The sequence below is a fragment of the Pseudomonas sp. FSL R10-2964 genome (genome assembly GCF_009600035.1).
Classification (GTDB): Bacteria; Pseudomonadota; Gammaproteobacteria; order Pseudomonadales; family Pseudomonadaceae; genus Aquipseudomonas; species Aquipseudomonas bubulae.
Genome location: NZ_WIWH01000005.1, coordinates 57,672 through 113,573 on the forward strand (window position 1 = coordinate 57,672; position 55,902 = coordinate 113,573).

Consider the following 55,902-nt stretch of genomic DNA (forward strand, 5'->3'; position numbering starts at 1 on the left):
CAACGACGCCTGGCTGACCACCAAAATCAAGACCCAGATGCTGACTGACAGCGCCATCCCTGGCTCACGCATCAAAATCGTGACCGAGAACGGTATCGTCTACATGCTCGGCCTGGTCACCAAACAGGAGGCCGCCCGCGCCACCAGCCTGGTGCAAGGTGTTTCCGGGGTGCAGAAAATCGTCAAACTGTTTGAGTACATCGACTGACGGCCACGGCTGCCAGACACAAAAAAGGCGACCTTTTCAGGTCGCCTTTTTTATTACTTCACCACTTTCAGGCTTGGCCGACCTGTAGGTCGCGGCGGCTCGGATCCTGGCGGCGGACTATCGTCACCCGGCTCAACCTCGTCATCAGCCTCGAGAGGCTCTTCCAGGTCAAACACCATGCCCTGACCGTTCTCACGGGCGTAAACGCCCAGAATGGCTGCAATAGGCACGTACAAGGTGTGTGGTACACCACCAAAGCGCCCTTCAAAGCTTACTGCTTCGTTGTCCATGTGCAATTGACGCACGGCGGTTGGCGAAACATTGAGGACAATCTGCCCGTCACTGGCAAAACCCGCAGGCACTTGCACCTTGGGGTAGTCAGAGTTAACCAGCATGTGCGGAGTGCAGTCGTTATCAACGATCCACTCGTAGAGCGCACGCACCAGATAAGGTCGACTTGAATTCATCGAGGGCTCCTAAAGCTTTAGCGCATGTCGCGTTCGACACCAGACAGACTCGCCTGGAAAGCCTCACGCGCAAATTGGCGCTCCATATAGTCGAGCAGCGGCTTGGCTGGCCGCGGCAATTCAATACCCAAAACAGGCAGACGCCAGAGTATCGGCAATAGACAGCAGTCGACCAGACTTTGCTCATCACTGAGGAAAAAAGGTTTGTCGGCAAATAATGCAGAAACACCCGTCAGGCTCTCGCGCAACTCCTTGCGGGCTTGCACGCGCGCCGGCTCCTTGGTCCGCGAATCAAGAATCAGGTCGACCAGCGCACACCAGTCGCGCTGAATACGATGAATCAGCAGACGGCTATTGGCCCGTGCCACCGGGTACACCGGCAACAGCGGCGGATGCGGATAGCGCTCATCCAGATATTCCATCACCACAGTCGACTCCCACAACGCCAGGTCACGATCGACCAGGGTTGGCAGGCTGCCGTAGGGGTTCACTTCGATCAGCTTCGGCGGCTGACGGCCCGCCTCCACACTGATGATCTCGGCGCTGACACCTTTCTCTGCGAGCACAATGCGCACTCGGTGGGAATAGTGGTCGGCGGGGTCGGAGTAACAGGCCAACCGATTGGTCACGCCCATGGCGGTCCTCCTCGCTTGTTGAAATTATCGGGAGCGGAAAAACGAACGCGCCCAAGGAAAGCCTCTGATAACCACAGGCCAGGTGACTGGCAAGGTCATTGACCCCGCCTGTCACCCGCCCTGCACTGTTACCTTTTCAGAGACACCCTTGGGCGCGCACGATTAACAGCATTGCGTGTAACTATATCAGTGCACATCTTTCCAGTATTCGCGCTTGAGCAGATAAGCGAATACAAAAAGGAAGGCCAGGTAGATCAGCACGTAAGTACCGATGCGCTGATGCTCCAGCTTCACCGGGTTGGCCGAGTAGGCCAGGAAGGTCACAAGGTTCTTGATCTTCTCATCGAACTGCTCTTCAGTCAGGGCGCCGGTTTTTGGCAGCACTGTCAGCTGGTCGCACGCTTCATGGGTCAAAGGCGTGCCGGTGAGCGGATCATACTGCTTCTTGCCGTCTTCGACGATCTGTACTTGCTTGCAACCGATAACCTGACGACCCTGCAACGGTGCCAGCACGTTGGGCATGCCCACGTTCGGGAACACTTTGTTGTTCACACCCCAAGGGCGCGACGGGTCTTCGTAAAAGGCACGCAGGTAGCTGTACAGCCAGTCTGTGCCACGCACACGGGCCACCAGTGTAAGGTCAGGCGGTGCAGCACCGAACCAGGCCTTGGCATCGTTGGGCTGCATGCCGATGTTCATGTGGTCGCCAATCTTGGCACCGGTGAACACCAGGTTATCGAGCATGACCTCATGGGGAATGCCCAGGTCATCAGCGACCCGCTCATAACGCTGGAACTTGGCACTGTGACAACCCATGCAGTAGTTGGCGAACGTACGCGCACCATCCTGCAGGGCCGCCTTGTCAGAAACATCGATGTCGACCTTGTCGAGCTGCACGCCTTGCTCTGCCGCAAAGGAGAACACAGGCATTACCGCGAACATCAATACAGCAAATAGCTTTTTCATCAGCCAGTCACCCTTTCCGGAACCGGTTTGGTCTTCTCAAGCCTGGTGTAGAACGGCATCAGAATGAAGTAGGCGAAGTACAGGAACGTACACACCTGCGACAGCAGCGTGCGGCCCGGGGTAGGAGCCAAGACACCCAGCACACCCAGAATCACGAAGGAGATGCAGAACACCCACAGCCATACCTTGCTCATCCAGCCTTTGTAGCGCATGGATTTGACCGGACTGCGGTCAAGCCACGGCAACACGAACAGCACGGCAATCGCGGCGCCCATGGCAATCACGCCAAGCAGCTTGTCCGGGATGGCACGCAAGATCGCGTAGAACGGCGTGAAGTACCAGACAGGGGCAATGTGTTCCGGCGTTTTAAAGGCGTTAGCCTGTTCAAAGTTCGGTTTTTCCAGGAAGTAACCACCCATTTCCGGGAAGAAGAACACAATCGAGCAGAAGATAAACAGGAATACCACTACGCCGACGATATCTTTCACGGTGTAGTACGGGTGGAAGGGAATGCCATCCAGCGGTATGCCGTTTTCGTCTTTGTGTTTCTTGATATCCACGCCGTCCGGGTTGTTGGAGCCAACTTCGTGCAGGGCAAGAATGTGCAGCACCACCAGGCCCAGGATTACGATAGGCAAGGCCACGACGTGAAGGGCAAAGAAGCGGTTGAGGGTAATACCGGAGATCAGGTAGTCACCACGAATCCACTGGGTCAGGTCGTTACCGATAACCGGGATCGCACCGAACAGCGAAATGATCACCTGGGCGCCCCAGTAGGACATTTGCCCCCAAGGCAACAGGTAACCCATAAAGGCTTCAGCCATCAGGGCCAGATAAATCATCATGCCGAACAGCCAGACCAGCTCACGGGGCTTCTGGTAAGAGCCGTAGAGCAGGCCGCGGAACATGTGCAGGTAGACGACGATAAAGAACGCCGATGCACCGGTAGAGTGCAGCAAGCGCAGGATTGAACCGTATTCGACGTCACGCATGATGTATTCGACAGAAGCAAACGCCTCTTCTGCCGATGGCGTGTAGCTCATGGTCAGCCACACACCGGTAACGATCTGGTTGACCAGAACGAGCAGTGCGAGAGAACCAAAGAAATAGAAGAAGTTGAAGTTCTTCGGAGCGTAATACTTGCTGAGGTGGTCTTCCCACATTTTGGTGGCGGGGAAGCGGGCATCTACCCAATCCATGAACTTGCTCATTACGCGTTCTCCCCATCGAGGCCAACGACGACAATGTTGTCCGTCTCATAGTAGTACGGCGGCACTGGCAGGTTCAGCGGCGCTGGCTGGGCCTTGTACACGCGGCCGGCCAGATCATAGTGCGAACCATGACAAGGGCAGAAATAGCCGCCTACCCAGTCCTTGCCAAGATCAACCGGCGCGACCTCGGGACGGAACGTAGGCGAGCAACCCAAGTGGGTGCAAATACCGATCAACAACAGAATTTCTGGCTTGATCGACCGCAGCTCCGGATTTACATAAGCAGGCTGATCAGATTGCTTGGAATCCGGGTCAGCAAGCTGCCCTTCAATCTTCTTCAGATTTGCCAGGATTTCCTCGGTGCGACGTACGATGAATACCGGCTGGCCACGCCATTCAGCAATCATTTGCTGACCTGGCTCAACCTTTGCAATATTCACTTTCACCGGTGCGCCAGCGGCTTTCGCCTTGGCACTGGGAAACCACGACCCCACGAACGGGACCGCCGCCCCCACCGCTCCTGCAGCACCCACCACGGATGTGGCTGCTACGAGGAAGCGACGCCGGCCGACATTTACGCCGTCATTGCTCATTCAGTCCTCTCCCATCAGCTTTGTGGCCTGTTAAATCAGGCATCTACTAAATATGCATCTATTACTTATAAAAATTTTGCAGAATGGTAATGAAAAGCCCCTAGTCTTACAAGGTAATTACCGCTCTGGGGCGGCTACAGGCCTTGTAGTATAGGCGTTTGCTGGATGTGGCAAGTTGTCACACCGCTAAATCATCGCCCATAAAAAAAGCCCAGCTCCCGAAGGAGGCTGGGCTTTTTTGAACGAAGCTGCGAATTAACGCTTCGAGTACTGCGGACGCTTACGCGCTTTACGCAGACCGACTTTCTTACGTTCAACTTCACGAGCATCGCGAGTAACGAAGCCAGCTTTGCGCAGAGCGCCACGCAGGGTTTCGTCATACTGCATCAGTGCGCGAGTGATACCGTGGCGGATTGCGCCAGCTTGACCACTTACACCACCACCGATCACGGTGACGTAGATGTCGAATTTCTCGACAGTCTCAGTCAGTTCCAACGGCTGACGAACTACCATGCGGGCAGTTTCGCGACCGAAGAAATTCTCCAGAGTGCGGTTGTTGATGGAGATGTTACCGGTACCCGGACGCAGGAAAACGCGAGCGGTTGCGGTTTTACGACGGCCAGTGCCGTAGTTTTGAGTCGCCGACATAATGAACTATTCCGTTAAAACTTCAGTTCTTGGGGCTGCTGAGCAGTATGAGGGTGAGCAGCGCCCGCATAGACTTTCAGCTTACGGTACATGTCGCGACCCAGTGGGTTTTTAGGCAGCATGCCTTTAACCGCGGTCTCGATCACGCGCTCAGGAGCTTTGGCGATCAGCTTTTCGAAGTTGATCGACTTAATCCCGCCCGGGAAACCGGAGTGAGAGTAGTACATCTTGTCAGTGGTTTTAGCACCAGTAACACGGATTTGCTCAGCGTTGATAACAACGATGTAGTCACCGGTGTCAACGTGCGGAGTGTATTCCGGCTTGTGCTTGCCACGCAGACGGCTCGCGATCTCGGTGGCCAGACGACCCAGGGTCTGACCAGCAGCGTCGACGACAAACCAGTCGCGCTTTACTGTTTCTGGTTTAGCAGTAAAAGTTTTCATTCTTTATAGCCTCAGGGGCCGCCCTGTAAATTAGACGGCGGATCTTACTGAATAGTGCGTACTTTGACAAGTCAAAGGCAGCCGGATACAGACGCTATCGGGGGCTCGGGTCAGCGCGTCCGTTCAACGGCAAGATTCTTCGGCAGGCGGCGCATCACTTCCACTGCAGAAAGAGGTGGGCAATTATCCAGATTGCGCAAAAAATTACAACCTGCTTTTATGTTTGTTTACCCGAAGGAGCACCCGATGGACTACCGAAAGCTTGGCCGTACCGATCTGAAAGTAAGCGCAATCGCCCTCGGGACCATGACCTGGGGTGAACAGAACACCCAGGCCGAAGCCTTTGAGCAGATCGCCTGCGCCAAAAATGCCGGCATCAACTTTATCGATACCGCCGAAATGTACCCGGTGCCACCCAAGGCCGAAACCTACGCCACCACCGAGCGTTTTATCGGTAACTGGTTCAAGGAACGCGGTGATCGTGCCGACTGGGTGCTGGCGAGCAAGATCGCCGGCCCCGGCAACGGCATCGACTACATCCGTGACGGCCACCTCAAGCACAACCGCAGCCATATCGTGCAAGCCCTGGACGCCAGCCTCAAGCGCCTGCAAACCGACTGGATCGACCTCTACCAGTTGCACTGGCCCGAGCGCAGCACCAACTTCTTCGGCCAGTTGGGTTACACCCACAACGCCGACGAAGACTTCACCCCGCTGGAAGACACTCTCGAGGCACTCGACGAGCAGGTCAGGGCCGGCAAGATCCGTCACATCGGCCTGTCCAATGAAACGCCGTGGGCCACCATGAAGTTCCTGCAACTGGCCGAAAGTCGCGGCTGGCCGCGCGCCGTATCGATCCAGAACCCCTACAGCCTGCTCAACCGCAGCTTTGAAGTGGGCCTGGCGGAAATCGCCATTCGCGAACAATGCGGCCTGCTCGCCTACTCGCCCCTGGCGTTCGGCATGCTCTCGGGCAAGTACGGTGGCGGCGCCCAACCACCAAAAGGCCGCCTGACCCTCTACAGCCGCTTCTCGCGCTATTCAAACCCGCAGGCCGTGGCTGCCAGCGAGCGTTATGTGGCACTGGCCCGCGAACATGGCCTGGACCCTGCGCAAATGGCCCTGGCCTTCGTCACCCGACAACCGTTCGTCACCAGCAATATCATTGGTGCCACGACCATGGAGCAACTCGAAAGCAATATCGCCAGCTTCGACCTGAAACTGTCGGATGAGGCGCTGGCCGGTATCGACGCCATCCACAAGGACCAGCCAAACCCGGCACCTTGACCCACCGCCCCCTTGCGGGAGCGGGCTTGCTCGCGATGCAGGCGACGCGGTGTTTCAGAGAAACCCCATGGATGCCATCGCGAGCAAGCCCGCGGCTACAAAAGCAGCAACCTCTGGACACACAGGAAAAAACATAAGACGATCCAGCCGTAAGTTGACCAATTTCACCTATAAGAATAATCAAAATATGTCTATGTCTAATCAACTCTCCACGCCGCTGCGGCGTGTCAGCATTTTGGCCATCGATCGGGTTTTCGCGTCGACCCTGATGCATGCCAAGGATTTCTTTCACCTCGCCAGCCTGCGTCACGGCAAGCAGCTGGGACAAGGCCTGACCCCCACTTTCGAGACACGCCTGGTCAGCCCCGACGGCAAACCGGCCACCAGCTTCAGCAATGTGGTGCTCCCTGTGGACGGCGGCCTGGAGGATAGCGACATCATTATCCTGCCGGCCTTCGGTGACGATTTCGACACCCTCTGCCAGCGCTATCCGCAAGTACTGCCCTGGCTGCGCGAACAGCATGCCCGTGGCGCTGTCCTGTGCGCTGAAGCCACCGGAGTCTTCTGGCTCGCTGAAGCCGGGCTGCTCGATGGCAAAGAGGCCACCACCTACTGGCGTTTCTTCGACACCTTTGCCCGGCGCTACCCCCTGGTGCACCTCAACCAGGACAAACACCTTACCGACGCCGACAACCTCTATTGCGCCGGCGGGCCTACCTCAGCCTGCGACCTCTACATTTACATGATCGAGCGTTTTTGCGGCGCCAATATCGCCCAGGCCGTGGCCCGCGACATCCTTTACGAAGTACAGCGCAATTACACCCCGGGGCGCATCGGCTTTGGCGGCCAGAAGCTGCACCAGGACGTGATCATCCTGCAAATCCAGCATTGGCTCGAAGAGCACTTCGCCGACAAGTTCCGCTTTGAAGATGTCGCCCGCGATCACGGCATGAGCATCCGCAACTTCATGCGCCGCTTTCAGCTGGCCACCGGCGACAAACCCTTGCACTACCTGCAACGCCTGCGCATAGAAACCGCCAAGGGCCTGCTCTCGGCCACCCGCAAAAGCATCAAGACCATCAGCTATGACGTGGGCTACGACGACGCAAGCTTCTTCGCGCGTCTGTTTCGCCAACACACAGAGCTTTCACCAAACCAGTATCGTCAGCAGTTCCTGCATGCAGGCCTCAATCAGGTCGCTTAAATCTAAGCGTTGTACTACACACCAAGCGGAACAATCTGATTTCTCCGCCAGCCCAAAAAGCCTCTGATGAAATGCCCTCCAACCAGGGGCACTCACAAGAAGAGGCTTCACCGGCCACTGGCGGAGGTACGCAGCATGGCGCAAAGACTCAATCACAACTCCCTGCCCATCCTTTCCATAGGAGCCCTGGGTGGCACCGTGAGCATGCGCACAACACAGCCCGGCTCAGGCGCACAACCCGTGATCACTGGCGAAGCACTGCTTGACGGCATTTCGCAGCTGCACGAAGGGCTGGACGTTCATATCGAGACCCTGTGCCTGGTTCCCAGCGCCTCCCTGGATTTCAATCTGCTGCTTGAAGTGCTGATCTGGGCCCAGGAGCAAGTGAAGCTGGGCGCGCTGGGCATCGTCATCACCCAAGGCACCGACACCCTGGAAGAAACTGCATTCTTCCTTGACCTGTTATGGGATGCCGATGTGCCACTTGTGCTGACCGGCGCCATGCACCCCAGCGATCATCCCGGCGCAGATGGCCCCGCCAATCTGCTGGATGCCTCCAGGGTTGCGCTCGATACACAGAGCCGCAAGCGAGGCGTTCTAGTGGTAATGAACGGCCAGATTCACCAGCCGCTGCATGTGCGCAAATGCTCATCAATAACGCTGGACGCCTTCAACTCGCCGTTTTTCGGCCCTGCCGGGCTAATGCTCGAAAATCGCGTGCTTTATCTGCGCAAAGCCTGCGCACGCACTGTCCTGCCCATGCCCCGCAGCATTCATCACAAGGTCGCATTGCTGCCAGCAACACTGTCTGCCGACACGGTACTGCTGGAGCATGTGCTGGCCCTGGGGTATGACGCGCTGGTGGTCAGTGCTTTCGGGGCCGGGCATGTCAGTGTCGAATGGGTCGACCTGATCGAACAGGTCACCACGGAAATTCCGGTTCTGGTGGCGTCACGAACAGGTTCAGGCCCCACCGCCGAAGCGTCTTACGGGTTTATCGGCAGCGAGATGGACCTGATCGACCGCGGCGCGCTGATGTGCGGGTTTCTCTGCCCGTACAAGGCGCGGATCCTGATATGGCTGCTGATAGGTTGCGGGCATGCCCGCGACATTGCCAAGTACGTGCAGCGCCTGGGGTTCAAGGCCGCCGAGGCCTGAGGCGGGCATAAAAAAGGCCTGCAATGCAGGCCGTTTTTTTGACTAGGGTTTGTGCGCCCGCGTCAGATATTCATGGGACTGCATTTCCAGTAAACGGCTGAGGGTACGCTGGAACTCGAAGTTCAGGCGCCCGCCCTTGTAAAGGTCTTTCAGCTCGACTTCAGCCGAGATGATCAGCTTGACGTTGCGGTCGTAAAACTCATCGACCATGTTGATAAAGCGTCGGGCGATGTCGTCCGTTTTCACTTCCATCTGCTCTACACCGCTGAGGATTACAGCGTTGAAGATCTTGCCAAGCTCGATGTAATCATTCTGGCTGCGCGGGCCGTCGCACAACTCGCGAAACTCGAACCAGGCCACATCATCACAGGTACGCAAGGCACGGATGGTGCGGTTCTCGATGATCAGATCATCGTTTTCGATCGCCCTGTTGGAGTTGTGAGTCAGCGCCTTGAAGCTTTCTCTCAAGCTCTTCTCGGACTCTTCGTTCAACGGAAAGTGAAACAGTTCGGCCTGCTCAAGGTGACGCAAGCGATAGTCGACGCCGCTGTCGACGTTGACGATTTCGGTGTTCTGCTTGATCAGCGCAATGGCGGGCAAGAAGCGCGCACGCTGCAAGCCGTCCTTGTACAAACCGTCAGGCACAATGTTCGACGTAGCCACCAGGGTGACACCGTTTTTGAACAGTTCTTCCATCAAGGTGCCGAGAATCATGGCGTCGGTAATGTCCGACACAAAGAATTCATCAAAGCAGATCACCCGCGCCTCGTCAGAAAAACGCTTGGCGATAATGGTCAGCGGGTTCTTTTCGCCATTGAGGGTGCGCATTTCTTCATGCACGCGCTTCATGAAGCGGTGGAAGTGGGTACGCACCTTCTCCTTGAACGGCAGGGCATCGAAAAACGTATCGACCAGATATGTCTTGCCACGGCCTACACCGCCCCAGAAGTAGAGGCCCTTGACCGGCGTCTGCTCCTTTTTGCCGAACAGCTTGCCGAAAAGGCCCGGCTTGCTCTGCGAGGAAGCGACCAGGTCGTCGTACAGGCGCTGCAAATGGCGCACAGCGTTTTCCTGCGCGGCATCGTGGAAGAAGTCCGGGCGTTTCAGATCTGCTTGATATCGTTCTAGAGGCGTCATAATTCGTTAGCAAGGCAACAAAAACGGGCCGACACTGTAGCGACGACCCTTGGGAATGGCAATCAAACCTGAGACGAAACGTCGCACTTTCTCAGTCTTGAACGGGTACCAGCGCAAGGCGCAACGCTTCGATTGCCTCATCTCTGGCTGTGGCATCGGCAAATACCGGACTGTCAGCCACGCAGGTGTCGCCCAGCCAGACACTGAAGCTCAACGCGTCACTGCGCACATCCAGAGGCTCGCCGGATTGCAGCTGCTTGGTCACCTGACCGGCGGTTTTACCGTCGGCAAAGCTGCGCGACAGCAGCAATTGTTCGCCAGCAGCGGCCAGCAGGCGGAAACGGAAGCTGCCGTCTTCGTCGCGGAAGCTGACAAAGCGCGGGCCCTTGGCGGCTTTCTTTTTGCTCGCAGCAGTGGTTTGCGCGGCACTGACAAACGAGCGCAAGCCAACGGCTTCACGCAATTCGACAAGGAAAGGCGCTGCGATCTTGCGAGCTTTTTGGGCGCCAGCCAGCAGGATGCCTTCCATATCATCAGGACGCGACATCAAGTCGTGGTAACGCTCGCGGGACTCGCCCAGCTCGGCGTCCAGCAGCTTGAACAGGCGCTCTTTCGCTTCGCCCCAGCCCAGGCCCTGCAACAGCTCGCTGCGGAACTCAACCGACTGCTCAGGCGTGGAGAATGCCTGGTACAGGGTGAACAGGTGCGAGTTGTCCGGATCCTTCGCCTCGCCCGGTGCACGGGAGTCGGTAACGATGCGCGAAATCGCGCTTTTCATGTCCTTGGCGCTGCTGAACAACGGAATGGTGTTGTCATAGCTCTTGGACATCTTGCGACCGTCCAGACCCGGCAAAGTGGCCACGCTTTCTTCGATCAGCGCTTCGGGCATGGCGAAAAACTCTTTGCCATTGCCGAACAGGTGGTTGAAGCGCTGGCCAATGTCACGGGCCATTTCAACGTGCTGGATCTGGTCACGCCCCACAGGCACCTTGTTGGCATTGAACATCAGAATGTCCGCAGCCATCAGCACCGGGTAGCTGTACAGGCCCATGGTGATGCCCGCATCCGGGTCTTCGCCGTTTTCCAGGTTCTTGTCTACCGAGGCCTTGTAGGCATGGGCCCGATTGAGCAGGCCCTTGGCCGCTACGCAGGTCAGCAGCCAGGTCAGCTCGGGGATTTCCGGAATATCGGACTGACGGTAGAAGGTCACACGCTCGACATCAAGGCCGGCCGCCAGCCAGGTTGCAGCGATTTCCTGACGCGAACGCTGGATGCGCAGCGGGTCATCGCACTTGATCAGGGCATGGTAGTCAGCCAGGAAGTAAAACGAATCGGCGTTGGGGTCGCGGCTGGCCACGATCGCAGGGCGGATGGCCCCGGCGTAGTTGCCCAGGTGCGGCGTACCGGTGGTGGTGATGCCGGTGAGGATACGAGTACGAGAGGTCATGGGTAATCGCTTATCAGGCTGCAATCAATTCGAAAGGCGTGGCGCTACCAACTCTTTGAGCTCGGGCAGCTTGCCGTGAAAAAAGTGTCCGCATTCTGCCACTTTCAGCAGCTCATGGGGGCGCGACAGGTCGTTTGACCAGTTATAGACCAGCTGCGGGTCGATCACTTCGTCGGTTTCAGGCTGGATAACGGTCAGCGGGCAGTTATGTGGCAAGGCATCTTCGTCACGCAAACGCATCACCGCAGGGGCGATCATAAACACGCGCTCAAGCTTTTCGCCCTGGGCTTCAAGGCGACCACCCAGGCTGGCGGCAACAAAACCACCAAACGAAAAACCGAACAGGGTGATCGGCAAGTCAGGGTGTCTGGCGCGCAACCACCGGGCTGCTGCAAAGGCATCGTCGACTTCGCCGGTGCCCATATCGTGGCTGCCTTCACTGGCGCCGGTGCCGCGGTAATTAAATCGCAAGGTAATCAGGCCAGCATCGCGGGCAGTGCGTTGCAAGGTCGAAACCACTTTATTCATCATGGTGCCGCCCTGTACCGGATTGGGATGGCACAGCAGCGCAAGGCCCTTTGGCTCAGCACAATCAAGGTACAAGGCTTCCAGTTGGCCGACCGGGCCAGCAATTACTACAGGGGTTTCGCGGGTAAGCAAGAGGGAACTCCGTGACCTCAGATTGGGTCGACTCGTCTAGCTGATAGATTCTGTCTGACATATTTGCGAGTGCATCGCGGTATACAGCGCAGGTCCGAGCCGTTAACGTAAAGCAAAGCCGTTTATAGAGGAAGGACTCGTGGAACACTCGCTCTTGATTTGGTTGTTGCCGACTCTCGCCCTGGTTGCCGGTGTCGCCATTGGTTTTCTGGTTGCTCGTCTGCTGCCCAATGCCGTGCCTAACCGCACGCAGCGTCAGCTGGACGACATCCAGGAACGTTTTGACAGTTACCAAAGTGAAGTGGTTACCCACTTCAACACCACCGCCAACCTGGTGAAGAAACTCACACAGAGCTATCAGGACGTGCAAGAACACCTCGCCGAGGGCGCCAACCGTTTGGCCCTGGACGAGCAGACTCGCCAACGCCTGCTGGCTGCCCTGCACCCGGATGTGCCACAACCGCATCGCGAGCGCATCACCCCGCCGCACAGCACCGAGCCGCCATTGGACTACGCACCAAAAAGCCCGAACGGTCCTGGCATGCTGGATGAGCATTACGGCCTGAAGAAGTAATTTCCCCAGCCGGATGCCCAATAAAAAGCCCCGCGATCTGCAAGGATCGCGGGGCTTTTTGTTGTGTGTCTTGCGCCCCCCCGTAGCCGCTGCCGCAGGCTGCGTTCGACGACGAAGTCGTCGCAATATCAGCCAAACCCCGCACTCAGGGTTTACGACTGCTGCGCAGCCGAACGCAGCCTTCGGCAGCTGCTACGAGGTAATGATCAAGGGTACTGCTGCACCTGACCCGGCTGCTGGTATTGCATGCCCGGGATTGGCGCCAGTGTCACTTGTACGCGACGGTTCTGTGCGCGGCCATCTGCGGTGGCGTTGCTGGCAATCGGATCAGCCGGGCCCATACCTTTGACTGACAGGTACTGGCCGCTCACACCTTGAGACGTCAGGTAGGTCGCTACGCTTTGCGCACGCTGCTGGGAAAGCTGCATGTTGTAGTTGTAGTTACCGGTGCTGTCGGTGTAACCCACGATCTGGATCAGGTTCTGGTTGTTGAACTGCTTGAGCGAATTCGCCAGGTTGTTCAGCGGCTGATAGAAGCTGGGCGCAATGTTGGCCGAGTTGGTCGCGAAGGTAATGTTGCCTGGCATCACCAGGGTGATGTTGTCGCCCTGACGCTGAACTTCAACGCCCGTGTTGGCCATGCTCGCACGCAGGGCTGCTTCCTGCTTGTCGGCGTAATAGCCATAACCGGCTGCACCCAGGCCTGCCACGGCAGCACCGATCAGCGCGCCCTTGCCACGGTTGTTATGGTCGATGGCAGCACCCGCCACAGCACCCGCCAGAGCCCCCAGGCCACCGTAGGTGGCAGTCTTGCTCAAGCCCGTCCCGGAAGACCCCTGGCCCTGGTTGTCATACGGGTTAGGCGTAGCGCAGCCAGCCAGCAAGGCCACCGCACTTGCAGCAACAATCAAACGACGCGAAATGAACATGGTGAAGCTCCTGATCAATCTTTCTAGGGGCAAAGGCCATTGGCATTAGACCTTTATAAATCTTGGAACACGACCAACGGTAAAAATTCCTTGGGTCGTAAACATTCGCACCCCACAAACAATAGTCGCCCGAACGCCTCCCAACAAATTCCGGCCTAGAACTTCACACCCATCGTCAGCGCCACAAAGTCGCGGTCACTGAGGGTGTTGTAGCGCCCACCAAAAAAATTGGTGTACGACAGGCTGCCGGTGTAGGTGCTTTGATAGTCACCCTCCAGCCCCAGGGAGATGGCTTTGCGGCCCTCTTCGAAGCTGGCATCGGGCCCCGGCGAATAGCCGCTGACATCATGGGACCAGCCCAGATTGGGCTTGAGGTTCACCCCGGGAACAACGCTTCTGTATTCCCACACGGCGCGACCACGGTAGCCCCAGGAGGTGGCCGTGGTGAAGCCGTCATTACCTTCAGAGCCAAACACCGGATCACGCCCGTAACGCAGCCCTGAAGGGCTATCCAGGCCACCAACCCGGGTCACCCCCACTTCACCGGTCACGGTCAGGTGATCGGCACCCATCGCGTTGTCGAACACATGGCTGAGGGACGTCTGGAACCGGGTGACTTCCTTGCGCCGATAGCCCTGCACATCTGCGCCGGGAGTGACGCTCAGTGGCGATGCATCGGCAAGCCCGGGCAGCAACGTGACATTGGCGTACAGCAAGTCGTTGCTGTTGAGTTGCACCGGCGCATTGGGACGGTAACTCAACTCGCCCTTCCAGGCCGTGCCTGTGGATAAAGTGGTGGAGAAGCTCAGGCCGTAAAGGCGGATGTCTTCAGGGTATTCAACGTAATAGCCCGAATTGCCGGCAACAACCATCGGCGCCAGCCCTCCGGCGCCTGCTGCCGCGTTATAGGCCGACTGCGGCGCCGCGCTGGCGCTGAGGATCGGGTCGCGACTGTGGTAGTTCATGAAGTAGGCACCGAACTCGGTGCCCAGCGGCTCGAACACATAGTGCATGGCCACCCCGAACTGCCCGCTGTTGCGCGCATAACGATTGGCGCCACGGCGTACCAGCACGCCCTCCTCGTTCACCTCAACCCCGGCACCGGTCAGCGCGGCGAGGTCGGCCACATCGAGTGCCGAACGCTTGCTCATGACCCGGTAATTGCCGCTGCAGCCGTCAGCCATCACGTCTGACCGGGAGAAAAACGTCCCGCAGTTGTCCGCTTCGGACGGCTCCCAATCCAGCTGATAAAAGGCTTCAGCCGACAGGTTGTCGGTCAGGTTTTGCGAGAGATAGAACAGGTTGACCGGCACCAGGCCATCTTTGAACTCAGTGCCAGGCCGACGATAGGCGGCAGGGTCGGTGGGGTTGATCGCATTGATGCCGCCACCGATAAACGCACTTTCGCCCCAACTGACCACCTGTTTACCCAAGCGGACTGCGCCGGGCTGATCGGCAATGGCGTAGTTGTGGTAAACGAACGCATCGAGCAGTTGCGCGCCGGCCGATTGCGCGCTGGCTCGGCGGCCTGAGTCACTGATGGGCTTGAAGGGGCGGCTGTCGTCCTGCAACTCGAAGTCATACCAATACTTGCCGCGCACATACAGGCCGCTGTCGCCGTACTTGAGTTCCAGTGCGTGCATGCCGGTAAAGATTTTCGAAAAAGTTTCGCCGCGTTTGAAGTTAAGGCGGCCATCGTCCGAAATGGCCGATTGCCCCGTGCCGCCATTGTTGGCGCCTATCAGTTTGCTGTCGGCCCTGGCGGTGGACCAACTGGCGCCGATGGACAGCTCGGTATCGATCTGCCCCTCAACCGGGCCGACATTGAAGCTCACGCCCCAAGCGGACGTCGACGCAAGGCTGACTGCCAGCGCCAGCCTGGCGCTGCGCCAGGACCGGTGGACTGAGGACATCGATACTTCTCCGTGGGCACACTGCAATAAGCCCGCAAGGATGAAGCAAATCCAGATTTTGACAAGAACCCGACCATCTCCCCGTAGCTGCTGCCGGACGCAGCCTTCGTTCCTCGGCAGCTGCTACGGAACCAAGGTGTGTCAATGCATCTCGGTAAACGCCAGTTTCACGCCCAACGCCACCAGTACCGCCCCCATGGTGCGGTCAAACCAGTGACCCATGCGGGCAAAGCCTGTACGCACGCGCTGATGGCTGAACAGCATCGCGACCATGCAGAACCACACACCGGTTGCCACTGCCAGGTACACGCCATAACCGGCCTGGATCGACAGCGGGGTGTGCGGGTTGATCACCACGGTAAACAGCGACAGGAAAAACAGCGTCGCCTTGGGGTTCAGGCCGTTGGTCACAAAGCCCGACGTGAAAGCCCCGCGTGCCGTGCGCTCGCCCACCGGCAAGCTGGCCGCCAACGCCGCAGGATCGGCCGGTTTGGCCCGCAGTGCCTTGATGCCGATATACAGCAGATAAGCCGCTGCCAGCCATTTCAGGGCGTTGAACAGGACAATCGATTGCGACACGATGATGCCGATACCCAGCAATGAATAGCCGACATGGACAAAAATCGCCGTGCCCACACCAAACGCGGTAAACATCCCGGCACGGCGGCCGTGAGTGACGCTCTCGCGTACTACCACGGCAAAATCAGGCCCGGGGCTGGCCACCGCCAACAGGTGAATCAAGGCTACGGTCAAAAATTCTGTCCAGTACATGCACGGCTCCATTACAAATTGTTTCTTCTGTTAGGCTCGCCACATTACGCCTTCATTTCACAGCACAAAAGGTACAGTTGATGACTAACACTCAGCGCGCCGTATTCCTTGATTACACCTCACTGGACCTGGGCGATCTCGACCTCGACCCGCTGCGTCGCAGCTTCGGCGACTTGCAGCTGTGCGCAGACACCACGCCAACCAATGTGATCGAGCGTCTGCAAGGCGTCAGTGTGGCCATCAGCAACAAAGCGCTGCTCAACGCCCAGACCCTGGCTGCCTGCCCGGAGCTGAAGTTGATTCTGGTGGCAGCCACCGGCACCAACAACGTCGACCTTGAGGCCGCCCGAGCCCTGGGGATCACCGTGGCCAACTGCCAGGGCTACGGCACGCCATCGGTGGCGCAGCACACCCTCGGCCTGCTGCTGGCACTGGCTACGCGCCTGGTCGATTACAACAAGGCCGTGGCCGACGGCCAGTGGCAGCAAGCGAAGCAGTTCTGCCTGCTGGACTTCCCGATTGTCGAGCTGGAAGGCAAGACCCTGGGCCTGTTCGGTCACGGCGAGCTGGGCAGTGCGGTCGCGAAACTGGCCGAAGCCTTCGGCATGCGCGTGCTGATCGGCCAGATCCCGGGGCGCCCGGCCCGTGCCGGGCGCCTGACGCTGGACGAACTGCTGCCCCAGGTCGACGCGCTGACCTTTCACTGCCCGCTCACCGAGCATACGCGTAATTTTATCGGCGCCCGCGAACTGGCACTACTCAAACCCGGGGCCTTTGTGGTCAATACCGCACGTGGCGGCATGATCGACGAACAGGCACTCGCCGACGCCCTGCGTAGCGGCCATCTGGGTGGCGCGGCCACCGACGTGCTCAGCGTCGAACCACCACGCGACGGCAACCCATTGCTGGGGGCCGACATTCCGCGCCTGATCATCACCCCGCACAGTGCCTGGGGCAGTCGTGAAGCACGCCAGCGCATCGTCGGCCAACTGGCGCAAAATGCCGAAGCGTTCTTCAACGGTACAGCGCTGCGGGTCGTCAGTTGATAGACTGCGCCCCTTTTTGAGGAGCAGATTATGGATCCGCGCAGTGAAGTACTGCTTCGTCAGCCTGAATACTTTCAAGGCTCGGTGCTATTGGTCGGCTTGCCCGCTGACGAACTGCTGGGCGAGTTGCCCGATGCCCATGGCTGGTGCTGGCATGCCGGCGACCAGGCCGCGCTCGACGCCCGCTTTGCCGGGCGTGTGCAGTTCGGTGTCGATATCCCTGAGCGGGCGTTCGACACCGCCGTGGTGTTCCTGCCCAAGTCCAAGGAACTGAGCGACTACGTGCTCAAGGCCGTGGCCGCCCGCCTGCCGGGTGCCGACGTGTTTCTGGTCGGTGAAAAAAAGGGTGGCATTGAAGGCGCGTCCAAACAGTTGATCCCGTTCGGCAAGCCACGCAAACTCGACAGCGCGCGGCATTGCCAGCTGTGGCAAGTGACGGTGGATAACGCCCCGCCCGTGCCGGTACTGCACGATCTGGCGCAACATTACGAACTGCCGCTGCCCGAAGGCCCGCTCAAGGTCGTGAGCCTGCCGGGCGTGTTCAGCCACGGTCGCCTGGATCGCGGCAGCGCCCTGCTGCTTGAGCATCTGGACAAGTTGCCCAGCGGCCACGTGCTGGACTTCGGCTGCGGTGCGGGCGTGCTCGGGGCTGCGGTCAAGCGCCGCTACCCGCACAACAACGTCACCCTGCTCGACGTGGATGCTTTCGCCACCGCCAGCAGCCGTTTGACCCTGGCGGCCAACGGTCTGGAAGGGGAAGTGATTACCGGCAACGGCATCGACGCCGCGCCCATGGGTTTGAACACGATTCTGAGCAACCCGCCGTTCCACGTGGGGGTGCATACCGATTACCACGCCACCGAAAACTTGCTGCAAAAAGCAGTGAAACATCTGAAATCAGGTGGCGAACTACGGATTGTCGCCAACAGCTTCCTGCGATATCAACCGCTGATCGAAGAGCATTTCGGTGCCTGCACGGTCAAGGCCGAGGGCCAGGGTTTCCGGATTTACAGCGCCAAGCGCCGTTGAGCCTGCGGAAAAATAAGAGCTTGCCGGATCGGATTTGCCTAGGCAGAATCCGCTCCGTCCTAGGGGAGTAGTCTCCCACGAGCGTCAAGCTCGTCCGGCATACGTCAACATACTTGGTCAACAGACCATGGCGTATGCGACCCAGTGTCCGCACAGACGGACCGGGGTTTGACAAGACCTATGACACGAACACCTTACCCGGGGCGGGGAGGCTGTACGTGTCATAGCCGTGTCGACCCGCCCCTGGAAACCACCTGATGATGCTCGATTCCCTGCTTGTCCCTACTGCAATCGTTGCCTTGGCCGAAATCGGCGACAAGACGCAACTGCTCGCCCTTATTCTGGCCGCACGCTTTCGCAAACCCTGGCCGATAATCGCCGGTATCGTGGTCGCGACCCTGGCCAACCATGCCGCCGCCGGTGCTGTAGGCGCCTGGTTCAGCACGTTCTTCAGTGACGCCATGCTGCACTGGATCCTCGCCGCGAGCTTTACCGCCACCGCGCTGTGGACCCTGGTGCCGGACAAGATGGACGACGACGAAGCCAGCACCGCACGCAAGTACGGGCCGTTCGTGACCACATTGATCACCTTCTTCATTGCCGAAATCGGTGACAAGACCCAAGTGGCGACGGTGATGCTCGCCGCACAATACCCGGATCTGTGGCTGGTGATTATCGGTACAACCCTGGGCATGCTGATTGCCAACGTGCCGGTGGTTTTGGCGGGCAACTTTGCCGCTGACAAACTGCCGTTGACCCTGATCCGCAGACTGGCTGCCACCGCGTTCTTAGTACTGGCTGTAGTGGCCGTGTACAAGGCGATGCAGATCAGCGGCTGGGTGTAACCCACACTTTGTGTGGGAGCGGGCTTGCTCGCGATACAGGCACTGCGGTCTTTCAGTTGAACCGCGTAGACGCCATCGCGAGCAAGCCCGCCCCCACAACAAGCGTCACGATTTCGGCGCTTGCTGATACAGCGGCATCACCTTCGGAATGGCCGCCTCCAGCGCAGCAATCCGGCTGCTTGAAGCCGGGTGGGTGCTCATGAATTCAGGCGGCGCATTCTGTGATTGCTGAGCCATTTTCTGCCACAGGGTGATCGCCGCATTCGGGTTGTAGCCCGCACGGGCTGCCAGCTCCAGACCGATCAGGTCCGCTTCGTTTTCATTGCTGCGGCTGTTGGGCAAGGTCAGGCTGTAGTTCACCACCGTGTCGGCCAGGCCCAGGCTGTCCTGGCCCAGGCCCAACAAGGCGCCAGCACCCTGCTTGGCGATTTCGATGCCATAGGCCTTGGACATGGATTCACGCCCGTGCTCACGCAAGGCGTGGGCAATTTCATGGCCCATGATCGCGGCAATTTCATCGTCACTCAGTTTGAGTTGCTCGATGATCCCGCTATAAAAGATGATCTTGCCGCCAGGGCCGCAGTTGGCGTTGAGCTCGTCACTCTTGATCAGGTTGACTTCCCAGTTCCATTGCGCGGCATCCGGGCGAAAGGCCGGCGCCTGGGCAATCAGTCGGTTGGCGATCGCCTGCAGGCGCCTGGCGTTGGCGCTGGTCTTGTCCAGGACGCCCTTGGTGCCCGCCTCGCTGACGGTCTGTTGATACGACTGGGCGTACATCTGGTCAACCTGCTGGCTCGACAGCATGCTGAACATGTACTGCTTGCGCTCTACGCCCACGGCGCCGCCATTGGTGGTATTCACCGCCTGGCATCCACCCAGCAACAACCCGGCGCCCACGGCGCACACTACCGCTAACTTACCCATCAAAAGTCTCCATAAAGATGGCGCGTATCGTATCTCAACCCGGTGTCAGGCACTCGGGCGCGTTGAGTTTTGGATCGTTGACCAGATTGGCCAGCGGTCTTTCTCGCAGCGGCATCTGCGCACTGGCCAGCAGCGCCTGCAAGGCCTGCAGCGGAGTCTGAGGGTCAAGCCAGGCCTGCTGGCCGGCCTCATCCAGAATCAGCGGGCGACGCTGGCTGGCCGCTGCCTGTGTAATCACGGCGGTGCTCAGCCACACATGCCCCTCAACGGGGTATGCCTCCCAGATACCGGCAAAAAACAGCGAGGAGCCTTCACCCGGCGTCAGCCAGTAGGGGCGTTTACGGGTCGTGCCGCGCCATTCATAAAAGCCGTTGGCCGGGATCAGGCAGCGGCGCTCACGCAAGGCATCGCGGAACATGGGCTGCTCGGCCACGGTTTCAGCACGGGCATGGGCCGGAGTCCGTGACAGGTCGGTCAGCCACGCCGGGGTCAGGCCCCAGCGCGCTCGCGCCAGCTCTCGCTGGCCAGGCTCAGCACCGGCGCGCAGAATCAATACCGAATCATTCGGCGAAATATTCCACTGGGCCTGCTGATCCGCCGGGAAACCGGGCAAGGCTGCAAATGCAGGGTTCCAGCGAAACAGGGCAAAACGTCCACACATGGGGCAGCACAACTCTTCTTTTGTATAGCAATGAATAAACCGTCGCTGGCATCAGCAATCCAGCACATCGGGGAAACTCTCAGGCTCATCACCAGCCACCGGTGACGCGGCATTGTACGCATCGATCAACTCCCGTGCGTATTGCGCCCGATCATTGGCCACCGCCAGGCCGAGCAAGCCGAACACCGGCAGCTCCCCCGTGGCGCCGACCAGATCACGGCCCTGTAGCCGGGCCTCGACCCCTTCACTGGCCAGCATGCCCAGCAACAGTTCGGCTTCCATCAGGTTTTCCGGCTCGTAGATGCGTTGCATGGTCTTCACTCACTACTCATTCTCGGTATGCACATCGAGCATCCATTCATGGCCATCGGTCTGAAGGTGAAAAAGGATCGGCCGACAGCACACCGGGCAGTCTTCGATGTAGCTCTGATCACCCCCCGACAGGTCGAGCACCGCTTCAGCCGGCTCGCCGCAATAGGGGCATTCATAGTGTTCAGTTTCAAGCATCGCGGTCTCCAGAGTGACTTGTGCGTATAATCGCCGGTCTATTAGCAGGGCTATTATTTTTGCCCTGCCCTGCGTACCAACCCTAGTCGTTTCCAACAAGAGAGCATGATGGGCCAATTCGATAGCATCCGACCTTACGACGACGCCGAAGTACCAGCAGTGCTGGCCCGGCTGCTCAGCGACAAGGCGTTTCTGGATATCCTGACCCACTTTCGCTTTCCGCGCCTGGCTGGCGCTTTCGGTTGGCTGTTAAAACCACTTATAGCTCATCGCCTGCGCAAAGAGTTCGCCAGCGTCAATTCGGTCGCGGCCCTGCAGGACAAGGTCGAGGTGTACGTCGATCGCACCATCGAACATGCCACCGACGGCGTAACCTATACCGGCGTCGAGCAACTGAAATCCGGCAGCGCCTACCTGTTTCTGGCCAACCACCGCGATATCGTGATGGACCCGGCGTTCGTCAATTACGCCGTGTACCACGCCGGCCTGCCAACGCCGCGCATCGCCATTGGCGACAACCTGCTGCAAAAGCCGTTTGTCAGCGATCTGATGCGCCTGAACAAGAGCTTTATCGTGCACCGCTCGATCACCGGGCGCCGGGAAAAGCTCGCGGCTTATCAACTGCTGTCGGCATACATCAACCACTCGATCCGCAACGACTGCCAGTCAATCTGGATCGCCCAGGCTGAAGGCCGGGCCAAGGACGGTGATGACCGTACCGATTCGGCGATCCTCAAGATGTTTCATATGAGCCGTAAAAACGAGCCGTTTGCCGAGGTCATTCAGTCATTGAACCTGACCCCGGTTTCCATCAGCTACGAATACGACCCCTGTGACCAGGCCAAGGCCCGCGAGCTGTTTATCCGCGCCACTACCGGCACCTACAGCAAGGCTCCTGGCGAGGACGACACCAGCATCGCCAACGGCATTACCGGCTACAAGGGTCGCGTGCACGTGAACTTCGGGGCGCCGGTGACCGAGTTGTTCGAAGACAGCAAATTGCTGGCCGCCGAAATGGATCGTCATATCCTCGGTGGCTACCGCCTGTTCCCCGCGCACTACCTGGCGTATGCGCAGTGGAGCGACCACGACCCCGAGTTACAAGTGCCGACGGCCGCAGAGGTATTCGGTGCCGAAGAACTGGCCAAGGCCCAGGAAGAATGGCAACGCCGCCTGGACGCCTGCCCGGCCGAGCACCGTCCGTATCTGGTGCTGCAATACGCGATGCCGGTGCGTAACCAGTATCGGATCAAGGCTGGCCTGGCGCTGTAACCCAATAAACCCGTGGGAGCGAGCCTGCTCGCGAAGGTTGTTCGCGAGCAGGCTCGCTCCCACAGAAGGGCTTAAATTCTGCTGTCACCGTATCGTCATATTGAGAGGCCACTCTGTGGCCCCTCGACACCGACACGGAGCTTGTCATGCTGCACGCAGAAAACCAGGACCGCCTTTACCTTATCGCGCCCAGCGACGAACAACAGGCATTGATCGAGGGCTTGGCCTTTAACGTGCAAGACCGCCACTGGCTGGTTTACTGCGCCCTGAGCGGCCACGCCCATGCCGACCTGCCCGAGACGGACCTGCTCACCGGCGTCAGCCGCCTGGAGCTGTATGCCGAAGCGGCCTGAATGTTTCGAACACAAAAAAGCCCGAGCTCACTGAGTTCGGGCTTTTTTATTTTGCCGGCTTACTCGCTGAGCAAACGACCGATGGACGGGTCCTTGAACACACGGGTCAGGGCATCACTCAACACATCGCTCACCAGCTTGGTGTTGGTCTCCTGGTTCGGCGCCATGCCGAAGCGCTGATCCAGGGACGCGCCATAACGGCCGCTGTAGGTACGACCACCGTTCTTCACATCGGAACGGAAGGTCGCGCCAATGGTGGCTTCAGTCACGTACATGGTGTCCTTGGGCGACTGATACTTGAGTTCGGCCAGGGTCACGGTCAGCGTTGGCGCGTTCATCGCATTGGCTGTCGGGGTGAAACCCAGCAAGCGCACGGCTGCTTCAGCCTGGGCTTGCAGCTTGGGAACCAGGTCGGCACTGCTGACGCTGATCGCGCTGGTCTCGGGGTACATGCCACCACGGGTCCCCAGGGTTGGGGAAGGACGACCGTCCACCACACGCACAACCACCGGCTGGCCACGACCCACTGGCGCAAGCTGGGTGGTCAGCTTAGGTTGCGGGCTGAGTTGTTGCGGGCTGTGGGCGCAGCCGACCAGGGTCAAACTGGTCACAGTAATCAAACCGAACAACAGGCGTTGCAACATGCTTATCTCTCCAGGACTGGGTATAACAGGCCGTCAGTATAGGGTGCCGGACGCCTGCGAACTAGCGGCTTGCCGTCACCCGCCTGTCATCGCCAATTCATCCGTATGTCACCTGCACAGGGCATAGTCTCGACGACTGACTCAACAGGTGCCGCCATGAACATGCTCTTGACCCTGCTCGGCTTCAACCGCCCCGAGCGCTGCTTCGCCCGCCTGGATTCGGCAGGTCGCTGCCAGGCCTTCAAGCAGTGCAAACAACCGCCGGTCGGCGACAGCTGGGTCGAAATCGAAGAAATCCGTCTTAACTGGTTGCACCAGGTGCTACCTGCCAACGCCCGTATTGCCTCGCCCGCAAGGCATTCGTCAGGGCACCCGCTGCCGGGCCTCTGAACGGCGCACCAATAAAAGTCATTTAACAGGATCAATTGCCCACGTTTCTTCGCTACAATCTCCCCCCGATTATAAGGACGTCTCCTGATCGGGCCCCGCAACATCGCTAATGCGCTTGTATTGGCACCCCAAAACCGCCCACAGAGAGCCGCCCACACAGATCATGTGAAGCTGGCGCGCTTGAATTTCATTGCGTAACCCCCACTTTCTGCATGGTCTGCCAGAGCTGCCACAACGCTCGGCCACTGGTTCGGTGCCCAGCGTGCGGTAGCCCTTTTTTGAGGTTCACGTCTTCAAGAGAGCGTGAAAAAAACGGGTTTCACAACTTCACAAGAGTGTGGCGAGCAAATGAAAAGTTTTGCGTCTGAACATGCACCATTAGCGTCTGATATTGCCTCACCAAGCAGGATCGAAGTCGGCTCCACAGCACGAGACTGAAAGCCTGTCCGCTTACGGATTTGGTTGCACAAACGGACGCTCTAGACATTAAGTCGAATTGCCTCCCGAGTACTGAAATGCGTTCATATGAACCTTGAAGGCCCGGTTGGTGGCGTCCGCTAAAGTTGCAAGAAATTGCGAAGAATCGGACATGGCGATCCTGGCCATGAGTGGCCCGGGGCTAATCAGAACCACGCCCCGGACACCTGGCAGCTATGCCGTCAATTTGGTGCCGTAGATTTTGGAGACGCGTTAATGGCGCATAACGAAGCAGTCGACGTAGTACTGGTTGGGGCGGGCATCATGAGTGCCACCCTCGCCGTACTGCTCAAAGAGCTCGACCCCGGCATTAAGCTGGAAGTTGTTGAGCAAATGGACTCAGGTGCTGCGGAGAGTTCCAACCCGTGGAACAACGCAGGCACCGGTCACGCCGGCCTTTGTGAGCTGAACTACACGCCGCAGGCGGCTGATGGTTCGATCGACATCAAAAAGGCTGTGCATATCAATGCCCAGTTCGAAGTGTCGAAACAGTTTTGGGCCTACCTGGCGCAAAAAGGCACCTTCGGTTCCTGCAAGTCCTTCATCAGCCCGGTTCCTCACCTGAGCTACGTTGAAGGTGAAAAAGGCGTGTCGTTCCTGAAAAAACGCTTTGACGTGCTGAGCAAGCACCATGCGTTTGCCGACATGGAATACACCGAAGACAAGGCCAAAATGACCGAGTGGATGCCCCTGATGATGCCGGGCCGCCCTGCGGATCAGCTCATCTCGGCCACCCGCGTGGAACATGGCACCGATGTCAACTTCGGCGCCCTGACCCAGCAACTGCTCAAGCATCTGGCCAGTGCACCGGACACCCAGATCAAGTACAGCAAAAAAGTCACCGGCCTCAAGCGTAACGGTAACGGCTGGACAGTAAGCATCAAGGACACCAACAGCGGCAATACTCGCCACGTTGATGCCAAGTTCGTATTCCTGGGCGCCGGTGGCGCGGCCTTGCCGCTGCTGCAAGCCTCGGGCATCGAAGAAAGCAAAGGCTATGGCGGCTTCCCGGTCAGCGGCCAATGGCTGCGTTGCGATAACCCGGAAGTGGTCAAGCTGCATCAGGCCAAGGTTTACAGCCAGGCTGCCGTCGGCTCTCCGCCGATGTCGGTGCCGCACCTGGACACCCGTGTGGTCGATGGCAAAAAGTCGCTGCTGTTCGGACCTTATGCCGGTTTCACCACCAAGTTCCTCAAGCATGGTTCGTTCCTTGACCTGCCGATGTCGATCCGTCTGGGCAATATCGGGCCGATGCTGGCCGTGGCTCGCGACAACATGGACCTGACCAAGTACCTGGTCAGCGAAGTGCGCCAGTCGATGGAACAACGCCTGGAGTCCCTGCGTCGTTTCTATCCACAGGCCAAGGCTGAAGACTGGCGTCTTGAGATTGCCGGGCAACGGGTACAGATCATCAAGAAAGACCCGAAAAAAGGCGGTGTGCTGCAGTTCGGTACCGAACTGGTTGCGGCCAAAGACGGTTCGCTGGCCGCTCTGCTGGGGGCTTCGCCGGGCGCCTCGGTAACCGTTTCGATCATGCTGGACCTGATCGAGCGCTGCTTTGCGCAGAAAGCCACGGGCGAGTGGGCGACCAAGCTCAAGGAAATCTTCCCTGCACGGGAAAAGGTCCTCGAAACCGACGCCGACCTGTACCGCGAAATCAGCACCCGCAACTCCGAGCTGCTGGAACTGGTTACGCCTAAAACAGCCAGCACCAGTATCGCTTAATGCAACATTGACGTTTCATGCGTCATAAAAAGCCCCTCGCCCTATTTCAGGGCGAGGGGCTTTTTTGTTGCCCTGATTCGGGGCACTGCAAAGGCGTAAGCCCAATGCAAGGTAACTCGTGAATCAGAACATGAAACAAGATCCGTAGCAGCTGCAGGAACACTGCAGCTGTGGGAGCGAGCCTGCTCGCGAAGGTCGTTCGCGAGCAGGCTCGCTCCCACAATAGGGCTTGACCTGCAACAGAGTATCTACAGGGTGTGGATCAACCGCGAGCCTGGTTGATCAGCTCGATGTAGTCGTCAGCATTGCGCTGGTCCTTGATGATGTCCACGAACGTCTGACCCTGTTCGTCTTTGCCATCCAGGTCGTAGCCAGCTTCCTTGAAGAAAGCCAGGAAGCGCCCGAAGTCATCGATGCGCAGGCCACGATAAGCCTTGATCAGTTTGTGCAGCGACGGTGAAGTAGCGTCCACAGGCTCAAAGTCCAGGAACAACTTGATCTGCTCGTCGCCGATCTCGTCACCAATCAACTGCTTTTTGTCTTTACGCATGTCCGGCTCCAGCCTGTTGATACTTCACGGGGCCCGCAGTTTACCCAAGGCTTATCGTGCGCGCACGCTGCCGGTGTGCAAGTCGGCCCAAATATGGCCATTGGCATAGGTCAAGAACTGGACATAAAGCGTGTCATTGCGCAGCAAATCAATCACGACCCGGTACTGGCTCTGTGGATAAGACAAGCTCAGGGTTCGCGTCTTGCTGTCGAACACGGGCTTTTTCAGGCTTTTGCTTTCGCCATCAAATGAAATCAGCACCTGACGCACGGTAGCGCCCTGGCTCATCGGCTTGCCCTTCAAGCGCACCAGCAGTGGCGAAGTCACCGGGATAGGCTGCTGATTGGACTGGCGCTGGCTACCCACCACCACCGAGTACGAAGTCACCAGCATCAACTGCTGTTGCTCGGGTACTTCGCTGCGCACTTGCAGATCATCGGCAGGCAGAAACTGCCCGTGCAACAGCGGTGTGGCCACAGGAGCCGCCGCCAGAGGCAGGCTGGCCAGCAGCAGGCTCAGGGCAACACTGCGAAATAGAAGACTCATGTCAGGTTCCAGAAAACGGGAAGCAGCACTCTAGCATGTCGCGCGCCCGCCTCTTCTACTGTGCAACCAACTGCCCCGCCACGATCCGCACATGCTGCGGATGAAAGCGCGCCAGGCTGCTGCGATGGCCCACGCTGACAATGCTCAAGCCCGGCAGTTGATCGATCAGGGCCTGGTACACCATGGCCTCGTCTTCCTCGTCCATTGCCGAGGTTGATTCATCCATATACAGCCACTGCGGGCGATACAGCAGCGCGCGGGCAAAAGCCAGGCGCTGCTGCTCACCACCGGACAGCAACCGTTGCCAGTGATTGATCTCATCAAGCTTGGGAATCAGGTGCTCAAGCCGGCAAGTACGCAGCACCTCTACATAACGCTCAAGGGTGTAGGTGTCCCCGGTCTGTGGATAACTCAGGGCATCGCGCAAGGTGCCTATGGGCAAGTAGGGTTTTTGCGGCAGAAACAGTGCACGCTCGCGGGGCATGCAGATCGCCCCGCCCCCTCTAGGCCAAAGCCCGCCCATCGCCCGCAGCAAGGTACTCTTACCACTGCCGGAGCGACCGCTGAGCATCAGCCTCTCGCCCTCCTGCACCTGCAGGCTGGCGTCACGCAGCAGCGGGCGACCATCGGCCAGATCCAGGCTCAAGTCATGGATCTGCAAGTTTTCGCCCAGATGCTGCACATCAATCGCCGGGCTGCGCTGCTCGTTGTCGGTCATGGCCTGACGAAAACTCAGCAACCGGTCGCAGGTGGCACGCCATGCCGCCAGAGTCACGTAGGCATCGATAAACCAGCTGAAGTTCTCTTGCACATTGCTGAAGGCCGAGTTGATTTGCATCAGCTCACCCAGCTCGATCTTGCCGGAAAAGTAACGCGGGGCCGCGACGATAAACGGAAAGATAATGGCGATCTGCGAGTAACCGGCGGTGAAAAACGTCAGGCGTTTTTGTACCTTCATTTGCGTCCAGAAGTTTTTCCAGACCTTGTTGAAACGCGTGCTCAGTTGCTCATGCTCATTGGTTTCGCCGTTGTACAAGGCAATGCTCTCGGCATTCTCGCGCACCCGCACCATCGAGAAACGCAAGTCAGCTTCGAAGCGCTGTTGCTGGTTGCTCAAGCCAATCAGCCGCCGACCGATCAGATGCGCCAGCCAACTGCCCACGGCGGCATACAACAGCGCGCACCAGAACATATAGCCGGGGATGGTGACGCCAAAGACTTCGATGCTGCCCGAAACGCCCCACAGGATGATCGAAAACGACACCAGGCTGACCACGTTACGGATCAGCCCCAGGCCCAGGGTCAAGGTGCTGTCGGTGAACGAATTGATATCTTCACTGATGCGCTGGTCAGGGTTGTCGGTATAGCCGCCCTGCTCCAGCTGGTAATAGTTCTTGTGGGCCAGCCAGCGTGCGAAGTGCTGCTCGGTAAGCCAGCGGCGCCAGCGAATGGTCAGCATCTGGGTCAAATAGAGCCGATACACCGCGCCGACAATACCCGCCGCGGCAATGATGCCGAAGTAGCCGATCAGGCTCCAGAACGCCTTGGCGTCCTTGTTTTCCAGGGCATTGTAGAAGTCCTTGTACCAGTGGTTGATCCACACCGAAATGCCCACGCTGACCAGCGACAAGGCAACTACGGCGATCAACAGCAACCACGCCCTGGCGCGTTCTTCACTGCGCCAGTAGGGGGTTATGAGGCGCCACACCCGAGGGATGAAATCCCCACGCACAGCATCATTCACTACAGAAGGCTCGGCGTTCTGATTCATCGTTCAGGCTCGTTCGGAGTAAAGAGCAACCTGCAAGCCGGTCAGGACAACCGGCCCACGACGCTGGGACACGTCTTGTTACAGGTTAGAAGCTGTAGCCGTCAGCATGCAAGGCGCAATGCAAATGCTACAGCTCCCGTTCAGCGTCGCACCGGACGCTTCTGCAATTTGCGCTGCAAGGTACGCCGATGCATGCCCAGGGCGCGGGCAGTGGCCGAAATATTGCCTTCATGCTCACCCAGCACGCGCTGGATGTGTTCCCACTGCAGGCGGTCAACCGACATCGGGTTGTCCGGCACCAGGGTTTCCAGGTCGGCATGCTGGGACAGCAAGGCAGCGAGCACGTCATCGGCATCGGCTGGTTTGCACAGGTAGTTGCAGGCTCCGCGCTTGATCGCCTCAACGGCGGTGGCGATGCTCGAATAACCGGTGAGGATCACCACCCGCATCTCCGGGTCGAGTTCCAGCAGCTTGGGCAGCAGGACCAGGCCGGAATCGCCGTCCATTTTCAGATCCAGCGCGGCAAAATCGGGCAGATCCTGTTGTGCCAGGATCAGCCCCTCTTCGGCGGAACCTGCCGTGCTCACGCGAAAACCGCGTCGGCTCATGGCGCGAGCCATCACACGGGTAAAAGTGGCGTCGTCATCTACCAACAACAAATGCGGCAGTTCTTCGCCTTCGACCTGAATTTCTTCACTCATTTTCATTTCCTCGGGCGACACGTGGCAGGCGCAGCTCAGTGAGCGTACCGCCATCCTCATGACTGTAGAGTTTTACCGAGCCGCCAGCGCGGGTCACGCTGGCCTTGCTCAAGAATAGGCCCAGACCGAAGCCTTTGCCCTTGGTAGTAAAAAAGGGTTTGCCGATTTGTTCGGCGATGGCCAACGGTACACCCGGACCGTGGTCACGAATACTGATTGTCAGATCAACCGCATCCCAGTCGACTGTCACTTCCAGCCCTTCCGGGCAGGCATCGGCGGCATTGTTGAGCAGGTTGAGCAGCGCCTGGGTCAAGTCAGGTGGCGGCGCCAGGCGCGGAACCGGCGCGTGGCCCAGGCACTGGAAGCGATAAGTGGCTTCAGGCCGCATCAAGTGCCAGCGGTTCAGGGCTTCATCCAGCCATTGCGTAACGTCCTGAACCTCGATCGCCAGCCGGCGGTTGGCCTCGGCGGCACGCACCAGTTGCTGCAGGGTTTCCTTACACAGCTTGACCTGATCCTGCAGCACGCTCAGATCGTCCTGCAAATCCGAGTCAAGGTGATCGCGACGCATCTCCTTGAGCAGCACGCTCATGGTCGACAACGGCGTCCCCAGTTCATGGGCTGCACCGGCCGCCTGCGTGGCCACGGCCAGCAATTGCTGGTCGCGCAGGCCTTCTTCACGGCGCAGGGCGCGCAGTTCTTCCTGACGGCGCAGTTCCTCACCCATTTTGGCGGCAAAGAACGTGATCACCGCAGCTGACAGGGCGAAACTCAACCACATGCCATAAATCTGCAGCTTTTCGCGAAAGAACGGCACGGTATCTATAGGGTAGAACTGCATCAACAGCAGCGTATACAGCGCCAGCGCAATCCCGGTCAGCACCAGCGAATAGCGCCAGGGCAGCGTGACGGCGGCGATGGTCAGCGGCACCAGATAATACGAAACAAACGGGTTGGCCGAGCCACCCGAAAAGTACAGCAGGGCACTGTGGATAAACAGGTCACAGGCCAGTTGCAGCGCATATTCCAGCTCAGTCACCGGCCAGGTGGTGCGCAACCGGATCGCGGTAAACGCGCACAACAGCATGGAAAACCCAAGGGTGATGCTGAGCTGAAACCAGGGTAATGGCAGCAGGTTGAACAGATAGGCAAAGCCCACTGAACCCGCTTGCGCGGCCAGCACCAACATGCGGATAAACGTAAGACGCCAGAGGTTCTGGCGTGTTGCGGACAATAACTGAACGGGGGCGAGCATGAGCTCTCCTGATGAGCGCTCCAGGCGGATCACCGGGAGTATAACCAAGCAGGCGGCCCCGCAGGCAAAAGTGCGGCAAACAGCCACAGTGTTTTTTATGAAAATGCGGCTAAAAGCCTGCGCAAAAAACGCCCTCGTAGCAGCTGCCGAAGGAACGAGGCTGCGTTCGGCTGCGAAGCAGTCGCGAAATCAGACATTGCGATCTATTAGTTAAATCTGGTTCTCAGCATTGACGACCGCTTCGCGCTCGAACGCAGCCTCGTTCCTTCGGCAGCTGCTACGCAATCTGTGGAGACCATATGTATCGAAAATGTAATTGGGCGAACTGATGGCCACTGATTAGAGTCATATGGCCATTGCTGTTCTCAATCAAGGAGCTTCCATGTCCAACTTCCAACGCACCGCTGCCCTTTTGACCCTGAGCATCGGCGCACTTGCCAGCCTGCCGGCCCTGGCAGACGACATTCATTACAACCAGATTTCCCTGCGTGCCGAAGCCAGCCAGGAAGTGCCTCGCGACTTGATGATCGTGACCCTCTATACCGAAGCGCAAAATACCGACGCCGCCAAGTTGGCCGCAGAAATCACCACGTCGATGAACAAAGCCATCGGCCAGGCCAAATCCGTCAAGGAAGTCACCCTGCGCCAGGGCAATCGCAACAGCTACCCGATTTACGACAACAAAACCCAGAAGATCACCGGTTGGCGTGAACGCGCAGAACTGCGCCTTGAAAGCACCGATTTTGCAGCTCTGTCCAAGCTCACCGGCGATCTGATGCAAACCCTGAAAATGGGCAGCATGCAGTTCACCGTCGCCAATGCCACGCGCAAAACCAGCGAAGACGCGCTGCTCAAGGACGCTGTCAATGCGTTCAAGGCTCGCGCCCAGTTGGCCACCGACGCCCTGGGCGGCAAGGGTTACAAGATCGTCAACCTGAACCTCAACACCAACGGCTACCCGCAACCTTACCTGCGCAGCGCAATGATGATGAAGGCCGCAGCCCCGGCGATGGACTCGGCGCCTACCCCGGAAGTCGAAGCCGGCACCAGTGAAGTCAGCATGAGTGCCGATGGCGTGATTGAAGTGCAGATGCAGTAAGCCTGATACGCCCTGCCAACCCCTGAAGCCAGACCGTTTCAGGGGTTTTTTTATGCCCCCGGGAAAACGCCTGCAATCGTTCTAGAATCTCAAGGTGATTACCTGCAGCAGCGCTGCCCTTCACAACAATGTTTCCCGCACAGGGGTATTGATTAGTAACAACACTGTCCTAAAACAGTGCAAGAAGGTCGCAAAAGCCCCCCGCAGATGTAAGCAAATGAGTCGAAATGCCATGCGCAAACGATCAAATGCGTCATAAGTTATATAAAAGCGACATTCCTGTACGATCGTCCCACCTTTTCAAGCTTCAACTGCTTCCACATATTGCATTGGGTATGGGCTGTGCATAAGTATCGCCGGGTCGACTCATAAGGTCGCCCTCAAACCAAAAATGACAAAAATCATGAGGCCACCATGTTCAAACACGCGGTCATTCCGTTTTTAGTAGGCGCCAGCCTGTTGGCAAGTGCACCTTTCGCCCACGCTGCTTCCAACCTGGTGTTTTGCTCTGAAGGCAGCCCGGCAGGTTTTGACCCTGGCCAGTACACCACCGGTACTGACTTTGATGCGTCGGCCGAGACCATCTTTAACCGCCTGAGCCAGTTCGAACGTGGCGGCACCAAGGTTGAGCCCGGCCTGGCGACCAGCTGGGATGTCTCGCCAGATAACCTGACATGGACTTTCCACCTGCGTGATGGCGTCAAGTTCCACACCACCCCTTACTTCAAGCCAACCCGCGATTTCAACGCCGACGACGTGCTTTTCACGTTCAACCGCATGCTCGACAAAGACATGCCGTTCCGTAAGGCTTACCCCACCGAATTCCCTTATTTCACCGACATGGGCATGGACAAAAACATCGCCAAGGTGGAAAAAATCGACGACAAGACCGTCAAGTTCACCCTGAACTCGGTCGATGCCGCGTTTATCCAGAACATGGCGATGCACTTTGCATCCATCCAGTCCGCCGAGTACGCCGACAAGCTGCTCAAGGAAGGCAAGCCTGCCGACATCAACCAGAAACCGATCGGCACTGGCCCGTTTGTGTTCAAGAGCTACCAGAAAGACTCGAACATCCGCTACACCGGCAACAAGGACTACTGGAAGCCAGAAGACGTCAAGATCGACAACCTGATCTTCGCCATCACCACCGACCCCTCGGTACGCGTCCAGAAGCTCAAGAAGAACGAGTGCCAGGTCACCCTCTTCCCGCGTCCGGCCGACCTCAAGGCCCTGAGTGAAGACCCGAATCTGAAGATGCCCCATCAAGCGGGCTTCAACCTCGGTTACATCGCCTACAACGTGATGGACAAGATCAAGGGCAGCAACGAGCCAAACCCGATGTCCCAGCTCAAGGTCCGCCAGGCCCTGGACATGTCGGTGAACAAACAGCAGATCATCGACTCGGTATACCAGGGTGCAGGCCAACTGGCGGTGGGTGCCATGCCTCCGACCCAATGGTCCTATGACACCAGCATCAAGGACGCACCTTTCGATCCGGAAAAAGCCAAACAACTGCTCAAGGAAGCAGGCGTCAAGGAAGGTACCGAGATCGTACTGTGGGCCATGCCGGTGCAACGCCCGTATAACCCCAATGCCAAGCTGATGGCTGAAATGCTCCAGTCGGACTGGAGCAAGATCGGCATCAAGGCCAAGATCACCAGCTACGAATGGGGCGAGTACATCAAGCGCTCCAAAGGCGGCGAGAACGGCGCTATGCTGATTGGCTGGAGCGGCGACAACGGTGACCCGGACAACTGGCTCGGCACCCTGTTTGGCTGCGACTCGCTGGAAGGCAACAACTTCTCCAAATGGTGCGACCCGGAGTTCGACAAACTGGTCAAAGCCGCCAAGGCCACCACTGATATTGCAGAGCGCACAAAACTGTACCAACAGGCGCAGCAACGACTCAAAAGCCAGATTCCGATGACACCTATCGCACACTCGACGGTGTATCAACCGATGCGCAAAAACGTAGAAGATTTCAAGATCAGCCCGTTTGGCCTGAACTCCTTCTACGGGGTCAGCGTCGGCAAATAACAAGGACCGGTGAATGCGGCTACAAGGCTGCATTCACTTATCTACCAGGACGGTGGAAATCACCTACAGCCTAAAGCCATATCTGACTACATCAGAGGCTATAGGAAGCCAAGACGATTCCTACAAGATTGTCAGATCCCATGTATTTACTGCTGAGCGCCGGCTGCTTAACTTCGGCCAAGGGCAGTCTATTGCAGCGGGTGAGGCGCAGTAGTTGATGGCATCGACGCCCTGAACCGTACGCCTTCGATCAAGGCGCGCTCAGGACTCAAAAATAAAAAAAGGATAGGGAACGCCATGCGCAACCCTCTGGTTTTATCAGTATTGATCGGCGCCGGCGTACTTGCCGGCAGCCCACTCGCAAACGCAGCCAACAGCCTGGTGTTTTGTTCCGAAGGCAGCCCGGCCGGTTTTGACACCGCGCAGTACACCACCGCCACCGACAACGACGCGGCCGAGCCCATTTACAACCGCCTCGCTGAGTTTGAAAAAGGTGGCACCGCAGCCGTTCCGGCCCTGGCAACGAGCTGGGATGTTTCCGAAGACGGCCTGACGTGGACGTTCCACCTGCGTGACGGGGTCAAGTTCCACACCACAAAATGGTTCACCCCGACCCGCAACTTCGATGCCGATGACGTGCTCTTTACGTTCAACCGTATGCTCAACCCGGACCATCCCTTCCGCAAGGCCTACCCCACCGAGTTCCCGTACTTCAACGGCATGAGCCTGGACAAGAACATCGCCAGCGTCGAAAAAACCGGTCCCATGACCGTGGTCATGAAACTCAACTCGGTAGACGCCGCCTTTATTCAAAACCTGGCCATGAGCTTTGCCGCCATCCTGTCGGCCGAATACGCCGACCAGTTGCTCAAGAGCGGCAAGCCCAGCGATATCAACCAGAAGCCTGTCGGCACCGGCCCGTATGTGTTCCAGCGTTATCAGAAAGACTCGAACATCCGCTACGCCGCCAACAAGGACTATTGGGCCCCCAGCCAGGTCAAGCTCGACAACCTGATTTTCTCGATCAGCGTCGATGCCTCGGCGCGCATGCAAAAGCTGCGTAAAAACGAATGCCAGGTCTCGCTCAACCCGCGCCCGGCCGACGTTGCCGGCCTCAAGGCCGATCCGAAGCTGCAGGTGATTGAAAAGCCCGGCTTCAACCTCGGTTACATAGCCTACAACGTGCAGCACAAACCGTTCGACCAGTTGCAGGTGCGCCAGGCCCTGGACATGGCGGTCAACAAGGACGAGATCCTCAAGGCGGTGTATCAGGGCGCAGGCCAAAAAGCCGTCAACGCCATGCCGCCAACGCAATGGTCCTACGACGAAACCATTACCGACGCCCCCTACAACCCGGAAAAAGCCAAAGAGCTGCTCAAAGCCGCTGGGGTCAAGGACGGCACCGAAATAACCCTGTGGGCCATGCCCGTACAGCGCCCCTACAACCCGAACGCCAAGCTGATGGCCGAAATGCTGCAGTCGGACTGGGCCAAGATCGGCCTCAAGGTCAAGATCGTCAGCTATGAATGGGGCGAGTACATCAAGCGCACCAAAAACGGTGAGCACGACATCAGCCTGATTGGCTGGACCGGCGACAACGGTGACCCGGACAACTGGCTCGGCACCCTCTACAGCTGCGACGCGATTGGTGGCAACAACTACTCCATGTGGTGCAACAAGGAGTACGACACCCTGGTCAAGAATGCCAAGGTCGTGACCGATCGCGATCAGCGCACGGTGCTCTACAAACAGGCCCAGCAGTTGCTCAAGCAACAGGTGCCGATCACCCCCATTGCGCACTCCACAGTCAACCAGCCGCTGAGCGCCAAAGTCGAAGGGTTCACGGTCAGCCCCTTTGGCCGTAACGCCTTCTCAGGTGTCAGCCTCAAGGACTGATTACTCCAATAGAACAGTGCCACTGTGGGAGCGAGCCTGCTCGCGAAGTCCTCAAGAGCAGCGCGGTATCGCCAACGACCTTCGCGAGCAGGCTCGCTCCCACAACAGAGATCACAAACAACACCGCTCTTTCAGCAGGTCACTTAACCCATGGCCCGCTAAAACTTCGCCAAATCTGCACCAGGCAAACGTTTGCAATGCTTTAAATCGTTTTACAACAGCCGAGTCATCACAAAAAAAGACCGGCCATAAAAAGAAGAAACCAAAGAGGAGCCTCAACCATGAAACTCACCAGCCGCGCGTTATTGGCCTTGTCCATCAGCAGCATCACTGCGATGGCCAATGCCGATGAATTCATGCCGACCGAACTCAAAGCCAGCAGCGCTCAAAGCGAGACCAAGGGCTTTGTCGAAGACCAGACCCTGGGCGGCACTACCCGCAACTGGTACGCCAACGAGCTCAAGCGTCGCGATGACCGTTTCAGCTACAACAACCACGGCACCCGTGAATCCACCCCGCGCCGGATCAACTGGGTACAGGGCACCATCCTCGACTACAAGTCGGGCTTCACCGAAGGCACCGTAGGCTTCAGCACCCAGGTCGCGGCTTACAACGCCATTGCCCTGGATCGCGACGCCAAGGACATCGCCGGGCCAAACAACCGCACCCTGACCCACAGCGACGGCGACGCCGTCGGCCAGTGGAGCAAGCTGGGCCTGGCCAACCTCAGCGCCCGCATCTCCAACACCACGCTGACCGTAGGCCGACAGAACTTCAGCAGCCCGACCATCGACGTGATCGGTAACCGCGCACTGCCTTCCAGCTTTCAAGGGGTGGGCCTGCACAGTGAAGAGTTCAACAACCTGTCGTTCGATGCCGGCTCCTTTGACCGCGTGTCCCCGCGTACCGAGTCGAGCCTGAGCAAGTTCCGCAGCGAATACGGCGCAACCGGGGTTGAAACCGATCGCGCCAGCGTCGCCGGCCTCAACTACCAGCCGTTCAAGAGCCTGAAGACCACGCTGTACGCAACCCACGTTGAAGACTTCTGGAACCAGTACTACTTCGGCGCCGTACACGACATGGGCGACAACGCCACCCTGGGCCTGAATACCAACTTCAACTACTACAAGACCCTGGATACCGGCAGCAAGGCCCTGGGCAACATCAACAACGACGCCTACAGCCTGGCCTTTGCCCTGACCCACCAGGCCCACACCCTGAGCCTGTCGTTCCAGCAGATCGTCGGCGACGAATACTTCGACTACCTGCACGAAACAAACGGCATCTACCTGGCCAACTCCCTGCTCTCGGACTTCAACGGCCCGAACGAGAAATCCCTGCAACTGGCCTACAGCATCAACATGGCCCAGTACGGCATTCCGGGCCTCAAGTTCAACGCCTACCACGCCCGCGGCTGGGATATCGATGGCACCAAGTACACCGGCACCGCCTACGACGTGAAGAACATGGACGGCGAAACCCATTACGAGTACAGCGTTGGCACGTCCTATGCAATCCAAAGTGGCCCGCTGAAAGCCACCGCGATTCGCGCGACGTACACCACGCACCGCGCCAGCAAAAACCAGTCTGACGGCAACATCAACGAATTCCGCCTGGTGACCACCATTCCGTTCAACATTCTGTAAAAAACTGCTCAAACCCGAAGGCTGCGGCTGATTCGACGAATCAGCCGCAGCCGTTACGCTGGCTCACCCGACTCTGGAGAGGGTTGCTATGAAAAGATTCCCACTACGCACTGCCCTGGCCGCGGCACTGCTCTGCACCACTGTGAGTGTCAGCGCGAAAACCCTGGTGGTCTGCACTGAAGCCAGCCCTGAAGGGTTCGACATCGTCCAGTTCACCACCGCCGTGACTGCCGATGCTTCGGCCGAGACCATACTCAACCGCCTGGTCGACTTTGCCCCCGGCACCACGGATGTGGAGCCCGCCCTGGCCGAGCGCTGGGACATCAGCCCGGACGGGCTTGAATACACATTTCACCTGCGTCCCGACGTAAAGTTTCACACCACTGATTATTTCAAACCGACCCGAACCCTGAACGCCGATGACGTGGTCTGGAGTTTTCAGCGCCAGCTGGACCCGAATCACCCGTGGCACAAACTGTCGCTGGTCGGTTACCCCTACTTTGAAAGCATGGGTTTCAAGGACCTGCTCAAGAGCGTCGAGAAAGTTGACGACCTGACGGTAAAAATCACTCTCAACCACCCTGAAGCGCCGTTTCTGCGCGACGTGGCCATGCCGTTCAATTCCATCTACTCCGCCGAATACGCCGACCAGTTGCTCAAGTCCGGCAAAACCGCCGACCTCAATGCCAAGCCGATCGGCACCGGCCCGTTTATCTTCGTGCGCTACAACAAGGATGCCCAGGTACGCTTCAAGGCCAACCCGGACTACTTCCGTGGCAAACCGCCCAGTGATGCGCTGATCTTCGCCATCGCCACCGACAGCAACGTGCGCCTGCAAAAGCTCAAGGCCAACGAATGCCAGATCGCGCTGTACCCCAAGCCTGATGAGGTCAAGAACATCCGCAAGGACCCCAACCTCAAGGTCGATGAGCTGGCCGCCCTGATGACCAGCTATATCGCCATGAATACCAGTCACAAGTACCTGAGCGATGTGCGCGTACGCAAAGCCATCGACATGGCCTTCGACAAGCAGACCTATCTGAACTCCGTCCACGGCGAAGGCAACGCACTGCTGGCCGTCAACCCTTACCCGCCGACCATGCTGGGCTACAACACCAGCATTCAGCGGCCGCCCCGCGACCTGGACAAGGCCCGGGCCTTGCTCAAGGAAGCCGGGGTACCTGAAGGCACGGTACTGACCCTATTCACCCGCAACGGCGGCGGCCCGACCAACCCCAACCCGATGCTGGGTGCGCAGTTGCTGCAGTCCGACCTGGCACAAATCGGCCTCAAGCTGGATATCCGGGTCATGGAATGGGGCGAAATGCTCAAGCGCGCCAAAAATGGCGAACATGATCTGGTGTCGACCGGTTGGGGCGGCGATAACGGCGACCCGGATAACTTCCTGACCCCGCTGCTTAGCTGCGAGGCGGCCAAAAACGGCGAGAACTACGCCCGCTGGTGCAACAAGGACTTCGAAAGCCTGATCACCAAAGCCCGTGGTATCACTGAACCCTCGCAACGGGCCGAGTTCTATCAACAGGCACAGATGATTTTTAATCAGGACCAACCCTGGATCAACGTAACCCATCCTATGCTGTTCACGGCGATGCGCAAAAACGTCGAGGGCTATACCCTTAGCCCCCTGACCAACAACAACTTCGCCACAACCCAGGTGAAGTAGAACAATAAAAACCCGCCAGGGTTTACCTCAACCCCGGCGGACCTGCCTGACCGGCTGATAAGGAACACCACACGATGTTTAGTTTTATTGCCCGCCGAGTGGGGTTGTTGATCCCCACGTTCTTCGGCATCACCTTGCTCACCTTTGCCCTGATTCGCATGATCCCGGGTGACCCGGTCGAAGTCATGATGGGTGAGCGCCGGGTAGACCCTGAAATGCACGCCCAGGCCATGGAGCGCCTGGGTCTGAACAAGCCGCTGCACGAGCAGTACATCGACTACGTCAGCAAACTGGCACATGGCGATCTGGGCGAGTCATTGCGCACCCGTGAAAGCGTGTGGAGCGAATTTTCCGCACTTTTCCCCGCCACGCTGGAACTGGCCAGCGCCGCCCTGTTGTTCGCCGGCATCCTCGGGCTACTGGCGGGAGTGATCGCGGCACTCAAACGCGGCTCATTGTTTGACCACGGCGTGATGGGTATCTCCCTGGCGGGGTATTCGATGCCGATCTTCTGGTGGGGCCTGATCCTGATCATGTTCTTCTCCGTGGGCCTGGGCTGGACCCCGGTGTCCGGGCGTATCGACCTGCTCTACGACATAGAGCCCAAAACCGGCTTCATGCTTATCGACACCCTGCTCAGCGACGAGCCCGAAGCCTTCTGGGACGCGTTGCACCACCTGATTCTGCCGGCCATTGTGCTGGGTACCATTCCGCTGGCCGTGATCGCGCGGATGACCCGCTCATCCATGCTTGAAGTGCTGCGCGAAGACTACATCCGTACCGCCCGCGCCAAAGGCCTGTCACCCGCCCGCGTGGTGTTCGTGCACGGCCTGCGCAACGCCCTGATCCCGGTACTGACCGTGGTCGGCCTGCAAGTGGGCACCCTGCTGGCCGGTGCAGTCCTGACCGAAACCATTTTTTCGTGGCCTGGTATCGGTAAATGGCTGATCGAAGCCATTGGCGCCCGGGACTATCCCGTGGTGCAAAACGGCATCCTGCTAATCGCCTGCCTGGTGATTCTGGTCAACTTCGTAGTCGACATCCTCTACGGCTTTGCCAACCCACGCATCCGTCACCAGCGCTGAGATCCTGACCATGAGCACCTCCCCAAGCACGACCGAAGTGGATCAAAGCCTGCTTTATCCATCACCGTACAAAGAATTCTGGCATGCCTTCTCCCGGAACAAGGGCGCTGTGGCGGGTCTGATTTTCATGACCATCATCGTGTTCTGCGCGATCTTCGCCCCGTGGGTCGCCCCCCATAGCCCGAGTGAGCAATACCGCGACTTTCTGCTGACCCCGCCGGTCTGGCTGGAAGGCGGCAACTGGCAATTTCTGCTGGGCACCGATGAACTGGGTCGCGACCTGCTGTCACGCCTGATCGAAGGTTCACGGCTGTCGCTGTTGATCGGTTTGTCGTCTGTGGTCATCTCGCTGATTCCGGGCGTGATCCTGGGCCTGTTTGCCGGCTTTTTTCCGCGCCTTCTCGGCCCGGGCATCATGCGGTTGATGGACATCATGCTGGCCCTGCCTTCCTTGCTGCTGGCCGTGGCGATTGTCGCCATCCTCGGCCCTGGCCTGATCAACACCGTGATCGCCATTGCCGTGGTGTCGTTGCCATCGTACGTGCGTCTGACCCGTGCCGCCGTGATGGGCGAGCTGAACCGCGACTATGTGACCGCTGCCCGCCTGGCCGGTGCCAGTCTGCCGCGCCTGATGTTTATCACTGTGCTGCCCAACTGCATGGCGCCGCTGATCGTGCAGGCCACCCTGAGTTTCTCCTCGGCGATCCTCGACGCCGCAGCACTGGGCTTTCTTGGCCTCGGCGTACAACCGCCAACCCCTGAGTGGGGCACCATGCTGGCTTCGGCCCGCGACTATATCGAACGCGCGTGGTGGGTCGTCAGCCTGCCTGGCTTGACCATTTTGCTCAGCGTGCTGGCAATCAACCTGATGGGCGACGGCCTGCGCGATGCGCTGGACCCGAAACTCAAGAACGCCGCCTGAGGAGATTCCCATGTCACTGTTAGAAATCAAGAATCTCAATGTCCGTTTTGGCGACGCTACGGCCGTGCCGGTGGTAGACGGCCTGAGCCTGTCTGTGGATAAAGGCGAAGTACTGGCAATTGTCGGTGAGTCGGGGTCGGGCAAGTCCGTGACCATGATGGCGCTGATGGGCCTGATCGAGCACCCTGGTATCGTCAGCGCCGACGCGCTGACCTTCGACGGCAAGAACATGCTGACCCTCAGCGCGCGTCAGCGCCGCCAGATCGTCGGCAAGGACATGGCGATGGTCTTCCAGGACCCCATGACCGCACTGAACCCCAGCTACACCGTGGGTTTCCAGATCGAGGAAGTGCTGCGCCTGCACCTGAAAATGTCCGCCAAGGCAGCGCGCAAACGGGCCATCGAGCTGCTGGAAAAAGTTGAAATCCCGGGGGCTGCCAGCCGCATGGACGCCTACCCGCACCAACTGTCAGGCGGCATGAGCCAGCGCGTGGCGATTGCCATGGCGATTGCCGGTGAACCCAAACTGCTGATCGCCGACGAACCTACCACGGCCCTGGACGTAACCATCCAGGCGCAGATCATGGACCTGCTGCTGAGCCTGCAACGCGAACAGAACATGGGCCTGGTGCTGATTACCCACGACCTCGCCGTAGTCGCCGAAACCGCCCAGCGGGTATGCGTGATGTACGCCGGCCAGGCCGTGGAAGTCGGCAACGTGCCGGGGCTGTTTGATGTGCCCGCGCACCCGTACAGCGAGGCGCTGCTGGCTGCGATCCCGGAACACAGCATGGGCGCTGCCCGTCTGTCGACCTTGCCCGGCATCGTGCCCGGTCGCTATGACCGGCCCAAAGGCTGCCTGCTGTCACCGCGCTGCCCGTATGTACAAGAGCAATGTCGTCAACAACGTCCTGCGCTGGAGCAACAGGCTCACAGCCAGGTGCGCTGCTTCTTCCCCTTGAATCAGGAGGTGGCGTAATGACTGTTGTTCTTACCGCCCGCGACCTAACCCGTCACTACGAAGTATCCCGTGGCATGTTCAAAGGCCATGCGCTGGTGCGCGCACTCAACGGCGTGTCATTTGAACTGGAAGCCGGTAAAACCCTTGCCGTGGTGGGAGAGTCCGGTTGCGGAAAATCCACCCTGGCCCGCGCGTTGACCTTGATTGAAGAGCCCTCCTCGGGCTCGCTGAAAATTGCCGGGCAAGAAGTTGCAGGGGCCAACAAGGCCGAGCGCAAACAACTGCGCAAAGACGTGCAGATGGTGTTCCAGAGCCCCTACGCCTCGCTCAACCCGCGGCAGAAAATCGGCGATCAACTGGCCGAGCCGCTGCTCATCAACACCAGCCTGAGCGCCAGCGAGCGCCGCGAAAAAGTCCAGGCCATGATGAAACAGGTCGGCTTGCGCCCCGAGCATTACCAGCGCTACCCGCATATGTTCTCGGGGGGCCAGCGCCAGCGTATCGCCCTGGCCCGGGCCATGATGTTGCAACCCAAGGTGCTGGTGGCGGACGAACCAACCTCGGCGCTGGACGTGTCGATCCAGGCGCAGGTGCTTAACCTGTTTATGGATTTGCAGCAGGAGTTCAACACTGCCTACGTGTTCATTTCCCATAACCTGGCGGTGGTGCGACATGTGGCCGACACGGTACTGGTGATGTACCTCGGTCGCCCGGTAGAGATGGGCCCCAAGGAGGAGATCTACACCCGGCCGTTGCACCCCTACACCCAGGCGCTGCTGTCGGCCACGCCGACGATCCACCCCGATCCGCTCAAGCCAAAAATCAAGATCGTCGGCGAGCTGCCCAACCCGCTGAACCCGCCATCAGGTTGCGCCTTTCACAAGCGCTGCCCGTATGCGACCGAGTTGTGCAGCACAGACGAACCTGTACTGCGCCTGCTCGACAACCGCCAGGTTGCCTGCCATCACGCGGAGCAGTTTTTGCAGAGCTAAACACGACCCGTAGCAGCTGCCGAGGAACGAAGGCTGCGTTCGGCGGCACAGCCGTCGTAAAATCGAGGCCCGCGGAGTAACAGACATACCGCAAGCTCAGGTTTTACGATTGCTTCGCAATCGAACGCAGCCTTCGGCAGCGGCTACACATAGAGGTAATGCATTACGTCTGGCTATCGCCTTCATCGCCCTCATCGCCGTTATCCCCACCGTCACCGCCGCCATCACCATCGGTCTGGTCATCATCCCCCGAACTGCCGCCCTGCCCCTGGTCCCCAGGTTCGGAATCCGACTTGTAGATGGCATGAAGTGTCGGCCCCGGCACGCCTGTTACTGAAAACCCGGCCCCCGTGCTGCTCAGCGGGTTGCTCGCCCAAGCCGCCGAGGCACTCACCGTCAGCAGCACCAGCACCTTGAGCAACAGCACAATGCGTTGAAAAAGCTTCATCGCGATTTCTATCCTGTTATGAGAAAAGCACCCTTTAAACCTAGTTCGCCCCTTTCAGCTTTTCCAGAAACTCACAGGCTGGGATATACCCATTCGGAGTAACGCAGCCGCGTTTGTCGATACTATGTGGTGGGCCATACGCTCACTTGTAGCCGTTGACGAGCAGCGCGAGGCTACGTCCGACTGCGTAGCAGTCGTAAACTGCTTCGGACGCGATCACAGCCTTCGGCAGCGACTACTGAAGACACGTGCGTTAGATAGTTGAATTGATAGCCGTAGACATTTAGCCAATAAAAAGCCCAGCCACCCATGATCACTGGATGGCTGGGCTGAACAAGCAAAAATCAAGCAGATTTGAAGCCAGGCTTACCGTTGGCGGCTCGCCATTCACTGACTTTCTTGGTTATAGCTTCTGGAGTGCTGTCCAAATCAGATGCGGCATAGTAGATAAGGTCTGTACCTTCAGGATGCTCAGTGACTTTTTCAAAATGCGCCAGAAGCTTGTCAAGGCGTTCATCAGTTTCAGCAATGTTCTCCTGGAATATTTCTTTCATAAACACCAAGAACTCGGCTTCCGTATACTCAGAGAAACTACTTTTCAGCTCCATCATTTCGCTCCTTTATGAATATCCAGGTGACGCTTAGGGGTCAAAATCAACATATTTTCAACATTGTAAATATCTCCCCCCTTAGCGACTTCATGGACATGATGTATTTCAAATGAGGACCGCTTGCCCACTGCATCACTTTTCCTGGTCTTAGCTGCATTACCGATGCTCATTCGGGCTCTATTTGGAGCTATAAACTGCTGTGACAGCACCGGATCTTTCGTTATTTCTACCCAAAACGCCTCTCGAAACGCCTTGAAATTCTTGAACTCCCTTCCCCGAAGCCGATCAGCAATCTGTGACGGCACCGCAGCACCCTCACCCTGCGCCGCAGCCCCCAGCCAGATACCCGTACTGGCGTGACAGTGGCGCCAGTGTAAACCGTTGGCACTGGTTGCTCGGCAGGGGAAGTAGTCGAGCTATTCCCCGGATCGACGATGGGTGTCCAGGTCAACGTCCTTGGCGGTACATCTTCAGTGGTTACGCTGTAAACATTCAGCTGTGCGTTAAACGTTGCAGCTACAACCCTGACATTCGACGGCACAGTTATGCCATCCGCCAAAGCGACAAAAACTTCAGACTGCCCATCTGCGGCTGTTTTTGAACTGATACGCACTGGCAGATCAACATTGCCATTGGCGGCAGCAATTGCTGATAGATCGTCGTTGAGCCCAGGTGCCAGATCCGAGAGCGGCCTACTAAATGCATAGCGCTCAGGCAATTCGCCATTTGCCAGTTTGGGCGAATACACCAAGGCAGACACCCCCACCAAAAACCCCGAAGCTGTGCCTGCGAATAAACCGGACAAGGCGCGAATAGGTCCGCAGGCCTTTGCGCTCCTAAGGGCTCGATCGCAGTCTGCGGCAGCGGTTACAAAATTTGCGCAAAAAAAAGCGAAGCCCAAGGGCTTCGCTTTTTTATCAACCAGACACCTGAGTGCTTAGTGATGCTCGCGGGTTGCGCGGAACTTCACATCCGGCCAGCGCTCTTCCATCAACGCCAGGTTGACGCGGGTCGGAGCCAGATAGGTCAGGTGACCGCCACCGTCCACGGCCAGGTTTTCCACAGCTTTGACGCTGAACTCTTCGAGCTTCTTCTTATCGTCGCAATCAATCCAGCGAGCCGAGTACACAGTGATCGGCTCGTAGGAGCATTCCACTTTGTATTCTTCTTTCAAGCGGCTGGCGACCACGTCGAACTGCAGCACACCCACGGCGCCCAGGATGATGTCGTTGCTGCGCTCCGGGAAGAACACCTGGGTGGCGCCCTCTTCGGCCAGTTGCTGCAAGCCCTGGCGCAATTGCTTGGACTTGAGTGGATCGCGCAGACGTACGCGACGGAACAGTTCCGGGGCAAAGTGCGGAATACCGGTGAAGCTCAGGCTCTCACCTTCGGTGAAGGTGTCACCGATCTGGATGGTGCCGTGGTTGTGCAAACCGATGATATCACCCGCAAAAGCCTCTTCGAGCTGTTCACGCTCGGAGGAGAAGAACGTCAGCGCATCGCCGATACGAACATCTTTGCCGGTGCGCACATGGCGCATTTTCATGCCCTTTTCGTATTTGCCCGAGCAAATGCGCATAAAGGCGATACGGTCGCGGTGTTTCGGGTCCATGTTCGCCTGGATCTTGAACACGAAACCGGTGAACTTCTCTTCAACCGGCTCGACGGTACGCTCGTTGGCAACACGGGCCAGCGGCTTCGGGGCCCAGTCAACTACCGCGTCGAGCACATGGTCGACACCAAAGTTGCCCAGTGCGGTACCGAAGAACACCGGGGTCAACTGGCCGTCGAGAAATTCCTGCTGGTTGAATTCATGGCAAGCGCCCTGAACCAGTTCCAGTTGATCAACAAAACGATCGTACTCGTCACCCAAGTGGGCACGGGCTTCATCGGAATCGAGCTTTTCGATGATTTTGGTTTCGGTGCGCTCATGCCCATGACCGGCGGTGTAGACGATGATGTAGTCGTCTGCCAGGTGGTAGACACCCTTGAAATCGCGGTAGCAGCCGATCGGCCAGGTGATCGGCGCCGCCTTGATTTTCAGGACCGCTTCGATCTCGTCCAGCAACTCGATCGGGTCGCGAATATCGCGGTCGAGTTTGTTGATAAAGCTGACGATTGGCGTGTCACGCAGACGACACACGTCCATCAGGGCGATGGTACGTGGCTCAACGCCCTTACCGCCGTCGAGGACCATCAGCGCCGAGTCGACCGCGGTCAGCGTGCGGTAGGTGTCTTCGGAGAAGTCTTCGTGGCCCGGGGTGTCGAGCAGGTTGATCATGTTGTCGCGATACGGGAACTGCATGACCGACGTGGTAATCGAAATACCCCGTTGTTTCTCCATTTCCATCCAGTCGGAGGTGGCATGGCGGTCGGACTTTCGCGATTTCACCGTACCGGCGACAGCAATCGCCTTACCCATCAGCAAGAGCTTTTCGGTGATGGTGGTCTTACCCGCATCGGGGTGGGAAATAATGGCGAAAGTGCGGCGTTTCGCGACTTCGGCGGCCTGGTTGGTCATGGGAAATCGCCTGACGATTGATTCAAAAAAGGGCGCGGATTATAGCTCAAATCAGGCGCCTACAGCCACCGTTGGAACCGTGGCTCGTCGGACAAGGGTGGCAATGTGCCGTAAAAAATGTGAACCTTTTAAACAGTGGAGGCGTCCACTCTCCTGATACGACAAAGCGTCAGGGGCTGAAATATCAGCAAGTTAGCCTGACGAGGCTGCGCTAATGACAGGTGTTGAGGGCGCATTTTCGCCACCACCTGTTGCTCTTCGCGAACATATTGCCGGCAGCCAGGAATGGCCTTGCCACACGACGATGTGTTCGCCGACTGAAAAAAAAGGAGTCCGTCTATGGCGAATCGCTATGGAAAAGGGCTTATAGGATGCGCGGTCGTTATCGCGCTTCTGGCCCTGTTGGTCCACTGGATCGGCATCAGCACTATCGAACACTATCAAGATGATTTGTTGTTCTACCTGCAAGCCCACCTGTACCTGGTACTCGCTTCAATGCTCGCCGCCCTCCTTGTAGGGATACCTGCCGGCATTTTCCTCAGCCGACCTTCAATGGCCGGACGTGCGGAACGCTTCATGCAAGTCTTCAACATCGGCAACACCGTGCCTCCTCTGGCGGTACTGGCCATTGCCCTGGGTTTCCTGGGCATCGGTAGCGGCCCTGCCATCTTCGCCCTGTTTCTCGCCTCGTTGCTGCCCATTGTGCGCAATACCTACGAAGGCTTGAAAAACGTCCAGGGTTCGCTCAAGGAAGCCGCCGTCGGTATCGGCATGACCCCGCGCCAGGTGCTGTGGCGGGTCGAGTTGCCCAACGCCGTGCCCATCATCATGGGCGGTGTGCGCGTGGCACTGGCGATCAACGTCGGTACCGCCCCGCTGGCGTTCCTGATCGGCGCCAACAGCCTGGGCAGCCTGATTTTTCCAGGCATTGCCCTCAACAATCAGCCGCAACTGATTCTCGGCGCCGCCTGTACTGCGCTGCTGGCACTGCTGCTCGACGGCCTGGTGATACTCATCAGCCGCCAGTGGTTGGAACGCGGTCTGCGACCTGCTTAAGGTCTGGCTGAGCAAAGGAATAACCATGAAAAAAATTAGCTTTTTACTAGGCTGCATCCTGCTGTGTGCAGGAATTGCCCAGGCTGCGGAAAAACCCTTGATTCGCATTGGGGCGCGGGTGTTTACCGAGCAAACCCTGCTCGCGGAAATCACTTCGCAATACCTCAACAGCAAGGGCTATAACGCTCAGGTCACCGGCGGGCTGGGCAGCAGCCTGGCGCGTTCGGCCCAGGAGTCGGGGCAACTGGACATGGTGTGGGAATACACCGGCGTTTCGCTGGTGGCCTACAACCACATCACCGACAAACTCGACAGCCAGCAATCCTACGACCGGGTAAAAGAGGTCGATGCTAAAAAAGGACTGGTCTGGCTGCATCCGTCCAAGTTCAGCAACACCTATGCGCTGGCACTGCCACAAAAGGTGGCCGAAGCGTTTCCGGGCATCAACAGCATCAGCGACCTGAACAAGGCAATGCGCGAACCGGACAACAAAAATGCGCTGGTGGCCCTGGACACCGAGTTCGCCAACCGCTCCGACGGCTTGCTGGGTATGGTCAAGCTCTACGACATGGACCTGACCCGTCGCAATATCCGCCAGATGGACGCCGGGCTGGTCTACACCGCGCTGAAAAACGGCCAGGTGTTTGCCGGACTGGTCTACACCACGGACGGTCGCTTGAGCGCCTTCAATCTCAAATTGCTTGAAGACGACAAGCACTACTTCCCGGACTACACCGCCGCGCCGGTAGTGCGTCAGGCCTATCTGGATCAGCACCCCGACCTTGCGGGGCTGCTTAAGCCACTGGCCGATCTGTTTGACGATGAAACCATGCGTCAACTCAACGCCCGGGTCGATGTAAACCACGAAAGCCCGTCCAAAGTCGCCGCAGACTTTCTGCGCCAGCATCCACTGAACTGAAAAGAGGAGAAGACATGGAATTTTTAAACGCCTTTTCCCACATGGACTGGTCGCTTGTTCTGCATCTGACCTTGCAGCACATCACCCTGGTCGGCATTGCCGTGATTCTGGCAATCCTGATCGGCGTGCCGCTGGGCGTGCTGATGACACGCTTTCCGTCACTGGCCGGCCCGCTGCAAGCCAGCGCCACGGTGCTGCTGACCATTCCGTCAATTGCCCTGTTCGGCCTGCTGCTGCCGTTCTACTCGAAGTTCGGCCAGGGCCTTGGCCCTATGCCGGCCATTACCGCCGTGTTTTTGTACTCACTGCTGCCGATCATGCGTAACACCTTCCTGGCCCTCACCGGCGTGGAACCGGGTATTCGCGAAGCCGCTCGCGGTATCGGCATGACCTTCAGCCAGCGCCTGCGCATGGTTGAACTGCCCATCGCCGTGCCGGTGATTCTGGCCGGTGTGCGTACCGCCGTGGTCATGAACATCGGCGTCATGACCATTGCCGCCACCATCGGTGCCGGTGGTCTGGGTGTACTTATTCTTGCTGCAATCAGCCGTAGCGACATGTCGATGCTGATCGTAGGCGCCGTGTTGGTCAGTGTTCTGGCCATCATCGCCGACCTGCTTCTGCAATGGCTGCAACGCTCGCTGACTCCAAAAGGACTGCTCAAATGATCGAACTTCAAAACCTCAGCAAAACATTCCAAAGCAACGGCAAAGATGTAAAGGCCGTGGACTCGGTAAACCTGACCGTCAATGAAGGCGAAATCTGCGTATTCCTCGGGCCTTCGGGCTGCGGCAAAAGCACCACGCTGAAAATGATCAACCGTCTGATCAAGCCCACGTCGGGCAAGATCCTTATCAATGGCGAAGACACCACTGACCTCGACCCGGTAACCCTGCGTCGCAATATTGGTTATGTGATCCAGCAGATCGGCCTGTTCCCCAACATGACCATCGAGGAGAACATCACCATCGTTCCGCGCCTGCTGGGGTGGGACAAGCAAAAGTGCCATGACCGTGCCCGCGAACTGATGAGCATGATCAAGCTGGAGCCCAAGCAATACCTCAACCGTTATCCGCGCGAACTGTCTGGTGGTCAGCAGCAACGAATCGGCGTGATTCGCGCCCTGGCGGCCGATGCGCCGCTGCTGCTGATGGATGAACCGTTTGGTGCGGTGGACCCGATCAACCGCGAGATGATCCAGAACGAATTCTTCGAGATGCAGCGCGCGCTGAACAAGACCGTAATCATGGTCAGCCACGACATCGACGAAGCGATCAAACTGGGCGACAAGATCGCCATCTTCCGTGGCGGCAAACTGTTGCAAATGGACCACCCGGATACCCTGCTCGCTCACCCGGCGGACGACTTCGTGAGCAACTTTGTCGGCCAGGACAGCACCCTCAAGCGCCTGCTGCTGGTCAAGGCCGAAGATGCCGCGGACAACGCGCCATCGGTGAGCCCGGAAACCCCGGTGGCCGAAGCCCTGGAGCTGATGGACGAACTGGACCGTCGCTATGTGGTGGTCACCTGTGCCGACAACAAGGCACTGGGGTATGTACGTCGTCGTGACCTGCATCGCCAGACAGGCACCTGTGGCCAGTTCCTGCGGGAGTTCACCGCGACCGCTGCGTCGGAAGAACATTTGCGCATCCTGCTGTCGCGCATGTACGAGTTCAACCGCTCGTGGTTGCCGGTGATGGACGCCGAACGCGTATTCCAGGGCGAAGTGACGCAAGAATCGATTGCGGCGTACCTGAGTTCGGGTCGTTCGCGTGGCGCCAAGACCAGCATTGTTTCACCGGCTGAAATAGTTTCCGCTTGAGCCCTGTAGCCGCTGCCGCAGACTGCGCCGGGTTGCGCAGCCTGCGGCAGCGGCTACAACCTGTTGTATCCAACACGAATCATGTTCTGAGCCATCACTGCATCGCCATTGATGGTGCTCCCCGCGTCCTTATGATGGTTCGCACGCCTCCCGCTGCGAGCCATCACCATGCCCCATGCCAAAACCCTCTACGACAAGCACATTGATGCGCACACCGTGTGCGCGCTCGATGATCAAGGTCACGTCTTGCTATACATAGACCGTCAGGTCATTAACGAATACACCAGCCCGCAAGCCTTCAGTGGTTTGCGTGAAGCCGGGCGCGAAGTGTGGCGCCCGGAAACCGCCCTGGCGGTGGTTGACCATGTGAACCCGACCGCCCCCGTGCGCGTGGCCGCCATGGCCGATGCAGGCGGCGCTTTGCAGGTGTCGTATCTGCAACAGAACTGCGAAAAGTTTGGCATCGAGCTGTTCGATGTGCTCGACCAGCGCCAGGGGATCGAACACGTTATCGCCCCCGAGCAAGGCTTCATCCTGCCCGGCATGATGATCGCCGCAGGCGACAGTCACACCACGACTTATGGCGCGCTGGGTGCCTTCGGCTTTGGTATCGGCACCTCTGAAATCGAGCACCTGCTGGCCACTCAGACACTGGTCTACAAACGTCTGAAAAGCATGCGAGTGACCGTCCAGGGCGCGCTGGGCCTGGGGCTGACGTCAAAAGACCTGATCATGGCCCTGATCGCCAAAATCGGCGCTTCAGGCGCCACCGGCTATGCCATTGAATTTACCGGCTCGACCATCGATGCATTGAGCGTCGAAGCGCGCATGACCATCTGCAACATGGCCGTGGAAGCCGGTGCCCGCGGTGCTTTTATGGCGCCCGATGACAAGGTGTACGCCTACCTCAAAGACAAACCCCGTGCCCCACAAGGCGAGTTGTGGGAACAAGCGGTTGAGCATTGGTGCCTGCTTTATAGCGACCCCGACGCGCAGTTCGATCAAGAGGTGCAAGTGGACGCCACTGACCTGCAACCGATGGTCACGTGGGGCACCAGCCCCGATCAGGCCGCCGCCATTGGCAGCCGCGTACCGGACCCGCAGGCGATCAGCGACTTGATCTTGCGTCAGGACATGCGCCGGGCCTTGAACTACATGGGCCTGGAGGCTGGCGCGCCGCTCAATGAAGTGGTGATCAGCCATGCCTTTATCGGTTCGTGCACCAACGCCCGCATTGAAGATTTACGTGACGCCGCACAGGTGGTGCGCGGCCAGAAAGTGGCCACGCATGTGCGGGCGATGATCGTGCCGGGGTCGACTCAGGTGCGTGATCAGGCCGAGGCCGAAGGGTTGGCCGCGATCTTTATCGACGCCGGTTTTGAGTGGCGCCAGTCCGGGTGCTCCATGTGCCTGGCCATGAATGATGACGTACTCGCCCCCGGCGACCGCTGCGCCTCCAGTACCAATCGCAACTTCGAAGGCCGCCAGGGCGCCGGGGCACGCACCCATTTGATGAGCCCGGCGATGGTCGCGGCCGCCGCCATTACCGGCCATCTGGTCGACGTTCGCCAACTGTCAGGGAGAGTCTGAGCATGCAACCTTTCACCACCGTCAGCGGCAAGGCAGCACCGATGCTCGCGGCCAACATCGATACCGATGTGATCATGCCCAAGCAGTTTCTTAAAGGCATTGATCGCAACGGACTGGATCGCGGTCTGTTTTTTGACCTGCGTTTCCTGCCTTCGGGCGAGCCGAACCCGGCGTTCGTCCTTAATCAGCCGGGCTGGCAAGAGGCACGCTTTTTAGTCACCGGGCCGAATTTTGGCTGTGGCTCCAGCCGTGAACATGCGGTCTGGGGATTGAAGCAACTCGGTATCCGGGCCTTGATTGGCAGCAGCTTTGCCGGGATCTTTTATGACAACTGCCAGCGTAACGGGGTGTTGGTGATTACCCTGGAAGAGGCGCAGGTGCAGGCGCTAGGGCACACTGTCAGCCACGCAGATATGGCTGAAATTGCCGTTGACCTGCCGAGCCAAAGCATTTGTCTGGCCGATGGTTCAACGGTTGAGTTCCAGATCGACGGCCTGCGTAAAACCGCGCTGTTGCAGGGGCTGGATGCCATTGGCAGCACCTTGCAACGCAGTCGGCAGATTCGCGAGTTCCAAGAGCGGCACTTGCAGGCCAACCCTTGGTTGAGCTGAAAAGCGCCCTCACGGCAGAGGTCACAAGCGCCCCAATTGCGTCTGCAAAAACTCCACACACACCCGCAGCTTGCCCGAGTTAGCCAGCCGTGTCGGGTACACCGCCCACACGTCAGCGCTTTGCCAGTATTCAGGCAGTACCTGCACCAACCTGCCCTGTTCCAGCAGTGGCCTGACATCCCACATCGAGCGCAGCAACACGCCACGCCCGTCCAGTGCCCACTGCAACACTATCTCGCCACTGTTAGACGACAACGGCCCGCTGACGCGCACGCTGGCTTCGCCTTCCGGGCCTTGCAGTTGCCAGATACCAAACGCGTTGTCGCGCTCTTTAAGCACCAGGCAATCGTGCTGCCCCAGGTCTTCCAGATGTTGAGGTACACCCCGGCGCTTGAGGTAGTCAGGGGAAGCGCACAACACGCGATTGTTGGTCACCAGCCGGCGCCCGATATGCTGGCCCGGAATGTCATCGCCCACATGAATCTCCAGATCGAAGCCTTCATGGACGATATTCACCACTCGATCAAACACGTCGAGGCGAATCTCCAGCTCGGGGTACTGCTCGGCCAGCAAGGAAATGGCAGGCGCCACATGGTTGCGGCCAAAACCGAAAGTACTGCATACGTGCAAGCGTCCACGCGGGGCCGAATGCGCTTCGGACAGCTCATCCTGTAGCTGCTGAACATCATCCAGAATCCGTACCGCCCAGCGCTGCACCCGCTCGCCGTCATCGGTCAGCGCGATACGGCGGCTGGTGCGATGCAGCAAGCGACTGCCCAGGGTAGTTTCGAGAATTTGAATACGTTTGCTGACATAGGCTGGAGACAACCCCAGCTCTTCTGCCGCTGCGGCAAAGCCACCTTTGCGCACCACCGTGAGGAAGACCCGCAGGTCTTCAGGCAACGGCGCACTGTATTTTATTGGCGGCATGGTCATGAGCGGCTTGGCGGCAAGAGCGTACAGAATAGCTCAGCGCAGAAAAGGCAGCACATGTTCAAGCAGCAGTTCAGGGACTTCTTCGGCAATGTAGTGCCCGGACGGCAACGCCTGGCCACGCACATCGGTCGCGACTTTCTGCCATTCGCCAAGCGGGTCGAAACAACGCCCCACCGTGCCCTCCGCGCCCCACAACAGCAACACGGGCATATTCAAATACCGACCTGCGGCAATGTCCTCGCGGTCATGCTCAAGGTCAATCCCGGCGCTGGCACGATAGTCTTCGCAGATCCCCCGCGCCGCGCCCGGCAGTTTGATGCAGCGCACGTATTCAGCCAGCGCTTGGGCCGTAAACGGTTGCAAGCCCGCACTGCGGCTGCCCATCACGCTGAGCAGGTACTGTTCAGGATCGGCCTCGATAAGGCGTTCAGGCAACGGCGCCGGGCGAATCAAGAAGAACCAGTGCCAGTAAGCACGGGCAAAGGCCTCATTGGTTTGCGCGTACATGGCCAGCGTCGGCGCAATGTCGAGCATGACCAGGCGGTTAATCGCCTGCGGATGGTCCAGCGCCAGACGATGGGCAACTCGCGCGCCACGGTCATGGGCCAGTACCGAAAACTGCTCGAAACCCAGGCTGCTCATCAGCCTCAGCGAGTCACGGGCCATTTCACGCTTGCTGTAGTTGCTATGGTCGGCTACCGCTTCGGGCTTTTCACTGTCACCGTAGCCACGCAAATCGGCCACGACCACTGTGAAGTGCTCGGCCAATTGCCCGGCAACCTTGTGCCAGATCACGTGCGTCTGCGGGTGCCCGTGAATCAACAGCAACCCCGGCCCGTGACCGCCGACCCGGAAGGCAATCTGCACGCCATTGACCTGGCGCTGTACTGTGTTAAAACCGGCGAACATGAGGCTGCTCCTTCTAATGGTCAGCCCATGCTAGAGCTCCCAGATTCGGCGACAAGGGCCAAACCGTGGCGGCTTGATTCATGAAGTGTGGTACACCAGCTCGGCATCAAGGTCGGTGACTTAAATAGATCTCTCTACCCCCGGATCAAGGCTTTTGAAGTTCCGACTTGTTGAGTTGATCTCAAGCCTTTGCCTGAGCGCTTGCGCCCTCACCCTCCCTGAGCGGCAAGAAAATACAGGCGGTCAAACCTCCTCCTTCACGATTGCCAAGCACCAGGCTGCCCTTATGGCTGACGGCAATACGCCTGGCGATACTAAGCCCCAGTCCAAAACCGCCAGATTGATCATTGCGTGAGGTATCCGCACGTACGAACGGATCGGTGACTGAATGCAGAACAGATTGCGCTATACCAGGCCCGCGATCATTGACTCGCAATGTCACACCGCTTGACGAGCGCTCGACCTCAATCGTTATTTCCCGGGCATAGGCTTGCGCGTTCACCAGCAAATTCTGCAAGCAACGGTGCAGCAACACGCCGTTTGCGTAGATCATCCCGCCCCGGCCACTGACAGGCAATGGCTCGGCGGGTGTCGACAACTCGGTACACAGGTTGCGCAATACGCTGTCGAGATCAATAAACTGGCATGTGTGTTGGTTGGCACTCTGCAGATAGACGAGTACCTGAGTAATCATCTTGTCCATTTGATAAATGTTTTGCTTCAAGCGCTCACGCTGATCGAGATCGTTCAACCGCTCAATGCGTAAACGCATGCGGGTCAAGGGCGTTCGCAGATCGTGGGACACTGCCGCCAGAAAAAAACTCTGGTCATTGACCATCGCGACAATCTGTTTCTGCATGGTGTTAAACATCTGGGCGGCCTGGCGGACTTCCAGAGGCCCTTCAATCGCCAACGGCGTCTGATCAAGGTTATCGCCCAACGCATTGGCGGCGTCACTGAGCCGTTTTAGAGGGCGCAGGCACAGTCGCACAGCCAACCAGCACATCCCGATGACGCCGATAATGCGCACCACATAGACCCGCAGAATGTAGTCGGCAATTAACGCCCATGCTGACTCGCCGCTCCAGCCCTGCAACTCGTGCCCCTCGATGCTCAACCAATGACCATCGGCCAGGGGCACGGCGAAATCCACATGGGCGGTGGCCGTTTGCAGGCCAAAAAGGCTGCGCCAGACCAGCGGCTGACC

General features: G+C 58.4%; 58 protein-coding genes and 1 riboswitch (2 of these 59 running past the window's edge). Of the genes, 27 read left to right on the top strand and 31 right to left on the bottom strand.

Annotated elements, in window-relative coordinates; translation table 11 throughout:
* Positions 1-208, top strand: partial view of a BON domain-containing protein gene (locus GHN92_RS04060; protein ID WP_095001546.1) — the end only. 374 nt of this gene lie to the left of the window's left edge; the window shows 208 of its 582 coding nt (coding positions 375-582); the start codon falls outside the window, past its left edge; its stop codon occupies positions 206-208.
* Positions 209-261: 53 nt separating this feature from the next.
* Here GHN92_RS04060 and GHN92_RS04065 read toward each other — a convergent pair whose 3' ends face one another.
* From GHN92_RS04065 to rplM, 7 genes are all read right to left on the bottom strand, one after another.
* Positions 262-675: a ClpXP protease specificity-enhancing factor gene (locus tag GHN92_RS04065; protein WP_095001547.1), complete on the bottom strand. Its 414-nt coding sequence runs from the start codon at positions 673-675 to the stop codon at positions 262-264.
* A gap of 17 nt (positions 676-692) precedes the next feature.
* Positions 693-1,310, bottom strand: a complete 618-nt coding sequence (locus tag GHN92_RS04070; RefSeq protein ID WP_016779514.1) for a glutathione S-transferase N-terminal domain-containing protein — start codon at positions 1,308-1,310, stop codon at positions 693-695.
* Positions 1,311-1,496: 186 nt separating this feature from the next.
* Entirely contained in the window at positions 1,497-2,276 is a 780-nt protein-coding gene (locus tag GHN92_RS04075; protein WP_095020341.1) for a cytochrome c1, read from the bottom strand.
* Entirely contained in the window at positions 2,276-3,487 is a 1,212-nt protein-coding gene (locus tag GHN92_RS04080; RefSeq protein WP_016779512.1) for a cytochrome bc complex cytochrome b subunit, read from the bottom strand. The genes GHN92_RS04075 and GHN92_RS04080 overlap by 1 nt, the downstream gene beginning before the upstream one ends.
* Positions 3,487-4,080 (bottom strand): ubiquinol-cytochrome c reductase iron-sulfur subunit, encoded by a 594-nt coding sequence (gene petA / locus GHN92_RS04085; protein WP_083369776.1) that lies wholly within the window; start codon positions 4,078-4,080, stop codon positions 3,487-3,489. The genes GHN92_RS04080 and petA overlap by 1 nt, the downstream gene beginning before the upstream one ends.
* A gap of 255 nt (positions 4,081-4,335) precedes the next feature.
* A complete protein-coding gene (gene rpsI / locus GHN92_RS04090) occupies positions 4,336-4,728 on the bottom strand; it encodes a 30S ribosomal protein S9 (RefSeq protein WP_003216038.1) in 393 nt (130 codons plus the stop codon).
* A gap of 14 nt (positions 4,729-4,742) precedes the next feature.
* Positions 4,743-5,171, bottom strand: coding sequence for a 50S ribosomal protein L13 (gene rplM, locus GHN92_RS04095; RefSeq protein WP_007917032.1), 429 nt, complete (start codon positions 5,169-5,171; stop codon positions 4,743-4,745).
* A 246-nt stretch (positions 5,172-5,417) separates the two neighbouring features.
* Here rplM and GHN92_RS04100 point away from each other — a divergent pair, with 246 nt between their 5' ends.
* The 3 genes from GHN92_RS04100 to GHN92_RS04110 all read left to right on the top strand — a co-directional run bounded on the left by GHN92_RS04100 (position 5,418) and on the right by GHN92_RS04110 (position 8,820).
* Entirely contained in the window at positions 5,418-6,458 is a 1,041-nt protein-coding gene (locus GHN92_RS04100; RefSeq protein ID WP_153379426.1) for an NADP(H)-dependent aldo-keto reductase, read from the top strand.
* A gap of 268 nt (positions 6,459-6,726) precedes the next feature.
* Complete coding sequence (locus GHN92_RS04105; protein ID WP_169916835.1) at positions 6,727-7,662, top strand: GlxA family transcriptional regulator; 936 nt, start codon at positions 6,727-6,729, stop codon at positions 7,660-7,662.
* Positions 7,663-7,797: 135 nt separating this feature from the next.
* Complete coding sequence (locus GHN92_RS04110; protein ID WP_095001550.1) at positions 7,798-8,820, top strand: asparaginase; 1,023 nt, start codon at positions 7,798-7,800, stop codon at positions 8,818-8,820.
* A 42-nt stretch (positions 8,821-8,862) separates the two neighbouring features.
* On the opposite strand, the gene zapE is transcribed toward GHN92_RS04110, so the two are convergent.
* The 3 genes from zapE to GHN92_RS04125 form a co-directional block, all read right to left on the bottom strand.
* Positions 8,863-9,957, bottom strand: coding sequence for a cell division protein ZapE (gene zapE, locus GHN92_RS04115; protein ID WP_095001551.1), 1,095 nt, complete (start codon positions 9,955-9,957; stop codon positions 8,863-8,865).
* A gap of 91 nt (positions 9,958-10,048) precedes the next feature.
* Positions 10,049-11,404 (bottom strand): tryptophan--tRNA ligase, encoded by a 1,356-nt coding sequence (locus GHN92_RS04120; protein WP_153379428.1) that lies wholly within the window; start codon positions 11,402-11,404, stop codon positions 10,049-10,051.
* Positions 11,405-11,428: 24 nt separating this feature from the next.
* The gene (locus GHN92_RS04125; RefSeq protein ID WP_095001553.1) at positions 11,429-12,064 is read right to left on the bottom strand and encodes an alpha/beta hydrolase; all 636 of its coding nucleotides are present in this window, start codon (positions 12,062-12,064) and stop codon (positions 11,429-11,431) included.
* Between the two features lie 139 nt (positions 12,065-12,203).
* Here GHN92_RS04125 and GHN92_RS04130 point away from each other — a divergent pair, with 139 nt between their 5' ends.
* On the top strand, positions 12,204-12,638 hold the full coding sequence (locus tag GHN92_RS04130; protein ID WP_016779504.1) for a YhcB family protein: 435 nt from the start codon (positions 12,204-12,206) through the stop codon (positions 12,636-12,638).
* Between the two features lie 206 nt (positions 12,639-12,844).
* Here the strand turns inward: GHN92_RS04130 and GHN92_RS04135 are convergent, their stop codons facing one another.
* From GHN92_RS04135 to GHN92_RS04145, 3 genes are all read right to left on the bottom strand, one after another.
* Positions 12,845-13,567, bottom strand: coding sequence for an OmpA family protein (locus GHN92_RS04135; RefSeq protein ID WP_095001554.1), 723 nt, complete (start codon positions 13,565-13,567; stop codon positions 12,845-12,847).
* Between the two features lie 155 nt (positions 13,568-13,722).
* Complete coding sequence (locus GHN92_RS04140) at positions 13,723-15,480, bottom strand: DUF1302 domain-containing protein (protein ID WP_133144786.1); 1,758 nt, start codon at positions 15,478-15,480, stop codon at positions 13,723-13,725.
* A gap of 141 nt (positions 15,481-15,621) precedes the next feature.
* Positions 15,622-16,251, bottom strand: a complete 630-nt coding sequence (locus tag GHN92_RS04145) for a LysE family translocator (protein WP_016779501.1) — start codon at positions 16,249-16,251, stop codon at positions 15,622-15,624.
* An 80-nt stretch (positions 16,252-16,331) separates the two neighbouring features.
* Here GHN92_RS04145 and GHN92_RS04150 point away from each other — a divergent pair, with 80 nt between their 5' ends.
* From GHN92_RS04150 to GHN92_RS04160, 3 genes are all read left to right on the top strand, one after another.
* Positions 16,332-17,297 carry a 2-hydroxyacid dehydrogenase gene (locus tag GHN92_RS04150; protein ID WP_095031988.1) on the top strand — a complete coding sequence of 322 codons (966 nt, stop codon included), beginning with the start codon at positions 16,332-16,334 and terminating at the stop codon, positions 17,295-17,297.
* Between the two features lie 30 nt (positions 17,298-17,327).
* A complete protein-coding gene (locus GHN92_RS04155) occupies positions 17,328-18,326 on the top strand; it encodes a class I SAM-dependent methyltransferase (RefSeq protein WP_095001557.1) in 999 nt (332 codons plus the stop codon).
* A 50-nt stretch (positions 18,327-18,376) separates the two neighbouring features.
* Positions 18,377-18,495, top strand: a riboswitch (yybP-ykoY riboswitch).
* Positions 18,496-18,586: 91 nt separating this feature from the next.
* Positions 18,587-19,171 carry a TMEM165/GDT1 family protein gene (locus GHN92_RS04160; RefSeq protein WP_153379443.1) on the top strand — a complete coding sequence of 195 codons (585 nt, stop codon included), beginning with the start codon at positions 18,587-18,589 and terminating at the stop codon, positions 19,169-19,171.
* Positions 19,172-19,276: 105 nt separating this feature from the next.
* Here the strand turns inward: GHN92_RS04160 and GHN92_RS04165 are convergent, their stop codons facing one another.
* The 4 genes from GHN92_RS04165 to GHN92_RS04180 are packed head-to-tail and all read right to left on the bottom strand — an operon-like array spanning position 19,277 to position 21,263.
* On the bottom strand, positions 19,277-20,095 hold the full coding sequence (locus GHN92_RS04165; RefSeq protein ID WP_095001558.1) for a M48 family metallopeptidase: 819 nt from the start codon (positions 20,093-20,095) through the stop codon (positions 19,277-19,279).
* Positions 20,096-20,129: 34 nt separating this feature from the next.
* On the bottom strand, positions 20,130-20,756 hold the full coding sequence (locus GHN92_RS04170; RefSeq protein WP_095001559.1) for an SOS response-associated peptidase: 627 nt from the start codon (positions 20,754-20,756) through the stop codon (positions 20,130-20,132).
* 51 nt (positions 20,757-20,807) lie between these two features.
* The gene (locus GHN92_RS04175; RefSeq protein ID WP_095001560.1) at positions 20,808-21,068 is read right to left on the bottom strand and encodes a putative signal transducing protein; all 261 of its coding nucleotides are present in this window, start codon (positions 21,066-21,068) and stop codon (positions 20,808-20,810) included.
* Positions 21,069-21,080: 12 nt separating this feature from the next.
* The gene (locus GHN92_RS04180; protein WP_095001561.1) at positions 21,081-21,263 is read right to left on the bottom strand and encodes a CPXCG motif-containing cysteine-rich protein; all 183 of its coding nucleotides are present in this window, start codon (positions 21,261-21,263) and stop codon (positions 21,081-21,083) included.
* A 105-nt stretch (positions 21,264-21,368) separates the two neighbouring features.
* Here GHN92_RS04180 and GHN92_RS04185 point away from each other — a divergent pair, with 105 nt between their 5' ends.
* Both GHN92_RS04185 and GHN92_RS04190 read left to right on the top strand, forming a co-directional pair.
* Positions 21,369-22,535: a 1-acyl-sn-glycerol-3-phosphate acyltransferase gene (locus tag GHN92_RS04185; RefSeq protein WP_095020337.1), complete on the top strand. Its 1,167-nt coding sequence runs from the start codon at positions 21,369-21,371 to the stop codon at positions 22,533-22,535.
* 146 nt (positions 22,536-22,681) lie between these two features.
* On the top strand, positions 22,682-22,888 hold the full coding sequence (locus GHN92_RS04190; RefSeq protein ID WP_016779492.1) for a hypothetical protein: 207 nt from the start codon (positions 22,682-22,684) through the stop codon (positions 22,886-22,888).
* 59 nt (positions 22,889-22,947) lie between these two features.
* Here the strand turns inward: GHN92_RS04190 and GHN92_RS04195 are convergent, their stop codons facing one another.
* A complete protein-coding gene (locus GHN92_RS04195; protein WP_095001563.1) occupies positions 22,948-23,532 on the bottom strand; it encodes a YajG family lipoprotein in 585 nt (194 codons plus the stop codon).
* Positions 23,533-23,688: 156 nt separating this feature from the next.
* Here GHN92_RS04195 and GHN92_RS04200 point away from each other — a divergent pair, with 156 nt between their 5' ends.
* On the top strand, positions 23,689-23,922 hold the full coding sequence (locus GHN92_RS04200; protein ID WP_095018287.1) for a hypothetical protein: 234 nt from the start codon (positions 23,689-23,691) through the stop codon (positions 23,920-23,922).
* 693 nt (positions 23,923-24,615) lie between these two features.
* A complete protein-coding gene (mqo, locus tag GHN92_RS04205) occupies positions 24,616-26,124 on the top strand; it encodes a malate dehydrogenase (quinone) (RefSeq protein ID WP_095001565.1) in 1,509 nt (502 codons plus the stop codon).
* A 262-nt stretch (positions 26,125-26,386) separates the two neighbouring features.
* Here mqo and GHN92_RS04210 read toward each other — a convergent pair whose 3' ends face one another.
* From GHN92_RS04210 to GHN92_RS04230, 5 genes are all read right to left on the bottom strand, one after another.
* Positions 26,387-26,674 carry a PA4642 family protein gene (locus GHN92_RS04210; protein WP_095001566.1) on the bottom strand — a complete coding sequence of 96 codons (288 nt, stop codon included), beginning with the start codon at positions 26,672-26,674 and terminating at the stop codon, positions 26,387-26,389.
* Positions 26,675-26,725: 51 nt separating this feature from the next.
* Positions 26,726-27,220 (bottom strand): hypothetical protein, encoded by a 495-nt coding sequence (locus GHN92_RS04215; RefSeq protein WP_095001567.1) that lies wholly within the window; start codon positions 27,218-27,220, stop codon positions 26,726-26,728.
* Between the two features lie 55 nt (positions 27,221-27,275).
* The gene (locus GHN92_RS04220; RefSeq protein ID WP_133144785.1) at positions 27,276-28,991 is read right to left on the bottom strand and encodes an ABC transporter ATP-binding protein/permease; all 1,716 of its coding nucleotides are present in this window, start codon (positions 28,989-28,991) and stop codon (positions 27,276-27,278) included.
* A gap of 140 nt (positions 28,992-29,131) precedes the next feature.
* On the bottom strand, positions 29,132-29,692 hold the full coding sequence (locus GHN92_RS04225) for a response regulator transcription factor (protein WP_016779485.1): 561 nt from the start codon (positions 29,690-29,692) through the stop codon (positions 29,132-29,134).
* On the bottom strand, positions 29,685-30,947 hold the full coding sequence (locus GHN92_RS04230) for an ATP-binding protein (RefSeq protein ID WP_133144784.1): 1,263 nt from the start codon (positions 30,945-30,947) through the stop codon (positions 29,685-29,687). Before GHN92_RS04230 ends, GHN92_RS04225 begins: the two co-directional genes overlap by 8 nt.
* A gap of 382 nt (positions 30,948-31,329) precedes the next feature.
* Here GHN92_RS04230 and GHN92_RS04235 point away from each other — a divergent pair, with 382 nt between their 5' ends.
* The 9 genes from GHN92_RS04235 to GHN92_RS04275 all read left to right on the top strand — a co-directional run bounded on the left by GHN92_RS04235 (position 31,330) and on the right by GHN92_RS04275 (position 43,272).
* Entirely contained in the window at positions 31,330-32,046 is a 717-nt protein-coding gene (locus GHN92_RS04235) for an SIMPL domain-containing protein (RefSeq protein WP_095001570.1), read from the top strand.
* 414 nt (positions 32,047-32,460) lie between these two features.
* Entirely contained in the window at positions 32,461-34,086 is a 1,626-nt protein-coding gene (locus GHN92_RS04240; RefSeq protein WP_095018283.1) for an ABC transporter substrate-binding protein, read from the top strand.
* A 297-nt stretch (positions 34,087-34,383) separates the two neighbouring features.
* Positions 34,384-35,982: an ABC transporter substrate-binding protein gene (locus GHN92_RS04245; RefSeq protein ID WP_095001573.1), complete on the top strand. Its 1,599-nt coding sequence runs from the start codon at positions 34,384-34,386 to the stop codon at positions 35,980-35,982.
* 281 nt (positions 35,983-36,263) lie between these two features.
* Positions 36,264-37,628, top strand: a complete 1,365-nt coding sequence (locus GHN92_RS04250) for an OprD family porin (RefSeq protein WP_095024053.1) — start codon at positions 36,264-36,266, stop codon at positions 37,626-37,628.
* Between the two features lie 88 nt (positions 37,629-37,716).
* A complete protein-coding gene (locus GHN92_RS04255) occupies positions 37,717-39,312 on the top strand; it encodes an ABC transporter substrate-binding protein (protein WP_095001575.1) in 1,596 nt (531 codons plus the stop codon).
* Between the two features lie 74 nt (positions 39,313-39,386).
* The gene (locus GHN92_RS04260; protein WP_095001576.1) at positions 39,387-40,397 is read left to right on the top strand and encodes an ABC transporter permease subunit; all 1,011 of its coding nucleotides are present in this window, start codon (positions 39,387-39,389) and stop codon (positions 40,395-40,397) included.
* Between the two features lie 10 nt (positions 40,398-40,407).
* Positions 40,408-41,319, top strand: coding sequence for an ABC transporter permease subunit (locus GHN92_RS04265; RefSeq protein WP_095001577.1), 912 nt, complete (start codon positions 40,408-40,410; stop codon positions 41,317-41,319).
* Between the two features lie 10 nt (positions 41,320-41,329).
* The gene (locus GHN92_RS04270; RefSeq protein ID WP_095001578.1) at positions 41,330-42,298 is read left to right on the top strand and encodes an ABC transporter ATP-binding protein; all 969 of its coding nucleotides are present in this window, start codon (positions 41,330-41,332) and stop codon (positions 42,296-42,298) included.
* Entirely contained in the window at positions 42,298-43,272 is a 975-nt protein-coding gene (locus tag GHN92_RS04275) for a peptide ABC transporter ATP-binding protein (protein ID WP_095001579.1), read from the top strand. Before GHN92_RS04270 ends, GHN92_RS04275 begins: the two co-directional genes overlap by 1 nt.
* 163 nt (positions 43,273-43,435) lie before the next feature.
* On the opposite strand, the gene GHN92_RS04285 is transcribed toward GHN92_RS04275, so the two are convergent.
* The 5 genes from GHN92_RS04285 to GHN92_RS04300 form a co-directional block, all read right to left on the bottom strand.
* Positions 43,436-43,720 carry a hypothetical protein gene (locus GHN92_RS04285; protein ID WP_178102596.1) on the bottom strand — a complete coding sequence of 95 codons (285 nt, stop codon included), beginning with the start codon at positions 43,718-43,720 and terminating at the stop codon, positions 43,436-43,438.
* 344 nt (positions 43,721-44,064) lie between these two features.
* Positions 44,065-44,328, bottom strand: a complete 264-nt coding sequence (locus tag GHN92_RS04290; RefSeq protein WP_133145186.1) for a bacteriocin immunity protein — start codon at positions 44,326-44,328, stop codon at positions 44,065-44,067.
* Positions 44,328-44,636 carry an HNH endonuclease signature motif containing protein gene (locus tag GHN92_RS24415; RefSeq protein ID WP_306106498.1) on the bottom strand — a complete coding sequence of 103 codons (309 nt, stop codon included), beginning with the start codon at positions 44,634-44,636 and terminating at the stop codon, positions 44,328-44,330. Before GHN92_RS24415 ends, GHN92_RS04290 begins: the two co-directional genes overlap by 1 nt.
* On the bottom strand, positions 44,558-45,097 hold the full coding sequence (locus tag GHN92_RS04295; protein WP_371926185.1) for an S-type pyocin domain-containing protein: 540 nt from the start codon (positions 45,095-45,097) through the stop codon (positions 44,558-44,560). Before GHN92_RS04295 ends, GHN92_RS24415 begins: the two co-directional genes overlap by 79 nt.
* Before the next feature lie 171 nt (positions 45,098-45,268).
* Complete coding sequence (locus tag GHN92_RS04300; protein ID WP_016779471.1) at positions 45,269-46,852, bottom strand: peptide chain release factor 3; 1,584 nt, start codon at positions 46,850-46,852, stop codon at positions 45,269-45,271.
* A 339-nt stretch (positions 46,853-47,191) separates the two neighbouring features.
* Here GHN92_RS04300 and GHN92_RS04305 point away from each other — a divergent pair, with 339 nt between their 5' ends.
* The 6 genes from GHN92_RS04305 to leuD all read left to right on the top strand — a co-directional run bounded on the left by GHN92_RS04305 (position 47,192) and on the right by leuD (position 52,850).
* Positions 47,192-47,908 carry an ABC transporter permease gene (locus GHN92_RS04305; protein WP_095001582.1) on the top strand — a complete coding sequence of 239 codons (717 nt, stop codon included), beginning with the start codon at positions 47,192-47,194 and terminating at the stop codon, positions 47,906-47,908.
* Positions 47,909-47,933: 25 nt separating this feature from the next.
* Entirely contained in the window at positions 47,934-48,827 is an 894-nt protein-coding gene (locus tag GHN92_RS04310) for a glycine betaine ABC transporter substrate-binding protein (protein WP_133144783.1), read from the top strand.
* 14 nt (positions 48,828-48,841) lie between these two features.
* Positions 48,842-49,495, top strand: a complete 654-nt coding sequence (locus GHN92_RS04315; protein ID WP_095001584.1) for an ABC transporter permease — start codon at positions 48,842-48,844, stop codon at positions 49,493-49,495.
* Positions 49,492-50,649, top strand: coding sequence for a betaine/proline/choline family ABC transporter ATP-binding protein (locus GHN92_RS04320; RefSeq protein WP_153379430.1), 1,158 nt, complete (start codon positions 49,492-49,494; stop codon positions 50,647-50,649). The genes GHN92_RS04315 and GHN92_RS04320 overlap by 4 nt, the downstream gene beginning before the upstream one ends.
* A gap of 168 nt (positions 50,650-50,817) precedes the next feature.
* On the top strand, positions 50,818-52,239 hold the full coding sequence (gene leuC, locus GHN92_RS04325; protein ID WP_095031994.1) for a 3-isopropylmalate dehydratase large subunit: 1,422 nt from the start codon (positions 50,818-50,820) through the stop codon (positions 52,237-52,239).
* Positions 52,236-52,850: a 3-isopropylmalate dehydratase small subunit gene (gene leuD, locus GHN92_RS04330; RefSeq protein ID WP_095001587.1), complete on the top strand. Its 615-nt coding sequence runs from the start codon at positions 52,236-52,238 to the stop codon at positions 52,848-52,850. The genes leuC and leuD overlap by 4 nt, the downstream gene beginning before the upstream one ends.
* Positions 52,851-52,871: 21 nt before the next feature.
* On the opposite strand, the gene GHN92_RS04335 is transcribed toward leuD, so the two are convergent.
* The 3 genes from GHN92_RS04335 to GHN92_RS04345 all read right to left on the bottom strand — a co-directional run.
* Complete coding sequence (locus tag GHN92_RS04335; RefSeq protein WP_205125793.1) at positions 52,872-53,780, bottom strand: LysR substrate-binding domain-containing protein; 909 nt, start codon at positions 53,778-53,780, stop codon at positions 52,872-52,874.
* Positions 53,781-53,819: 39 nt separating this feature from the next.
* Positions 53,820-54,695, bottom strand: a complete 876-nt coding sequence (locus GHN92_RS04340; protein WP_133144782.1) for an alpha/beta fold hydrolase — start codon at positions 54,693-54,695, stop codon at positions 53,820-53,822.
* Between the two features lie 181 nt (positions 54,696-54,876).
* Positions 54,877-55,902, bottom strand: partial view of an ATP-binding protein gene (locus tag GHN92_RS04345; RefSeq protein WP_165484596.1) — the 3' portion only. The gene runs 381 nt beyond the window's last position; the window shows 1,026 of its 1,407 coding nt (coding positions 382-1,407); the start codon falls outside the window, past its right edge — the gene reads right to left on this strand; its stop codon occupies positions 54,877-54,879.

What these genes read in the sequence shown, in the direction of transcription:
- GHN92_RS04165 (WP_095001558.1), bottom strand. Translation starts at nt 20,095, where the DNA reads ATGGGTAAGTTAGCGGTAGTGTGCGCCGTGGGCGCCGGGTTGTTGCTG.
- GHN92_RS04120 (WP_153379428.1), bottom strand. Translation starts at nt 11,404, where the DNA reads ATGACCTCTCGTACTCGTATCCTCACCGGCATCACCACCACCGGTACG.
- GHN92_RS04340 (WP_133144782.1), bottom strand. Translation starts at nt 54,695, where the DNA reads ATGTTCGCCGGTTTTAACACAGTACAGCGCCAGGTCAATGGCGTGCAG.
- GHN92_RS04320 (WP_153379430.1), top strand. Translation starts at nt 49,492, where the DNA reads ATGATCGAACTTCAAAACCTCAGCAAAACATTCCAAAGCAACGGCAAA.
- GHN92_RS04175 (WP_095001560.1), bottom strand. Translation starts at nt 21,068, where the DNA reads ATGCAACGCATCTACGAGCCGGAAAACCTGATGGAAGCCGAACTGTTG.
- GHN92_RS04080 (WP_016779512.1), bottom strand. Translation starts at nt 3,487, where the DNA reads ATGAGCAAGTTCATGGATTGGGTAGATGCCCGCTTCCCCGCCACCAAA.
- GHN92_RS04255 (WP_095001575.1), top strand. Translation starts at nt 37,717, where the DNA reads ATGAAAAGATTCCCACTACGCACTGCCCTGGCCGCGGCACTGCTCTGC.
- GHN92_RS04155 (WP_095001557.1), top strand. Translation starts at nt 17,328, where the DNA reads ATGGATCCGCGCAGTGAAGTACTGCTTCGTCAGCCTGAATACTTTCAA.
- GHN92_RS04140 (WP_133144786.1), bottom strand. Translation starts at nt 15,480, where the DNA reads ATGTCCTCAGTCCACCGGTCCTGGCGCAGCGCCAGGCTGGCGCTGGCA.
- rpsI (WP_003216038.1), bottom strand. Translation starts at nt 4,728, where the DNA reads ATGTCGGCGACTCAAAACTACGGCACTGGCCGTCGTAAAACCGCAACC.
- GHN92_RS04260 (WP_095001576.1), top strand. Translation starts at nt 39,387, where the DNA reads ATGTTTAGTTTTATTGCCCGCCGAGTGGGGTTGTTGATCCCCACGTTC.
- GHN92_RS04250 (WP_095024053.1), top strand. Translation starts at nt 36,264, where the DNA reads ATGAAACTCACCAGCCGCGCGTTATTGGCCTTGTCCATCAGCAGCATC.
- GHN92_RS04245 (WP_095001573.1), top strand. Translation starts at nt 34,384, where the DNA reads ATGCGCAACCCTCTGGTTTTATCAGTATTGATCGGCGCCGGCGTACTT.
- GHN92_RS04200 (WP_095018287.1), top strand. Translation starts at nt 23,689, where the DNA reads ATGAACATGCTCTTGACCCTGCTCGGCTTCAACCGCCCCGAGCGCTGC.
- GHN92_RS04285 (WP_178102596.1), bottom strand. Translation starts at nt 43,720, where the DNA reads ATGAAGCTTTTTCAACGCATTGTGCTGTTGCTCAAGGTGCTGGTGCTG.
- mqo (WP_095001565.1), top strand. Translation starts at nt 24,616, where the DNA reads ATGGCGCATAACGAAGCAGTCGACGTAGTACTGGTTGGGGCGGGCATC.
- GHN92_RS04240 (WP_095018283.1), top strand. Translation starts at nt 32,461, where the DNA reads ATGTTCAAACACGCGGTCATTCCGTTTTTAGTAGGCGCCAGCCTGTTG.
- rplM (WP_007917032.1), bottom strand. Translation starts at nt 5,171, where the DNA reads ATGAAAACTTTTACTGCTAAACCAGAAACAGTAAAGCGCGACTGGTTT.
- zapE (WP_095001551.1), bottom strand. Translation starts at nt 9,957, where the DNA reads ATGACGCCTCTAGAACGATATCAAGCAGATCTGAAACGCCCGGACTTC.
- GHN92_RS04100 (WP_153379426.1), top strand. Translation starts at nt 5,418, where the DNA reads ATGGACTACCGAAAGCTTGGCCGTACCGATCTGAAAGTAAGCGCAATC.
- GHN92_RS04110 (WP_095001550.1), top strand. Translation starts at nt 7,798, where the DNA reads ATGGCGCAAAGACTCAATCACAACTCCCTGCCCATCCTTTCCATAGGA.
- GHN92_RS04160 (WP_153379443.1), top strand. Translation starts at nt 18,587, where the DNA reads ATGCTCGATTCCCTGCTTGTCCCTACTGCAATCGTTGCCTTGGCCGAA.
- GHN92_RS04275 (WP_095001579.1), top strand. Translation starts at nt 42,298, where the DNA reads ATGACTGTTGTTCTTACCGCCCGCGACCTAACCCGTCACTACGAAGTA.
- GHN92_RS04270 (WP_095001578.1), top strand. Translation starts at nt 41,330, where the DNA reads ATGTCACTGTTAGAAATCAAGAATCTCAATGTCCGTTTTGGCGACGCT.
- petA (WP_083369776.1), bottom strand. Translation starts at nt 4,080, where the DNA reads ATGAGCAATGACGGCGTAAATGTCGGCCGGCGTCGCTTCCTCGTAGCA.
- GHN92_RS04220 (WP_133144785.1), bottom strand. Translation starts at nt 28,991, where the DNA reads ATGAATCAGAACGCCGAGCCTTCTGTAGTGAATGATGCTGTGCGTGGG.
- GHN92_RS04070 (WP_016779514.1), bottom strand. Translation starts at nt 1,310, where the DNA reads ATGGGCGTGACCAATCGGTTGGCCTGTTACTCCGACCCCGCCGACCAC.
- GHN92_RS04210 (WP_095001566.1), bottom strand. Translation starts at nt 26,674, where the DNA reads ATGCGTAAAGACAAAAAGCAGTTGATTGGTGACGAGATCGGCGACGAG.
- GHN92_RS04135 (WP_095001554.1), bottom strand. Translation starts at nt 13,567, where the DNA reads ATGTTCATTTCGCGTCGTTTGATTGTTGCTGCAAGTGCGGTGGCCTTG.
- GHN92_RS04195 (WP_095001563.1), bottom strand. Translation starts at nt 23,532, where the DNA reads ATGTTGCAACGCCTGTTGTTCGGTTTGATTACTGTGACCAGTTTGACC.
- GHN92_RS04170 (WP_095001559.1), bottom strand. Translation starts at nt 20,756, where the DNA reads ATGTGTGGACGTTTTGCCCTGTTTCGCTGGAACCCTGCATTTGCAGCC.
- GHN92_RS04235 (WP_095001570.1), top strand. Translation starts at nt 31,330, where the DNA reads ATGTCCAACTTCCAACGCACCGCTGCCCTTTTGACCCTGAGCATCGGC.
- GHN92_RS04315 (WP_095001584.1), top strand. Translation starts at nt 48,842, where the DNA reads ATGGAATTTTTAAACGCCTTTTCCCACATGGACTGGTCGCTTGTTCTG.
- leuC (WP_095031994.1), top strand. Translation starts at nt 50,818, where the DNA reads ATGCCCCATGCCAAAACCCTCTACGACAAGCACATTGATGCGCACACC.
- GHN92_RS04300 (WP_016779471.1), bottom strand. Translation starts at nt 46,852, where the DNA reads ATGACCAACCAGGCCGCCGAAGTCGCGAAACGCCGCACTTTCGCCATT.
- GHN92_RS04065 (WP_095001547.1), bottom strand. Translation starts at nt 675, where the DNA reads ATGAATTCAAGTCGACCTTATCTGGTGCGTGCGCTCTACGAGTGGATC.
- GHN92_RS04225 (WP_016779485.1), bottom strand. Translation starts at nt 29,692, where the DNA reads ATGAGTGAAGAAATTCAGGTCGAAGGCGAAGAACTGCCGCATTTGTTG.
- GHN92_RS04230 (WP_133144784.1), bottom strand. Translation starts at nt 30,947, where the DNA reads ATGCTCGCCCCCGTTCAGTTATTGTCCGCAACACGCCAGAACCTCTGG.
- GHN92_RS04335 (WP_205125793.1), bottom strand. Translation starts at nt 53,780, where the DNA reads ATGCCGCCAATAAAATACAGTGCGCCGTTGCCTGAAGACCTGCGGGTC.
- GHN92_RS04180 (WP_095001561.1), bottom strand. Translation starts at nt 21,263, where the DNA reads ATGCTTGAAACTGAACACTATGAATGCCCCTATTGCGGCGAGCCGGCT.
- GHN92_RS04105 (WP_169916835.1), top strand. Translation starts at nt 6,727, where the DNA reads ATGCATGCCAAGGATTTCTTTCACCTCGCCAGCCTGCGTCACGGCAAG.
- GHN92_RS04145 (WP_016779501.1), bottom strand. Translation starts at nt 16,251, where the DNA reads ATGTACTGGACAGAATTTTTGACCGTAGCCTTGATTCACCTGTTGGCG.
- GHN92_RS04190 (WP_016779492.1), top strand. Translation starts at nt 22,682, where the DNA reads ATGCTGCACGCAGAAAACCAGGACCGCCTTTACCTTATCGCGCCCAGC.
- GHN92_RS04185 (WP_095020337.1), top strand. Translation starts at nt 21,369, where the DNA reads ATGATGGGCCAATTCGATAGCATCCGACCTTACGACGACGCCGAAGTA.
- GHN92_RS04075 (WP_095020341.1), bottom strand. Translation starts at nt 2,276, where the DNA reads ATGAAAAAGCTATTTGCTGTATTGATGTTCGCGGTAATGCCTGTGTTC.
- GHN92_RS04310 (WP_133144783.1), top strand. Translation starts at nt 47,934, where the DNA reads ATGAAAAAAATTAGCTTTTTACTAGGCTGCATCCTGCTGTGTGCAGGA.
- GHN92_RS04215 (WP_095001567.1), bottom strand. Translation starts at nt 27,220, where the DNA reads ATGAGTCTTCTATTTCGCAGTGTTGCCCTGAGCCTGCTGCTGGCCAGC.
- GHN92_RS04150 (WP_095031988.1), top strand. Translation starts at nt 16,332, where the DNA reads ATGACTAACACTCAGCGCGCCGTATTCCTTGATTACACCTCACTGGAC.
- GHN92_RS04265 (WP_095001577.1), top strand. Translation starts at nt 40,408, where the DNA reads ATGAGCACCTCCCCAAGCACGACCGAAGTGGATCAAAGCCTGCTTTAT.
- GHN92_RS04305 (WP_095001582.1), top strand. Translation starts at nt 47,192, where the DNA reads ATGGCGAATCGCTATGGAAAAGGGCTTATAGGATGCGCGGTCGTTATC.
- GHN92_RS04290 (WP_133145186.1), bottom strand. Translation starts at nt 44,328, where the DNA reads ATGGAGCTGAAAAGTAGTTTCTCTGAGTATACGGAAGCCGAGTTCTTG.